We start from the raw sequence: 56,497 nt of genomic DNA on the forward strand, positions 1-56,497 counted from the left end.
CGACCTGCGTGCAGCAGCTGGCGGACGGCACTGCGCGCGACCTGCGCACGGGCGAGACCCATGAGGCCGGCGAGCGCATCCGCACCTGCGTGTGCGTGCCCGCCGGCGACGTCGCAATCGAACTGTAGACACACGGGAAAACGGAGAGACACACCATGGCAATCGCCGACATCAAGGCCTATTCGCACCTGTCCGAGGAGGACGTCGCCGAGATCGGGCGCCGCTTCGAGGCCATCGCCGCCGAGCACCGCGCGACGCTGGGCCCGAAGGACGCCCGCTACATCCGCACCCTCATCCGCGTGCAGCGCGGCCTGGAGGTCGCCGGCCGCGGCCTGCTGGTCCTGCCGACGCTTGGCATGGCCCTGGACAAGGCCGGCTACAAGACCCGCAAGGGCGGCCTGCTGCCGCGCTCGCTGCGCACCCCGGCCCACAAGGGCCTGTGGTGGGCCGGCGTGGCGTCGCTGGGCCTGGCCAAGGTCCTGGAGAACCTCGAGGTCGGCCACAACGTCATGCACGGCCAGTGGGACTGGATGAACGACCCGGAGATCCACTCGTCGACGTGGGAGTGGGACAACTCCTGCCCGTCGTCGGGCTGGAAGCACTCGCACAATTTCGTGCACCACAAGTACACCAACGTCCTGGGCATGGACAACGACGTGGGATACGGCATCCTGCGCGTCACCCGCGACAAGAAGTGGAAGCCGTCCACTCTGACGCAGCCGGTGCAGAACATCATCCTGGCCTCGCTGTTCCAGTGGGCCGTGGCGTTCTACGACGTCGAGCTCGGCGCGGTGATGGTGGGCAAGAAGAAGTGGGAGGACGCCCGCTCGCAGCTCATCGAGGTGTTCCAGAAGTCGGGCCGCCAGCTGCTCAAGGACTACGCCCTGTTCCCGCTGCTCGCCGGCCCGCGCTGGGCCGAGGTGGCCAAGGCCAACGCCGCGGCGAACCTCATCCGCAACGTCTGGGCCTACGCCGTGATCTTCTGCGGCCACTTCCCGGATGACGCCGAGACGTTCACCAAGGAGCAGTACAAGAACGAGAACAAGGCGGAGTGGTACCTGCGCCAGATGCTCGGCTCCGCCAACTTCCACGGCGGCTTCGTCCTGTCGGTGCTCTCGGGCAACCTGAACTACCAGATCGAGCACCACCTGTACCCGGACATGCCGTCCAACCGCTTGGCGACGATCTCCACCCAGGTCAAGGAAATCTGCCGCGACTACGACCTGCCGTACAACACGGGCTCGTTCCCCGGCCAGCTCATGCAGGTCCAGCGGACGATCCTCAAGCTGTCGCTGCCGGATCGCTTCCTCGTCGCCGACCCGGACAATGCGCCGGAGGTCCGTTCGGAGAAGGCGTTCACCAAGTACCCGAGCGTGGAGGCCCAGCTCGATGCCGGCGCCACCCCGCGCCGCGGCCTGCGCACCGGCCTGAAGCTGCTCAAGCAGCTGCGCCCGGGCGTCAGGGAGGTCGTCGCCGCCTACACCGGCCGCTCGACCCGCGAGGTCACGGCCTAGCTTTCCGCGTCGTCCTCTTTCCGCGTCCACGGCATCTGGATCTGCTTGGGCAGGCTCAGCGCGGAACGGAGGATCTCGCCGGTCAGCGCGGCCGTGGCGCAGGCGAGGAACAGCGCCAGGTACGCCTCGGAGGACTGGCCGGTGAACTCGACGGTGACGATGAGCGCGAACAGCGGCGCGGCCATCGACGTCGACAGGAAGGCGGCGGCGCCGAGCAGCGCGAAGTCCGCCGGGGGGATGGCCGGGAACACCGGCTGGAGGGCGAAGCCCACCAGGTATCCCAGCAGTGCGCCGATGGCGAAGCCGGGAGTCAGCACGCCGCCGACGGCGCCGGAACGCAGGGTGATGAGCACCGCGATCGTCTTGGCCACCACCAGCGCCAGCGCGAAGGTCCACACCGGCGTCGCCTCCAGCACGGAGGTGGCGGCGAAGCGGCCGTTGCCCAGGACCTCGGGCAGGTACAGCGACATCGCGCCGACGGTGGCGAACGCCAGGGGCAGCGCCCACAGGACGTGCGCGCCCGGCGGCATCGATCCCTCGGCGCGGGAGACCGCGTACCGGAACACCAGGCCGGCGATGCCGCACACGACGCCCAGCGCCAGGGCGGCGGTGAGATTGCCGAAGCCCTCCGACAGCGACACCGTCGAATACAGCGGCTGGTCGCCGACGACGATGCCAGCGGTGACCGTGGCCACCGCCGAACACGCCAGGACGACCATCACGGCGCGGACGGTGACCGTCGTCAGCAGGATCTCGAAGGCGAACACCGCCCCGGCCAGCGGAATGTGGTAGATCGCGCCGAGGCCGGCGCCCGCCGCGGCCGCCACGAGCAGGCGCGTGGTCGCGCGGTCGAGGCCGATGCGGTGGGCCAGCTGCGACGCCATCATCGCGCCGGCCTCCCGCGGCGCGTTCTCGCGGCCGACCGAGGCGCCCGCGGCGACGGTGGCCATCTGCAGCAGGACGTTGGCGGCGGTCTCGATCACGGGCATGCGGGCGCCGGACATGCCCTCCTCGACCGACTTGATGGGCCGGCCCAGCCTGCGCACCGCCCACCACGCCGGTGCGGCGATGAGGCCGGCGACGGTGATGCCCAGGAACCTCTGCAGCCCGGTGGTGCCGTCGGTGACCACGGGGACGTCGCCCTCGTGCTGGCCGTAGACCAGGTTCTCGATGCCGTGGAGCATGTAGACCAGCGCCGCGGCGAACAGGCCGGTGGCCACGCCGATGACGAAGGTCCAGATGCACAGGCGGACCAGGTCGGCGGCGGAGCGCCGATCGCGTGCGGTGGCGGCGTCAGTCCCTGTCAATGTCGAGTTCCCAGTCCTCGTTGTCCTGGAGCGTGGCCAGCAGGCTCCGCACGGCCATGGCACGGCGGTGGGAAGCGCCCTCCAGCTTGTCCAGGGTGCATTCCGGGTCCGCCGGCGGGCCCAGGTGCGTGCAGCCGCGCGGGCAGTCCGCGATCGCCGCCGACAGATCGTCGAAGACGTCGAGCACCGTGTCCGGCGTGACGTGGGCCAGGCCGAAGGAGCGGATGCCCGGCGTGTCGATGGCCCACCCGCCGCCGGCCAGCGGCAGCGCCACCGACTGCGTCGACGTGTGCCGGCCCTTGCCCACGCCGCTGACGACGCCGGTGGCACGCTCCGCACCCGGCACCAGGCGGTTGACCAGGGTGGACTTGCCCACGCCGGAATGGCCGATGAGGGCGGAGACTTTCCCGCCGACGACGTCGAGAAGCGGCTCCACGGGGTCCTCGACCCCGCAGACGATGACCGGCACGCCCAGCTCGGCGAACTCGCCCGCGAATTCCGCGGGATCCGCCAGATCCGACTTGGTCAGGCACAGCACCGGCGACACCCCGCCGGCGTAGGCGGCGACCAGCGCGCGCTCGACGAAACCCGTGCGCGGCGGGGGATCGGCCACCGCGCAGACGATGAGCAGCAGCTCCGCGTTGGCCACGACGATGCGTTCGAAGGGATCGTTGTCGTCGGCGGTGCGGCGCAGGACGCTGGTGCGGTCGGCGAGCTTGACGATCCTCGCCAGCGTCCCCTCCCGCCCCGACACGTCGCCGACGACGCCCACCCGATCGCCGACGACGATGTTCGTGCGGCCCAGCTCGCGGGCGCGCATGCAGTTCAGCGGCTCCGTCCCGCCGTCGACGACGACGCCCCACCGGCCGCGGTCCTTGGTGACCACCAGCCCCCATTTGGCGTCCGCGTGCTTGGGCCGGTCCTTCGTCCGTGGCCTCGACCCCCGCCCCGGCCGGACGCGGACGTCGGACTCGTCCCAATCGCGGCTGCGGCGGCTCAGGGCCGGCCCCCTTCCTCGCCGACCGGCAGACCGACCATTTCGGTCCACCGGATGTCGAAGTCCGGCATGGTCTTGCCGGTGGTGGCGATGTTCTCCACCCGCACCCCGGGCACCCGCAGGCCGATGATCGCGCCCGCGGTGGCCATGCGGTGGTCCGCGTAGGACATCCACTGGCCGCCGTGCAGCGGGGCCGGCTCGATGCGGATGCCGTCCTCCAGCTCGGAGGCCTTCCCGCCCAGGCGGTTGATCTCGGTGACCAGGGCCTCCAGCCGGTTGGTCTCGTGGCCGCGCAGGTGCGCGATGCCGGTGAGCTCCGACGGGGTGTCCGCCAGCGCGGCCAGCGCCGCGACGGTCGGGGCCAGCTCGCCGATCTCGCCCATGTCCAGGTTGATGCCGCGCAGCGCCGACGGGCCCTCGACGGTGAGGTCGTGGACGCCCGAGGTGCCGTCGCCGCGGGGCTTGAGCAGCACGCGGCAGCCCATCGCCTGCAGGATCTCGCGGATACGGTCGCCTGGCTGGACGGTGTCGGCGGGCCAGCCGGCGACGGTGACGCGGCCCTGCGTGACGGCGGCCGCGGCGAGGAACGGGGTGGCGTTGGACAGGTCCGGCTCGACGTGCCACGTGCGGCCGCGGATCTCGCCGGCGTGGACGTGGAACGCGCCGCCGTCGGCGGGGGAGTCCTCGGTGACGGTGACGCCGGCCTGGCGGAGCATGTCCACGGTCATGTCGATGTGCGGGCGCGACGGCACCTCGCCGATGGGCCGGATGGTAAGGCCCTTCGGGTAGCGCAGGCCGGCCAGCAGCAGGCCCGAGACGAACTGCGACGACGCCGACGAGTCGATCTCGACCTCGCCGCCGACGTCGCCGGCCGGGTTGACGGTGAAGGGCAGCGCGTCGCCGTCGATGTCGGCGCCCAGGTCGCGCAGGGCGCCGAGCACCGCGCCCATCGGCCGCACGCGGGCCTCGGGGTCGCCGTCGAAGAACACCGAGCCCGTGGCGATGGCCGCCACCGGCGGCACGAAGCGCATGACGGTGCCGGCCAGGCCGCAGTTGATGGTCCCGCCGCGCAGCACGTGGGGCGTGACCTCCAGCGTGCGGTTGGGCGTGCCCGACGACCCGGAGCCGGTGCGGATCTCCGTGCCCATCGCCTCGAGGGCGGAGATCATCAGGTCCGTGTCCCGCGAGCGCAGGGCGCCGTGGATCGTCGACGGCGTCGACGACAGCGCCGCGATGATCAGCGCGCGGTTGGTGATGGACTTGGACCCGCCGATGGAGACCGTCGCGGTCACCGGGTGCTCGGCGGCGGGGGCTGGCCAGAACTCATGGGGGGAAGTCACGGGTCCATCATCCCCCAAACACGGGCGCCGGTGGGGCAAGGGGTGCGACGATTGGGGCATGTGCGGACGATTCGTGACCTTCACCATCGGCGACGAGCTCGTCGACAAGCTCTCCGGCGTGCCCGGGCTCGCGCCGATCGAGGCGGACGGGCCGCTGCCGGGGAAGCGCTGGAACGTCGCCCCGACCATGCCGATCACGGCGCTGGCCAGGGTGGGGGAGACGACCCTGGCCGCGCAGGTGCGGTGGGGGCTGGTGCCGCCTTGGTCGAAGTCGATGCCCAAGACCCCGTACTTCAACGCGCGGGCGGAGACGTGGCGCGACAAGCCCGTCTTCCGCGACGGCGAGCCCTGCGTCGTGCCCATGGACGGCTGGTACGAGTGGCGCGACAAGGCGCCGTTCTTCGTGCCCGCGCCGGGCGATCGGCCGCTGCTGGTGGCGGGCCTGTGGGCCCGCTGCGGCGACATCGTCAGCGCGACGCTGCTGACCACCGATGCGGTGGGCCATCTCGCCGATCTGCACCACCGCATGCCCCGGGTGCTTGACGACGACGAGGTTGCGCAGTGGCTCGCCGGCGGCGACGTGGGCATGACGGATCCGTCCCTGGTGGAGAAGCTGGAGGTCCGGCCGGTGAACAAGGCCGTGGGCAACGTCGCCAATGACGGCGAGTGGCTGCTGGAGCCCTGAGGCCGGGGGTCAGTCGGCGATGTCCGCCGACGCCGCGCCCGTCAGCGCCGCGAGGTCGGCCGGGGCCAGTTCGATGTCCAGGCCGCGGCGGCCGCCGGAGACGAAGATGGTGGCGTGGGCGCCGGCGCCGGCGTCGAGGACCGTGGGCAGCGCCCGCTTCTGGCCCAGCGGCGAAATGCCGCCGACGACGTAGCCCGACGAGCGCTGGGCGGCGGCCGGGTCGGCCAGCTCCGCCTTCGATGCGCCGAGCGCCTTGGCCGCGGCCTTGAGGTTGAGCCGCCCGGTCACCGGCACGATCGCGACGGCAAGGCCGGTTCGCTTGCCGTGGAGCTCGATGACGAGCGTCTTGTGGATCCGCCCCGCCTCCACGCCCAGGTGCTCGCCGAGCCAGTGGGCCGCGTCCTCGCCGAAGTGGCCGTCGGAATGCGGGAAATGGTGGACCGTGTGCTCTATGCCCGCCGCCGCGCAGGCGGCGATGGCCGGTGTCGCCGACTTTGTGCCCATGGCCCGATCCTGTCACCGCCCGGCATAAGATGGAAACCATGACAGCCGAAGCCACGGGAACCGATGGCGGGGGCACGGTGCGCACGGAAGAGACCGACGCCGAGTTGGCGCAGCGCTTCGAGCGCGACGCACTGCCCCTGCTCGACCAGCTCTACGGCGGCGCCCTGCGCATGACCCGCAATCCCGCCGATGCGGAGGATCTGGTGCAGGAGGCCTACATGAAGGCCTACCAGGGGTTCCGGTCGTACAAGCCGGGCACGAACCTCAAGGCGTGGATGTACCGGATCCTGACCAACGCGTACATCAACAACTACCGCAAGGCCCAGCGCCGCCCGGCGGAGTACGCGACGGACGACATCACCGATTCGCAGATCGCCGAGACCGCGTCGCACACGTCGTCGGGCCTGCGGTCCGCGGAGGTCGAGGCGATGGCATTGCTTCCCGACGACGAGATCCGCGCCGCATTGATGGACCTCAACGAGGATTACCGGATGGTGGTCTACTACGCCGACGTCGAGGGGCTGCCGTACAAGGAGATCGCCGAGATCATGGAGACGCCCATCGGAACCGTGATGTCCCGGCTGCACCGTGGAAGGAAACAGCTCCGCGAGGCGTTGAAGGGTGTGGCGAAGGATCGCGGGTTCATCCGCGAGGCCGAAAAGGACGGACATCCCGGAAAGGTGAATCGATGAACGACAGCGCGAAGCCCTGCGGACACCCCGGGTCGTGCGCCGACGTGCGCCGGCGGCTCGATTCCCTGCTCTGCGGCGAATGCGACCCGGAGGAGACCCGGATCCTGGAGCGGCACATCCGCGAATGCCCGCGGTGCCTGGAGGACGTCGGCTGCGAGCGGGCGCTGCGCCAGCTGCTGCGCCGCTGCTGCTGCGAACCGGCGCCGACGGAGCTGCGCAGGCGCATCACCACCCGCATCCGCGTGACCTACCGCTCGTCGGGCGAATTCTAGGGCGCGAACTGTAGGACGCGAAAACCCCGCCGCCATCGCGATGATGGGGCGGGGTTCGCCGTTGATCGGTGTCGATCAGCTGTTGGGGCGCTTGCCGTGGTTCGCCTTCTTCTTGCGGCGGTCCTTGCGCTTGCGGCCACGCTTGCTCATTGTGTGCCTCCTCCGGTTCGGGGTGAATTCAACCTGGCCAGTCTACATTGGCCGGTCGGGGGAACTTAAACCGTGGTGCGGGCGGTGCGGCGGGTGCGGCCGCGGTTGCGGCGGCGCTTCAGCGCGCGGCGCTCGTCCTCGGACATGCCGCCCCACACGCCGGCATCCTGGCCGGTCTCCAGGGCCCACGCGAGGCACTGCGAGGTGACGGGGCAGCGGTTGCACACGACCTTGGCCTTCGCGATCTGGGCGAGGGCGGGGCCGGAGTTGCCGACCGGGAAGAACAGCTCGGGATCCTCTTCGCGGCAAACGGCCTTGTGGCGCCAATCCATGACAAAAACTCCTTCTTTCGAAACCCGGGTGGGGCACGGGGGAACGGGCGGCCCATGGCCGCCTCGCGACTGCGTTGTGCTCCCCATGCATCTGATGAACGTGCGGAGTTCCGGGCGGCGTGATGTCCCGGTTGGGGGAATCAGGGGGTTCACCGTCGGATCCGCGGACCGCGAGCGCGAGGCGCCCGCCGGTCGAATGCGGGTGGAGGTATTCGCTCCCCCCGCGGTCCTGATGAATGATGACACGTCATGGCCCGGTTGTGAAGACCTTCGCCAGAAAAAGTGCGGAACGTCACAAGAAGGTGAACCGCACGTTACATCCGCAGGTGAGGGGCCCGCGGATAGCCGAACCGAAGGTTAACGGCGTCCGCCGCGGCGGGGCAGCAGCAGGGCCCGGAACCTCCGGTCGAGCATCTTGCCCAGCCGGACCCACCATGCCTTGTCCCCGACATCCTCGCCGTACTCCCGGGTTTCGGCCGGCGCGATGAACCGCACCGCATCACGGGCGCACGTGATCTCGACCCGCGAGCGCTCGTCGACGTACTCGCCGTCGATCTGGAAGGGCAGGGGCTCCGGGGAGGTGAGGGTGACGTGGGCGACGTCGTCGTCGCGAAGCTCCCTTTCCCCGACCCCGAGCAGCTTCCACAGGGTCTGCCCGGCCCCGGCCAGCCGCAGCGCGGCGACCATGCCCTTCGGCCCCGCGACCGAGGTGATGCCGAAGAAGCCGAGGCCGCCGCTGAGCGTCGTGCCCGGGTTGGTGACCACGGCGAGGTCGCCCAGGAACGTCCACGGATTCGAGTTGGATACCACCGCGAACGGCAGGCCGTCGCCGATGGTCTCGCCGTCGGCGGTGGCGGTGATGCGCGGCGGATTGGCGCGCATGCGGTTCCACGAGGCCAGCAAAATGGGCACGTACCGCAGGGGATTGGCGCTGGCGCCGCTGGCGCGGGCGTCCTCCATGGTGGAGATGACCTCGGCGTCGATGCCCAGGCCCGCGTTGACGGCGAACCACCGGCCGTCGACGTGGCCGACGGTGATGGGGCGGTCCTCGCCATCGGCGAGCTTGTCGGCGATGACGCGGGCGGCCAGCTTCGGGTCGCGCGGCAGGCCCAGCGCGCCGGCCAGCACGTTGGCGCTGCCCGACGGGATCACCGCCACCGCCGGGAGCTCGCCGGCCGGGCGCACCGGGCGCCCATCGGACGCGGAGCCGAGCAGGCCGTTGATCACCTCGTTGACCGTGCCGTCGCCGCCCATGCACACCACGACGTCGCAGTCGTCGCGGGTCAGGCCGGTGACGATCGCCGTCGCATGGCCCGGGTGGGCCGTGAACACCGAGCGCAGGTGCAGGTCCGGCACATCGCGCAGCTCGGAGACCACCGTCCGGGTGAGGGACTCGGTGATCGACGTCGAATTGGGGTTGGAGATCAGCAGGGCGCGCACGTGCCCCATCGTAATGGGCGATATGGTGTTGGCGTGAACAGCCGATCTTCCGCAGCCAACCGTCCCGCGCCCCTGGCGGCGCCCCGCTCCGTGCTCATCGGCGCCTGGATCGCGGTCGTGGAATGCATCCTCGGCCTGGGCTACGGCGCCTTCCTCATGGTCCGCGACTTCCAGGGCTACGAGGATCCCGGCGCCGTGATCTCCGGGTGGGGCACGGCGCTGTGGTTCTACTTCATCTTCGGCGCCGTGCTCACCGGCGCGGTGTTCCTGCTGCGCGGCCACCGGTGGGGGCGCGGGCCGATCGTCATGCTCAACCTGTGCCTGGCGGGCGTGGCCTTCTACATGTTCACCTCGGGCGCCATTTCGCTGGGCCTGATCACGGTGCTGTTCGCGCTGGGTGCGCTGGCCTGCATGTTCAACCCCAAGGCCGTCGACTGGGCGGCCAACGCCTACGGGGCCTGAGTCCGCAGCCCCACCAGCTCGCCGCCCCGCTTTTCGACGATGACGTCGCCGGCGACCGCCGCCGTCACCGATTCGCCCGGGGCGAGTTCGGGGCGGGCGACGGGGATGGTGCCGATGGCCTCGCCGGTGTCCCAGTCGATGCGCGCCAGTCCACCGCGAACGGGGACCAGCAATTCCTCGCCGACCGCCGTGCCGGGGCCGAGCGCATGGGGGACGACGAACGCCGGCGACAGGTCGTCGGGGCGGAAGGCGGCCAGCGCGGTGCCCGTGAACCACGTCATGTGGTGGGGCAGATCGGCGGTGAGCATGGCCGGCTGCGCCGGGAGTTCGCCGGGTGCGGGGCGCCACGAGGGGCCCGGCCGGCCCTCCTTGGAAAAGGTGCGCACCTCACCGTCGACGAGCACCGCGGCCGACAACTGGCCGATGGCGACCAGGCGGGCGGGGCCGTCGAGCTCGACGTCGGCGTGGATCTCCGGCTCGCGGGATTCCTCGGGGGTGGCCTCCTGGATGAGCAGCCGGTGGCCGTCGGGGCAGTCGTTGACCACCGCGAGCATGTCGCTGCGCGTCAGGGCGTCGGCGACGGTGCAGCCCGGGTGCGGCTGCATGCCCGGCTCCGACGAGGCCTCGACGAAGCCGTATTCGACGGTGCGCACGAGGTCGTCGCGCCACAGCTCCACCATCCGGTCGTCGCGCACCCCTGCGCGGTCGTTGGAGCGCACCGGCTCGACCTCGTCCGACGACATGCCCCGGCGCGTGCCCGCGTAGGACCCGTCGGAGGCGTCGAGCGACGTCACCTCGCCGCAGCCCGCCTCGCCCCGGAAAACCGCGACGACGCGGCCGTCGGAGACCATCGCCTCGCACAGCGGGATGTCGCGGTGATACGACCAGACGGCCTCGCCGGTGCCGGGATCGACGGCGGTGACACCGCGCTCGTCGGCCGCGATGGCCAGGCCGTCGACGGTGAACGGCGCCGACGACAGCGGCGCCGGGACCGACCAGATCTCGGTCAGAGCCTCCGGCACCGCGGCCGGCGCATCGGCGGCGGCGAAGGGCGCGTCCGCGGCGACATGGTCGACGCCGCGCGCCGGCGCCCGCCACCACGTCCACGCCACGACGGCGACGACCGCGGCGACGATGACCGCCGCCGCGATCCGATTGCGGTTCATCGGCGGCGCCGGCGGTCCCCGCGATCCTTCACCGGACGCGAACCCAGCACCGGGCGGGGCGGCCCGACCTTCTCGGAGGCGTCATCGGGGATCGACAGGGCGTCGTAAAGCTCGGGGGAGGTGGAGAACCACTGCGGAGGCTCCGGGAAACCCAGGCCCAGCGCGTCGTCGATCATCTTCCAGCGCTGGATCTCGTCCCAGCCCACCAGCGTGACCGCCGTGCCCGTGTTGCCCGCGCGGCCCGTGCGGCCGATGCGGTGGACGTACGTCATCTCGTCCTCCGGGACCTGGTGGTTGATCACGTGCGTGACATCGTCGATGTCGATGCCGCGCGCCGCGACGTCCGTGGCCACCAGCACGTCGACGTCGCCCGAGCGGAAGGCGTTCAGGGACTTCTCGCGCGCCGGCTGGCCCATGTCGCCGTGGACGGCCGTGGCATGGAAACCGCGCTCGCCGAGCTGCTCGGCCACCGACGCCGTCGAGCGCTTCGTGCGCGCGAAGATGATGGTCCGGCCGCGGCCCTCCGACTGCAGGATCCGCGCGATGACGGGCAGCTTGTCCATCTGGTGCGACTGGAAGACCACCTGGCGGGTGGTGTCGTGGATGCTGGCCTCCGACTCGCCCGACTCGGCGCGGATGTGCACCGGGCGGTCCATGAACGTCCGGGCCAGATTGAGGATCGGCCCCGGCATCGTCGCCGAGAACAGCATGGTCTGGCGGCCCTCCGGCACGGCCCGCAGGATCTTCTCGATGTCCGGCAGGAAGCCCAGGTCGAGCATCTCGTCGGCCTCGTCGAGCACCAGCACCCGCACCGCGCCGAGATTGAGGTTGCCGCGCTGGTGCAGGTCGATGAGGCGGCCCGGCGTGCCGACGACGACGTCGACGCCCGCATCGAGCACGTCGATCTGCTCGTCGTAGGGGCGGCCGCCGTAGATCGTGGTCACCCGCAGGCCCACCGACTTCGCGATCGGCGCGAGATCCTCGCCGACCTGCACCGCCAGCTCGCGGGTGGGCACGACGACCAGCGCGCGCGGCGTGCCGTCCGGCTCGGGCACGCGGGCGTCGTCGAAGACGCGGTCGATGAGCGGCACGCCGAAACCGAGCGTCTTGCCCATGCCCGTGCGGGCCTGGCCGATGATGTCCGTCCCGTCGAGGGCCAGCGGCAGCGTGAGCTCCTGGATGGCGAAGGTTCGGGTGATGCCCCCGGACGCGAGGGCGTCGCAGATCTCCGCCGCGACCCCCAATTCGACGAAAGTCGGCGCGGGACGGTCTGCCACCTTGGATCTCCTTCACATCGGTGCTGCACGGTCGTCCCCGATACTAGCCGTGACGGCCCGGGTTATGATGTCCCGCATGGACATCACCATCGGATTCGTTGACAACCCCCGCGAGCTGAACATTTCGGGGGTCGAGGGCGGCCAGGAGCTGGCCACCTCGATCTCCGGCCGCCTCGCCTCGGGCGACGGCGTCCTCGAGCTCGTCGATGGCGCCGGCAAGACGTACTTCGCGCAGATCTCCAAGATCGCGTACGTGCAGGTCGGCCCGGCGGCCCCCCGCCAGGTCGGCTTCATCGCCTGATCCGCGCGCCACGGTCCGGCAGCGCACGCGCATGAGCAAAGAGTCGTTTTTCGTCAGGTTCGCCCGTGAATGGGGATGGCGCGCATACGCCATCCCCGTTTTGCTGGTGCTCACGGTCATCGTCGTCGTCGACGTCGTCCGCGACGTCCGCGGGGAGACCACGGAGCAGTCGGCCACGACCAGCGAGCTGCCCAAGGGCCCGGTGCCCGAGGGCGGCTACGCGGAGAACCTCGACGTCGGCCAGCTGCCCCCGGGCGGCCCGTTCACCGAAGAGTCGTCCGGCACCTTCGTGCCCGTCGACCTGGTCACCGAGCAGGTGGGCTCCGGCAACGACGACGTGCTGCGCTACGCCGTGGAAATCGAGGACACCGTCGACCCAGCCCGCTTCGGCGGCGCCGACGGTTTCGCCGGAATGATCGACGCGACGCTGGCCGACGAGCGCGGCTGGATCCGCGACGACGCCTTCGCGTTCCGCCACGTCGCCCGCGACGACGACCCCGGGCTGATCTTCCAGCTCGTGTCCACCAACACGGCGCACGAGCAGTGCGGCTACGAGATCCCGCTGGAGACCAGCTGCTCGATCTCGGACATCGCCGGCGGCCCGACGCGGGTGCTCATCAACGAGGCCCGCTGGGTGCGCGGCGCCCTGACCTTCGAGGGCGACCTCGGCGGCTACCGCCAGTACCTGATCAACCACGAGGTCGGCCACGCCATCGGCTACGCCGCCCACGAGGCGTGCGGCGGCGACGGCGCGGTGGCGCCGATCATGATGCAGCAGACGCTGTCGCTGGACAATTCCGAATTGAACGAGCTCAACCCGAACGAGGTGTACCCCGATGACGGAGCCCGCTGCGCGCCGAACCCCTGGCCCTACCCGCTCGGCTGAGCCCGGGTTCGATCCGGAGCGCTTTGCCCGGCACCTGCCCATCCCCGGCTTCGGCGAGGAGGGGCAGCGAAAGCTCGGCGCGGCGAAGGTCCTCATGGTGGGGGCGGGCGGCCTCGGCTCGCCGGTCGGCTTCTACTTGGCGGCGGTGGGCGTCGGAAAGCTCACGATCGTCGACGACGATCGCGTCGACCTGACCAACCTGCAGCGGCAGGTCATCCACAGGGTCGAGGACATCGGTCGGCCGAAAGTCGAGTCGGCGGCGGAGAAGATGGCGGCGCTCAACCCCGACATCGAGATCGCGACCGTCGACGCGCGGCTGACCGCGGAGACCATCGACGAGCTCGTCGCCGGGCATGACCTGGTCATCGACGGCACGGACAATTTCGAGACCCGCTACCTCATCGCCGACGCCTGCCGCCGGCTCGGCGTGGTGGAGGTGTGGGGCAGCATCCGCCAGCTCGGCGGCCAGGTCAGCGTCTTCGGGCTGGACCTCGGCGGCGGGCGGCGCGTGTGGCTGCGCGACCTGTACCCCGAACCGCCGGCGCCGGAGACCGTGCTCACCGCCGAGCAGACGGGGATCCTGGGCACGGTGCCGGGGACGATCGGCACGCTGATGGCCACCGAGGCGGTGAAGGTGATCACCGGATTCGGCAAGCCGCTGTCGGGGCGCGTGCTGTTCTACGACTCCGCGGCGATGTCCTTCCGCGAATTCCGCTTCGCGCCGGACGCCGGGGGCGCGCGATGACCGGGCTGCCCCCCGCCCACGTCCCCGAGGCCTTCGGGGTCTCCGGCACGCCCGAGCCCGCGGGCGCGGCGTGGGACGACGGCTGGATCTACGGAGACACGGTCATTTCGGCGGTGGCGGATTCCTCGCGCGCGGCGTGGTCGGCGAAGGTTCTCGAGGTCCTAGCCGTCGACGGCGCCGCGGTCGCGCGCCCGGTGCGCACCAGCGACGGCCGGCACGTGCTGGCGGGCTGGCGGGCGCGCCAGCATCGCCCGGGCCGCCCTGAGCCGCGCGCCGACGAGACGATCGTCGCCTGTGGGCGGCTGGAGGAGGCCCTGTCCGGCGTCGAGCGCCCGCGGTTTTTGGCCCGCGGCGGCGACGGCGACGTCTTCGACGTCTGCGACCGCGCCGCGTGGGCGGAGAACCCCATCGAGCAGCTGGAGAGCGTGCTCGATCCCGAGGCCGTGCCCCGCGGCGATGCGGCCGAAGCCCTGTCGGCGGCCGGCGGGCTGATCGGGCTGCGCGGCCAGCTCCGCGCCGAGGGCCAGCTGGTGCACGGGGATCCGGTGGGCACGGTGCTTTACGACGGTGCCGCACCCCCCTTGTTCGTCGATCTCGTGCCGCGCTGGCACCCGGCGGGGTGGTCGCAGGCCGTGGCCGCGGTGGACGCCCTGGCGTGGGGCGGCGCAGACGAGGACCTGCTGGGCCGGTTCGACCACCTCCCGGAGTGGGACGGGTTGCTGGCGCGGGCGATCTGCAACCGCCTGTTCCTCCACGCGGCGCATCCGGGCTCCAGGCCCGCGGCGTGGCGTGGCCTGGCCCGGGCGGCGGAGCTGGTGCGCGCCCGCCTGTGACGGGGAACGCCCGTTCGAACGCATCCGGGGCGTGTGCGATGATGTCGCCATGAACCAGATGCCCTCCGTGCGATTGACCGAGCCGGCCGCGCCGGCCCGCCGGACGTGGGAGGGGCCGGTCGCCGCACTGTTCCCGGGCGACGATCGACTGGCGGATCTCAAGGTCCCGGGGGCGGCGTGGCAGGTCGTCGGGGGCCCGGGGACGGGGAAGTCGTCGCTGCTGGCGGATCTCGCCGTGGCGCACGTGGCGGCGGGGTGGCCGGCGGATTCGGTGCAGATCCTCGCGCCGTCGAAGGAGGCGGCGTCGAGGCTGCGCGACGACGTCGCGCGCAGGCTGCCGCGCTCGGCGGGAGCCGGGTCCGGCGGCATGGTCCGCGCGGTGCATTCGATGGCGTTCGCCCTGGTCCGCGCCGCGGCGGTGCGGGCGGGGCGCCCGGAGCCGGCGCTGGCCACCGGTGCGCGGCAGGACGCGGTGATCCGCGAGCTGCTCGAGGGCCACGCGGATGCCGGCGGCGCGTATTGGCCGGAGCGGCTGGTCCCGGCGCTGCGGATGCGCGGCATGGCGCGGCAGTTGAGGGATCTGCTGCTGCGCGCCGCCGAGCGCGGCGTCGGCGCCGATGAGCTGGAGGCGCTGGGCCGCGAGCACGGCGTCGCGGAGTGGGTGGCCGCGGGGACGTTCCTGCGCGAGTACCGGCGGGTGATGCGCCTGGCGTGGCACGAGGAGCTCAATGCCGCGGAACTGGTCTCTGCGGCGGTGGCGGCGGTCGGGGCCGATCCGTCGCTGGTGGCGGAGGCCGGCATCCGGGTGCTGCTCGTCGACGACGCCGAGCACCTCGATCCGCAGTCGGCGGAGCTCATCCGCGCGCTGCTGCCGGGCGTGGACCTCGCGGTGATCACCGGCGACCACGACCAGTCGGTGCTGCGCTTCCGCGGCGCGGACCCGGCGTTCCTCGACGGCGTCGCGGATCCGCGGCGGCGCATCGTCCTGCATTCCTCGTGGCGGGCGACGCCGGAGATCGCCGTGGCCGCCAACCGTGTCTCGGCCCGGTTGCCGGGCACCCCTCCCGAGCGCGGCATCCGCGGCATGCGCGTGGGCGGGCAGCGCCCGGTCGCCCGCGTGGTCGTCCACGACACGGGGATGGGGGAGAAGGCCACCATCGCCGACTTCCTGCGCCGCGCCCACCTGGAGGACGGGGTGGCGTGGAAGGACATGGCGGTGCTCGTGCGATCCGGGGCGGGCGAGTCGGCGCTGCACCGGTCCCTGGCCCGCGCCGGGGTGCCCGTGCGCATGGACCCCACCGACGTGGTGCTCGGCGAGCAGCGGATGGTCGCCGCCCTGGTGCTGGCGCTGCGGGCGGTCGACGGGGGCCTGGAGCCGTCGGAGTGGGAGCGCCTGCTCACCGGGCCGCTGGGCAATGCGGACCCGGTGACCCTGACGCGCCTGGTCCGCGGCGTGCGCCGCGCCGATCTGGCCGGAGGCCGGGCGATGGACCGCATCGTCGGGCTGCTCGCCGCCGAAGAGCGCACGGCGGAGCAGGAGGAGCTCATCGCCGGGCTGCCGGAGCGCGAGCGCGACGTGCTGGCCGGTCCGCTGCGCATCCTCGACGCCGGCCGCGCCGCCCGCGCCGAGGGCGCCGAAGCGGTGGCCTGGGCGCTGTGGGAGTCCTCGGGCCTGGCCGATCACCTCATGGCCGCGTCGCTGCGCGGCGGTGCGGCGGGGTCGGCGGCGGACCGGGATCTCGATGGGGTCATGACGTTCTTCGACTTCCTCGGCGACCTCGTCGAGGGCGATCCCTCGGTGACCATCGCCGGCGTCGTCCGCGAGATCGCGGCCCACGAGCTGCCGACGGGCGCCCGCGACCGCCGCGGCGCCGACCGGGAGGCCGTGGTCATCCTTTCCGCCCACGCCGCGCTGGGCCGGGAGTGGGAGGCCGTCGCCGTCGCCGGGGTGCAGGAGGACGTGTGGCCCTCGCTTGGCCGGACGGGGTCGGTGGTCGGCCAGGGCGAGCTGGTCGACCTTCTCGACGAGGGCATCGTGCCGGGCACGCCCGTGTCCCACGCCGCGGAGCGGTTGGCGGAGGAGCGCCGCCTGTTCCACGTCGCCGTCTCCCGCGCCCGCCGCCGCCTGCTGGTCACCGCCGTCGACGCGCCGGACGACGAGGGCGCGCCGAGCCGTTTCCTCCGCGAGCTCGGGGAGGACGTGGAGCTGAAGTCCACCGCCGGGACCGTCCAGTCGGCCGATCTGCCCGTTGCCGAGACCTCGGAGGACGTCACCCGCGTGCTGTCCATGAATTCGCTGCTCGCGGAGCTGCGGGCGGCGGTGCTGTCGGAGTCGGCGGGCCCGGTGCGACGCGCCCAGGCGGCGCACCAGTTGGCGCGGTTGGCCGCCGACGGGGTGCCGGGGGCCGATCCCTCGCAGTGGTGGGGCCTGGCGGACCCCAGCACCGATGCGCCGGTGGAGTCGCCGCCGGTGCGGGTGAGCCCGTCGAAGGTGGGCAAGGTCCTGGAGTGCCCGTTGCGGGCGCTGCTGGAGCAGCCGTCGTCGTCGGACCAGATGGCGCTGGGCACGGCGTTCCACCGCGTCGTCGAGGCCATGGAGGAAGGCGTGTCCGTCGAGGACGCCGCGTCGTCGCTGGCCCGGGCGCTACCGGAGATCGTCGACGAGCCCGCGTGGCGCGTGGAGGCCATGCAGCGCGAGTGGACCGCCGCCGTCGGGGCCTGGGCGGCGTGGGCCGCGGGGTCGGCGGCGGTGGGCACGGAGGTCGGGGTCAAGGTCCCGCTTGGCGACGACGCCGTGATCGCCGGGCGCGTCGACCGCCTGGAGGAGCACCCGGATGGCGGGGTGACCATCGTCGACGCCAAGACCGGCGCGAGCCTGCCCAGCGTCGCCGATGCCGAGGCCAACCCGCAGCTGGCCACGTATCAGCTGGCGCTGGCCGAATCCGGCCACGAGGTCGCCGGGGCGAAGCTCGTCTATCCCCGCAAGCCCGCGGCTTCGGGAGCGTCGGTGCGGGTGCAGTCGGCGCGGACGCCGGAGCAGCTGGAGCAGTGGCGCGAGACGGTCCTCGGAGTCGCCTCCGCCCTGCGCGGACCGGGTTCGCTGGCCACGCCCGGCCGGCATTGCGATCACTGCGGGGTGCGCCTGGCGTGCCCGGCGAAGGAGGGGAACCGATGAGCGCGACCACGATCGACCCGGTGACGCTGTCCCGGATGATCGGCCAGCCGCATCAGCCGACCTCGGCGCAGGCCGAGGTCATCGGCGCGCCGCCGGAGCCGCTGCTCGTCGTCGCAGGTGCGGGCGCGGGCAAGACGGAGACCATGGCGGCGCGGGTCGTGTGGCTGGTGGCCAACGGTTTCGTGCGCCCCGAGGAGGTCCTGGGCCTGACGTTCACCCGCAAGGCCGCCCGCGAGCTGGGCCAGCGCATCCGCGAGCGGCTGGCGGCGCTGGCGGCCAGCCGCGCCTTCGACAGGGTCGCCGCGCCGGAGGTCCGCGAGGCGCTGCGCGTGATCACCCCCGAGGTCTCCACCTACGACGCCTACGCGGGTTCCCTGGTCCGCGAGTACGGCCTGCTGCTGCCGGCCGAACCCGGCGCGGAGGTCCTCGACGGCGCGACGCAGTGGCAGATGGCGTGGGAGCTGGTGCGCGACTCCGGGGCGATTGCGACGGAACTGGGGGTGGCGGACCTCGTCGCAAAGCTGATGACGCTGTCGGAGGAGATCGACTCCAACCTGGCGTCGGTGGCGGAGGTGCGGGAGCAGACCGAGGCGTTCATCGCGAACATCGTGCAGACCCCGAAGTCCCCGCGGCAGAAGAAGGACCTGCACTCGAAGCTGGAGTCCCCGCTGCGCGCCCAGCGCGACCGGCTGGCGCTGCTGCCGCTGGTCGGGGAGCTGCGGCGGCGCCACGAGGAGGAGGGGGCGGTGACCTTCGGCCGGCAGATGGCCATGGCCGCCCGGCTCGCCGACGGCATCGCGGAGGTCGGCGCGGCCGAGCGGCGGCGGTTCCGCGTGGTCATGCTCGACGAGTACCAGGACACCTCGCACGCCCAGCGCGTGCTGCTGCGCGCCCTGTTCGCGGGTACGGCGGTGACGGCCGTCGGCGACCCCATGCAGGCGATCTACGAATGGCGCGGGGCGACGGCGGCGAACCTCACCCGGTTCGTCACCGATTTCCCGCGCCCCGACGGCAGTGCGGCGGAGAAGAAGCAGCTGCTGACGTCGTGGCGCAACCCGTCGGCGGTGCTGGAACTGGCCAACGACGTCTCCGCCCGCGCGTTCGGCGCGGGCCCCCGTACCGTCGAGGAGCTCACGCCGCGCACGGGCGCGGGCCGGGGCACCGTGCGCCTGGCGCTGCACGCGACGGCCGACGACGAGCTGGCGTGGGTCGCCGACCACATGGCCGAGGAATTCCGGGCGGCGCGCGAGTCCGGCCGCCCGATCACCGCGGCGGTGCTGGTGCGCAAGAACAAGCACTCCAAGGCGGTGCTCGACGCGCTGTCCGCCGCCGGCGTGCCCGCGGAGATCGTGGGCCTGGCGGGGCTGCTGACGCTGCCGGAGATCCTCGACGTCATCGCCTGCCTGCGCGTGCTGGCCGACCCCGCCGACGACGCCGCGATGCTGCGCGTGCTCACGTGGCCGCGGTCCCCGCTCGGCGCGGCGGATATCGCCGCGCTCGGGCGCCGCGCCCGCCAGCTCGCCCGCTACGCCCGCGACGGGGAGGGGGAGGCGCCGGAGATCGACGGGCCCCTGTCCGCCCTCGACGCCGACCTGGAGCGGATCGCCCGGGAGCGCTCGACGCCGCCGACCGGCCTCGGCCACGCGGTGGCGGACCCCGCCTTGCGCGACGAGGGCGAGTCCGCGCCGGGCTACTCGGACGAGGGCCGCCGCCGCATCGGCGAGCTGTCGGCCGTGCTGCGCAACCTGCGGCGGTTCTCGCTGCGCAAGCCGCTGCCGGAGCTCATCGCCGACATCGAGGAGGCCTTCGGCATCCGCGTCGAGGCCGCCGCCGGCGGTGGCGCGGGCACCGTGCACCTGGACAGGTTCACCGAGGTCGCCGCGGATTTCTCCCGGCGCCTCGGCGGCGAGCTGCCGGCCTTCCTCGGCTACCTGGACCGCGCCGCCGCCCACGACAAGGGCCTGGAGCCCGGCAAGACCCGGATGAAGGGCGATCGCGTCGAGATCATGACCGTGCACAAGGCCAAGGGCCTCGAGTGGAACGTCGTGGCGGTGCCGCACGTGTGCGCCTCCGTCTACGACGAGGTCATGGTGGACACGTGGCTGACCAAGGCCCAGCTGCTGCCCTCCGATGCCGTCGGCGACGGCGAATCCGGCGATGGCGCGCCCGTGCTGGACACGTCGGACGCGGAGACCCAGGGCGAGTTGGCCGCCGCCCTCGACGAGCACAAGGCGCAGTACCGCGACGCGAAGGTCGCCGAGGCCGACCGCCTCTTCTACGTCGCCCTCACCCGTGCGGAGGACACGCTGCTGGTCTCCGGCAGCCAGCGGATGACGCCCGGCCGCAAGAAGCCCGACGGCCCCTCCGCGCATCTGACGTCCTTGCGCGCATTGCGCCCCGATGCCGTGGAGATCTGGGTCGACGAAGTCTCCGACGAGCCCCTGCCCATCCCCGACGCGGAAGGCGTCGTCTGGCCGGCCGCCCCCGACCGCGAGCGCCGCGCCGCCCTCGAGCGCGCGGCGGAACTGGTGAGGGAGAATCAAGCTCCAGCTCCACTGGACGGCGACATTTCCCGCCTCTGGGACGACGAGGTCTCCATCCTCCTCGAGGAGCGCCGCCGCGCCCGCGCCGAGTCGGTGTCGGTGCCCATGCCGGTGCAGCTGTCCACCAGCGAGTATCAGGCTTTGCGCGCCGATCCGGAGGCCTTCGCGCGCCGCCGCGCTCGCCCCTTGCCCTACAAGCCGAACCGCTTCGCGCGCCGCGGCACCGCGTTCCACGCCTGGCTGGAGAATCGCTTCGGCTCCGCGGCGTTGCTTGACGACGATGACCTGTTCGCCGGGGCGGACGACGACGGAGAGGTGGCGGACGTGGCCGTCGACACGCTCAAGGAGAAGTTCTCGGGGAGCCGATGGGCGGATCTGGCGCCGGAGTTCGTGGAGGAACCGTTCGACATCGGCGTCGGCGGGCGGCGCATCGTCGGCCGCATCGACGCGGTGTTCCGCATCGGCGGGGAGTGGATGGTCGTCGACTGGAAAACGGGGCGGCGGCCGGTGGGCGAGAAGGCCCGGCAGGCGGCGCTGCAGCTGGCGGTCTACCGCATCGCCTGGGCCGACCGGCGCGCGGCGGCGGGGGAGGACATCCGGCCCGAGGACGTGCGCGCGGCGTTCCACTACATCGCCGAGGACGTCACCGTGGAACCGGCCGGGCGCGATCTGCCCGACCGGCTAGAGTTGGACGAGGCGATGCGCGAGCTCGTCGCCGACACGACGACGAGGAAAGGTAGCTGACTGTGCGCGACAAGATCCGCGATCGGTTCGGCGCCGACATCGAGTTGGACGACCTCCCGGACCATGCCCTGCTGGGCGTCATCCGCATGCCCGAGGCCGCGCGGAGGGGGCCGTGGCGCCTGATCGTGCGGCGCCTGAGCTACGCGCTGGCGATGCTGCTCATCGCGGCGATCGTCGTCTACGCCGACCGCGGCGGGTACTCCGAGCACCTGACCTTCGTCGACGCCCTGTACTACTCGGCGGTGTCGCTGTCGACGACCGGCTACGGCGACATCGCGCCGGTGACCGAGCGGGCCCGCATCCTGAACATTTTGGTCATCACCCCGCTGCGCGTGGTGTTCCTGGCCCTTTTGGTCGGCACGACCCTGACGGTGCTGACGGAGGAATCCCGCCGGGCACTGCAGATCCAGCGTTGGAGGAAGCAAATGCGCAATCACACCGTCGTCATCGGCTACGGCACCAAGGGCCGCTCCGCCATCGCGGCGCTGCTCGCCGACGGCACGGACCCGTCGCAGATCGTCGTCGTGGACAAGGACCAGCACGCCCTCGACCAGGCGGCCGTGCGCGGCCTGGTCACCGTCCACGGGTCGGCGACGAAGGCCGACGTGCTCAAGCTCGCCGGCGTCCCGCGCGCCCGGTCCGTGGTCGTCGCCCCGAACAAGGACGACACGGCGGTGCTGGTGACGCTGTCGGTGCGCGAGATCGCCCCCGGCACGACCATCGTGGCGTCGGTGCGCGAGTCCGAGAACCGCCACCTGCTCACCCAGTCCGGCGCGGACCAGGTGGTCATTTCGTCCGAAACCGCCGGCCGCATGCTCGGCCTGGCCACCGTCACCCCGTCGGTGGTGGAGATGATGGAGGATCTGCTCAGCCCGGACGAGGGCTTCTCCGTCGCCGAGCGCCTGGTCACCGAGGAAGAGATCGGCGCCAACCCCCGCCACCTGGCCGACATCGTGCTGGGCGTCGTGCGCTCCGGCGAGCTGTACCGCATCGATTCGCCCGAGTGCGAGTCCGTCGAGCCGGGCGACCGGCTGCTCTACGTCCGCCGCGTGCTCAAGGAGGAAGCCGATCCGGATGCCGCAAAGTAACCCCGCATTCGGCGGGGCCGTCGCCCTCGACCCGGACCAGCTCGAAGCGGCGACGGCGCCGCTGGGCCCGGTGTGCATCCTGGCCGGCGCCGGCACCGGCAAGACCCGCACCATCACCCACCGCATCGACCACCTGATCCGCTCGGGTTTCGTCCAGCCGCAGAAGATCCTCGCCGTGACGTTCACGGCCAGGGCGGCCGGCGAGATGCGCGACCGCCTCACCGCGATGGGTTCGACGGGCGTCCAGGCCCGCACGTTCCACTCCGCCGCCCTGCGGCAGCTGCGGTACTTCTGGCCCCAGGTCGCCGGCGATCTGCCGTGGCGCCTGCTGGACAACAAATTCTCCGTCGTCGCCCGCGCCGTCCGCGCCACCGGGCTCGACTCCGGCAAGGAGACCATCCGCGACGTCATGGGCGAGATCGAATGGGCGAAAGCCTCGTTGGTGACCCCTGAAAGTTATGCGGGGGCCGTCGACAAGCGGGGCCGCGTGGCCCCCGTGCCCGCCGACAAGCTCGCGGCGGCCTACCGCACCTACGAGGACATGAAGACCTCGCCCGACGGCATGCTGCTCGACTTCGACGACCTGCTGCTGCACACCGCCGGCGCCATGGAGAACTCGCGGGCGGTGGCGGAGGAATTCCGCGCTCAGTACCGCAGCTTCGTCGTCGACGAGTACCAGGACGTCACCCCGCTGCAGCAGCGCGTGCTCGACGCGTGGCTCGGCGAGCGCGACGACCTCACCGTCGTCGGCGACGCCAACCAGACCATCTACTCGTTCACCGGCGCGACCCCGGAATACCTCATGGGCTTTTCGCGGCGCTTCCCCGACGCCACCGTCGTGCGCCTCCAGCGCGACTACCGCTCGACGCCGCAGGTGGTGCATTTGGCCAACGAGGTCATCGGCAAGGCGAAGGGCCGGCTCGCGGGTTCGCGCCTGCAGCTGATCGGCCAGCGCCCCGAGGGCCCCGAGCCGGGCTACACCGAATACGACGACGAACCGCAGGAGGCGCGGGTCGTCGCCAGGCAAATCCGCCGGCTCATGGATTCGGGCGTGCCCGCGTCGGAGATCGCGGTGCTCTACCGCGTCAATGCCCAGTCCGCCGTGTTCGAGCAGGCGCTGAGCGAAGCCGGCATCCCGTACCAGGTGCGCGGAGGCGAAGGCTTCTACCAGCGCCCCGAGATCAAGCAGGCCGTCGCCGAGCTGATCCGCGTGGCGCGGCGGCCCGACGTGGCCACCTCCGGCGACGGCACGGCCGGCACCACCGGCGAGACCCTGGTCGGCCGGAAACTGACCTCCATCGTGCGCCAGACGCTGGTGCCGCTCGGCCTGACCAAGGAGGAGCCCGAGGGCGCCCAGGCCCGCGAACGCTGGCAGTCGCTCGGCGCCCTGGCCGACTTGTGCGAGGAGCTCGTCCACGCCGACCCCGAACTGCGCATCGAGGGCCTTCTCGGCCAGCTGCGCACCCGCCAGCAGGCCAAACAGCCGCCGACGGTGCAGGGCGTGACGCTGGCCAGCCTCCACGCGGCGAAGGGCCTGGAGTGGGACGCGGTGTTCCTCGTCGGCCTGACCGACGGCAACATCCCCATCCAGCACGCGCTGAAGAAGGGCGACGACGCCCAGGAGGTCGAGGAGGAGCGCCGCCTCCTCTACGTCGGCGTCACCCGCGCCCGCGAGCATCTGGAACTGTCGTGGTCGCTGTCGCGGCAGGAGGGCGGGCGCCGCACCCGCCGCCGCAGCCGCTTCCTCGAGGGCCTCGATGTCCCCGGCCTGGCCACCGCCGCACCGCCGGCCCCGGCGAAGAAGAAGCCGACGCAGTGCCGCACGTGCGGCGGTCGCCTGGCCACGAACGCCGAGCGCATCATCGGCCGCTGCTCGGCGTGCCCCTCCGACGTCGACCCGCAGCTGGTGGAGACCATCCGCGCCTGGCGCGCCGAAACCGCCCGCGAGATGTCCGTGCCCGCCTACGTCGTCTTTTCCGACGCCACGCTCGCCGCCATCGCCGAAGCCCGCCCCTCCGAGCCGGCCGAGCTGCTCGCCGTGCCGGGCATCGGGCCCGTCAAATTCGAACGGTTCGGGGCGCAGTTGCTCGCGCTGATCGCGGCGTCGTAAAGCAACCATCGGTAGCGTGGGGCCATGCGAATCCACGTCATCGGAGCACATGGAAAAGTCGCGCTGCGTGCGCTGCCGCTGCTGGCGGCCGCGGGGCACGAGGTCGTCGGGGTGATCCGCAACCCGGATCATGCCGCGGAGATCGAGGCGACGGGCGCGGTGCCGCACGTCGTCGACGTCGAACGGCTCGACGAGGGCGGCTGGCGGGCACTGCTCGAGGGCACGGACCTGGTCGTCTGGTCGGCCGGCGCCGGCGGGGGCAGCCCGGAGCGGACGAAGCGCGTCGACGAGGTCGCGGCGATCGCGTCGATGGACGCCTGCCCGCGCGGGGCGGGGTACGTCATGGTGTCGTACTGGGGCGCCGGGCCCGATCATGGCGTGCCGGAGGACAATCCCTTCGTCCATTACGCCGACGCGAAGGCCGCGGCCGACGAGCATCTGCGCGGGTCGGGGCTGCGGTACGTGATTCTGAAGCCGGGCGCGCTCACCGAGGAACCCGCCGGCAACGTCCACGTCGGCGACGATTCCGAGGTCCCCGCCGACGTCGAGCGCACCACCGCCCGCGCGACCGTCGCCGCGATGATCGCGCATTGCGTGGGTCGCTTCGACGAGCTCGCGGGGGACGGCGGCCGCGAGATCGCCTTCCTCGACGGCGATGTCCCGCTCGGCGAGGCCGTTTCCGCCCAGTTGTAGCGTCGTTTCCGGGCCCGCATCCTGCCGCAGTTGCGGCGGGTGCGGGCCTTTCGCGTGCGTGCTTGACGACGGGATGGTGCGCAGGCTGTTCGGCCATGAGTAGAAGTCACGTTCGATCCAGTGGGGTGGAACATTGTACGGTGTGGGGTGGGATGATTGTGCGTGTACAGTGCGGAAAATCACCCAACGTTCACCTTTTGTTTGCTTCTTACGCGCTCGAACGCGTGTATGATCAATGGTGAAGCAGGGTAGATCAGGGCAGATCAGTTTCAGCGATCACGCGCAGAACCACTTTTGATCCGTACTCGCATTACCGGGGGAACCGACATGGCCTTCGACCATGACGCAGCCGATGAGCACGACGATCCGGACCACCACCACGACCAAGAGATACCCGCCCGACCCCGCAAAAGGTGGGTCACCGAACGCGACGAACCGGTGGCCGCCATCGGGCGGGTGCGCAACATCGCCGACGTCGACCTGTCCGTCGCCGTCACCCCGGATGGTGATGCCGACGTCGACTCCCACATCGCGTCCGTCGCCACGCGGTTGGGGCTGACCAGGCATTGGGCGGGAAGGCACTGCGACGTCGGCATGATGTTCGCCCGGATGCCGAAGGTCCTCGAGTTCGCCCGCTCCGGGGCGCTCCCGCATTTCCGGTTGGCCAAGATCGCCGATGCCATCATCGCGGTCTCGGACGACCACATTGCGCAGGTGGAGGAGCGGATCCTCGCGTATCTGCGTCCGACGAAGGATCTTCAGGCGCTGCCGGGGCCGAAGGTCTTCTCCCGACGGCTGCGCGAGATCGTCGAGGCCGTCGAACCCATTTCCACCCCGCCCGACGAGGAGGAGAAGAAGGCCCTGGAGTCGGAGTCGGTGTCCATCCTCAATGATGGCTGGGGCGACTTCGGGCAGATGGACGTGTGGATGCGCAAGGACCGCCTCGCCGAGTTCGAGGCCACCCTCCGCGCCATCCGCGACGCGAAGATCAAGGCCGGCGAGGACTGCACCCTCGCCGACGCTCTCATGGCCATGTCCCGCGGCGATTTCGCCGGAGCGAAGGTGACCATGAACGTCTACGCCGATGCCAATGCGACCCTCGACGGTGACGGCGGCGGGGATGGGAGTGGCGAGCTGCGCCTCTGGCTCGACGGCGCCGGCTGGTTGCCCAAGTACCTGACCCGGCAATGGCTCGAGCGCTGTGAGGACGTCCGTTTATCGGCCGATTCGCAGGTCGACGGGTATGTGCCCAGTGATGCTCAGAAGGCGCGGGTGCGTGCCCGCGATGGCGGCTGCCGATTCCCGGGGTGTGATGTGCCGGCGCACAGGTGCCAGATCGACCACGTCATCAATTACGACCCCGACGCGTCTGGTGCGGCATTCGTCGCCGGCGACGGCTCGAATCAGCTCGGCGTGACGGCGACGTGGAACTTGCAGTGCCTGTGCCAGCATCACCACAACCTCAAGACCAGCCGCCACTGGAACGCCGTGATGAACGACGACGGTTCGGTGGACTGGTTCGACCACACCGGCTCCGCGTTCGCGACGTCGGTGCCGCACGGTCCGATCGCGCACATCAAGCGGCAGACCTTCGATCAGCGGGCCACCCGGTTGGCGACGACCATCCACGGGGACAATCTCCGCCGGATGCGCGCCGAGGCGGACGCCGCGGCGGCCATGCAGCGCGCGGAAGTGGACGCGGCACTGCGGAAGTACACCCGTGACCTCGCCGAGTATGAGCGGGCGATGGCCGAATACACCGCCGGTCCGCTCAATGATCCGGATCCGGAGGTCGCCGAAGAAGCGCGGTGCATGGCCGATGCCGCCGATGACGGGTGGCCGGCCGCCGATGACTCGGTATGGGATCCGGGTTGGGAATCCCGATCGTGGGGAAGTCCCAATGAGTTCGGCCACTCCGGCACTCCCGGTCAAACGTCCCGGTCGTGGTTCGGGTGGACCGCCGATGAAGATCCCGACGCCGATGCGTTCTGGAGAGTCTCGCCACCAGAATCCGCGGAGCGCCGCCGGCCGATGCACCGGGCGTCGATCGATGCCGACCCGGGTTCCGCACCGGTACCGCCCGTGCCGCCGGACCCGCACACGAACTTGGGCTCGGACTCGGAGGTCCCGTTTTAGTGGGCAGCTACCCACCGTCGCCGATGCGGGAACTGGCGGACCAGGCGGCTTCGGCATGCCCGATGGCGAGGTCGAGGGCATCGGCGCAGGCGCGCAGCTCCTCGGCCACCGCATCGGCGGCCTCTGCGGGGGTGATCACCGACGAATCGTCGACGGTCAGCGAACCCCGATCCCACACCTCGGCCGACGCCACCAACTGGCGGACCTGGTCGACGATGCCGGACAACCCCTCGTGGGTCATCCCCACCTGGCCGTACAACTCCTGCGGACGCATGCCGCAGACGCTACCGCGCCCCGCCCAACCCCACCATCTCGGGATAATGCTCCGCGATCACCTGCCGATACGGCGCCGGCGCAGACAACTGCGACAACACGGCGACGGCACCGGCGAGGATGCGGTGGATCATGATGTACCGCTTCGGCATCCCGAACTTCCGGCCCAACTTCGACTGCGGCGACGACGGATCCATGAACGGCCCCATCACCCGCTTCAACCACGCCACCGTGAACACGAAATCATCCTGCGACAACGGCTCCGCGAAAGGCAGCAAAAAGGCCTCGACCTCCTCCGGCGTCAGATCCTTCTCCCGGCCACCGGTGACGTAGCCATGACGGACCGCCAAATCCAGCAGATCCTCCCTGCGCCCATCCACCACGGCGGCGACCAACTCGATCAACGGCCGCGGCAGACCCTCGGGCACGTGGATGCAGGCGCCGAAGTCGATGACGGTGAGGACGCCGTCGTCGGAAAGCAAGAAGTTTCCCGGATGCGGGTCCGTGTGCATCCTCTGCACCAGCCCGGGGGAGGCGAACTCGAAGACCGTCAGCGCCTCCGCGGCCCGCGAGCGCTGCTCCTCGGTGCCGTGGTCGATGATCTCGCCGAGCCGCACGCCCTCGACCCACTCGCTGACCAGGACCTTCGGAGACGACGCGTAGACCTTGGGCACGTGCAGCCGCGGCTCCTGGCCCTGCCCGAACGCGGTGTGGAAGGCGCGCTGGTGGTCCGCCTCGATGCGGTAGTCGAGCTCGTCGAGGACGTTGTCGGCGATCTCGTCGACCAGATCCGACATGTTCATTCCGTCCTCGAGCTGCTGGAGGATGGGGGTGATCATCTTCAATTGGCGCAGATCCGCCCGGATCGCCTTGTCCGCGCCCGGGTACTGCACCTTCACCGCCACCGGCGACCCGTCCGACCACACCGCCTTGTGCACCTGGCCGATCGACGCGGCGGCAACGGGGACATCGTCGAACTCCAGGAAACGATCCCGCCACGCGGTGCCCAACTGCCGGTCCAGCACCCGGTGCACCGACGACGCCGGCAGGGGAGGGGCCTCCGCCTGCAACGACCGCAACGTGCCCGACAGCGGCTCCGCCAACTCATCCGGCAGGATCGGCGCGAAGATGCTCAGCGCCTGCCCGACCTTCATCGCCCCGCCCTTGAGCTCCCCGAGCACCGCCGCCAACTGCTCCGCGGTCTTGCGGGGGTTCGTCGCCCGGCTGCGGGGATTGAGCGCCCGCGCACCCGCCGACAACGGCACCGACGCCAACCGCGCGGCGCGGCGGAACGGGGACCCGGACACCGACTGATCGCTCATGGGGGCCATTGTGCCGCTATCGCGCCCCCGTGCACACCGGGCACTGCGGATGCGGCAGCAGCGGGCGCACCCCGCCGGCCGCCCCGAGCGGGTCGACCACGGTCTCCGCGCCGCGCAGGACGGAGGGCCCGCGCATGCCGTCGTCATCCGGTCCGACGGCAATGAGCTGCGCCACGACCGTCGCGATGGTCGCGGTCACCGTCTCCGGCGGCGCCGTCCCGATCCTCCCCGCCAGCTGCAGCGCCAGCACGCGGCGGGCGGGATCGTCGTCGGCGCGGTGGGCTTCCGCGCAGGCGGGGCACGGCGCCTGCGGGTCGGGGACCCAGGGGCCGACGACGCCGGCACCGTCGCGAAGCACGACCGACAGGTGCGGGATGCCGCGCCCCCGCAGCGTCGCCAGCAGGGGCGCGTCCGGCACCTCGAAGCCGGTGAGCACCACCGCGCCGACGGAGTCGACGGGTTCGCGCGCGATCCACCGCCGCGTCCCCGCATCCGGCAGGCGCGACACCGGCTGCCATCCGCGCACGCGCAGCGCGTCGGCCAGCCGCGGGCGCAGGCCATCGCGGCCGATGAGGGTCACCGGGCCCGGGTCGCGGTGCTTTTCGACGAGCCCCGCCCGCCCCAACTCCGCCACCAGCATCGAGCGCACCGCGGCGGGCAATTCGGTGCAGGACAGGGCGTCGGACACGCAGGCGCCGCGGGTGCCGTCGAGGAGGGCGGAAAATACGGGGCCGGGGGAGATGCCGTCGGGAAGCGGAAAAATCACGCACGTGCGCGGATCGGCCCCGAACTGGATGCGCCCGCCCGGGCGCAGCAGCACCGGGACGTGGCGGTGCAGAAGCACCGGCGTCTTTACCCCCATGCCGACACTGAAGCACGCCCGCCCCACACGCGCACCCGGCGAAACGTCCCGTTTCACCCCCGAACCCGTCTACGCTGGGGTCATGGACCGCAAGCGCCCGAATCGCGACCGACCCGACTACGGGCCGGACGTCGAAGTGCGGCGCTCCAAGCGGCGCCGGCGCACCGTGTCCGCGCGGGCGGAGGGCAGCCGGATCGTGGTCATGGTCCCCGACGATCTGCCCGACGACGAGGAACGCAGCCAGGTCGCCGAGATCGTCGAGAGGGTCCGCCACAAGGTGGGCAACAACCTGGACAACGACGCGCTGGACAAGCGCGCCCGGCGGCTGGCACGCACCGTGTTGGAGGGCAGGCCGCGCATCCAGTCGATCACGTGGGTGCGCAACATGTCGCGCCGCTGGGCGTCGGTGACCGGCGACCCGGGCCGGATCCGGGTCTCGCACCGGCTTGCCGACGTCCCCGAGTACGTCCTCGACGACGTCATCATCCACGAACTGGTGCACACCTTCATCGAGGACGGCCACTCCGACGAATTCTGGGAATGGGCCGCGAAAGCCCCGCACCACGAACGGGCGCGGGGCTATCTCGAGGCGTATCAGCGATGGGGCGTGCGGTCCTAGGCCGTTCTAGCTGTCGCCCTCTCGCTTTTCGCGCTCGTCGCCCTCTTCGGCCTCCTTGCGCAGCTGGTCCTCCAGCGCCGCGATGGGGTCGAAGTCGTCGGAGGAATCGCCGCCGAGCACGCCGTCGATGAACTCGGCGGAGTTGTCCAGGTCCTCGGCCACCGGCAGGAAGTCCGGGTGGTCCCACACGCCGTCGCGGCGGTCGACGCCGACGGCGGTGGTCAGGCGGCGCCACAGGTCGGCGGCCTCGCGGACCTTGGGGGCACCCAGGTCGATGCCCGTCGCCTTTTCCAGGGCCTTCTCCGCGCCGCCGGACACCCGACGGCGGCGCCAGGCCTCGTCGAGCTGCACGGCACCGGGCAGGCGCTCGCCCAGGGCGTCCTCCACCACGACGTCGACCCAGCCCTCGACCAGCGCGAGGAGGGTCTCCAGGCGGGTGCGGGCGTGCTGGTTGGCCGAGGTGATCTTCGGCGACAGGTCCATGTTCTGCATGGCCGACATGGCCTCCTGCAGCTTCGACGGATCCTGCATCGACTCCAGGTCCAGGCCGCGGGCGGCTTCCTCCACGCCGGAGTAGTCCATGACCAGGCCGGAGGCGTACTCCTCGACCGACGAGATCATCCGCTCGACCAGCCACGGCACGCGGTCGTACAGGCGCTGGTGGGCGGCCTCGCGGGCGGCGGCGTAGACGTAGAGCTCCCGGGCGGGCAGCTCCAGCTCCTCTGCCAGCGCCGTCAGGTGCGTCGGCAGCAGCGCCGCGGCGCCGGTGGTGTGCAGCGGCAGGCCCAGGTCGGAGCCGGTCAGGGCGTCCTTGGCCAGATCCGCCAGTGCGCCGCCGAGCTGGACGCCGAAGTTCATGGAGTTCATCCGGCCCATCATCCCGAGCATCGGGCCCATCATCTCGCGGGCCTGCTCCGGCATGCCCGCGACGGAGGCCTCCGCCATCTGCTCGGCAACCGGATCGACGATGCGCTTCCACGTCGGCAACGTGTGCTCGAGCCACTGCAGGGAATTCCACCCCTCGGCGCGGTTGGCGCCGGCGGGCAGCGCCGTGGCCTCGTCAAGCCAGAGCTCGGCGAGGCGCAGCGCGTCGGCAAGCGCCTCCCGCTCCGACTCGCGGACCGGCGCAACCTGGCCGATGCGCTGGCGGGCGATGCGCTCGGTGACCGCATGATCCACCGGCGCCCCGGCCTCGGCGCCGCCGGGCTGTCCCATGCCGGACATCATCTGCCCCAATTGGTTGAGGAAGTCCCCCAGGCCCGCCTGGCCACCCTGGCCGCCCTGGCCGCCCATCGGGAATCCGAAGATGCCGAAGTCGCCGAAGGGGTTCTGGCCGCCGGAGCCGCCGGAGCCGCCGTTGTCGCGGCCCTTGTCGCGCTCGTCATCGTCGTCGGGCGAGAATCCGAATCCCTGTCCACTCATGCCCCCAACCGTACCGGCGCGCGGTGGCGGGGTCACGATGCTCGCGCAGGGCGAACACGATGCACCGGTATGGTTGGCGTTCGTGAATCGCCGCACCAGAACTCTCCTCGTCGGCGCCGCGCCGATCCTGGCGCTGGCGGCCGTGCTGTCGTCGCCGTCCGTCTCCGTCCCGTTCGCGGCCGAGGGCCCGGGCCCGCTTTTCGACGTCCTCGGCGACATCGACGGCAATGAGGCGGTCGTGGTCACCGGGGGCGACGCCGATCCGTCGGGCGGCGAGCTGAACATGACCACCGTCGCCGTGGCGCACCGGCTGTCGCTGGCGCAGGTGATGGGCATGTGGGCCGACCCGGATCAGCGCGTCGTGCCCATCGAGGCCGTGTTCCCCCCGGGGCTGAGCCAGGACGACGTGAAGGAGCGCAACGCGCTGCTGTTCTCGGACTCCGAGGCCAACGCCACCGCGTCGGCGCTGCGGCAGCTGGGGTTGCCCATCGAGGTGACCGTCGCGATGGTGTCCGAGGATGGCGCGGCCGAGGGCGTGCTGGAGGAGGGCGACGTGCTGCGCGCCATCGACGGCGACGCGGTCGACCGCCCCGAGACGCTGCAGCGCACCGTCGCCGCGCATGCCCCGGGCGACCGGGTGCGCCTCGACGTCGTCCGCGACGGCAAGGACGAGACGATCGAGGTCGAGCTGGGCCAGCACCCGGACGATGAGGGCGTCGCGTTCCTGGGCATCGGCATGGCCGCCCAGCCGGCCGGCGACGTGACGGTGGAATACAACGTTTCCGGCGTCGGCGGGCCGTCGGCGGGCCTGATGCTGTCGCTGGCCGTCGTGGACAAGCTCAGCCCCGGCGACCTCACCGAGGGCCGCACCATCGCGGGCACCGGGTCCATCGACGGCGTCGGCGTCGTCGGCGCGATCGGCGGCATCACCCACAAGATCGCCGCCGCCCGCGAGGCCGGGGCGGAGATGTTCCTGGTGCCCTCCGACAACTGCTCCGAGGCCCTGACCGCCGAGGCCGGGGACATGAAGCTGATCAGCGTGAAAACGCTCGACGCCGCGGTCGAGGCCCTGGAGGACCCCGCCGCGGCGCCGGCGTGCAGCTGACCCGGGTGAGCGGGATTAGCGACCGGAGATGACCCGGTTGCGCTCCCACTCGTGGACCTCCTTGGCCGACGCCCGCAGCTGCGGGTCGAAGTCCAGATAGGCCTTGGTTTCGCGGGCGATGAGGCCCGACAGGATGACCAGGCCGATGAGGTTCGGCAGGGCCATGAGGCCGTTGAGCGCGGAGGCGAACGCCCACACGGTCTCCAGCGAGGTCACCGCGCCGACGTAGACTACGCAGGTGAAGATGAAGCGGTAGGGGATGGTGCCGCGGCGGCCGACGAGGGACTCGAAGGCGCGCTCGCCGTAGTACGACCAGCCCAGCATGGTGGAGAAGGCGAAGAACACGATCGACAGCGCGACGATCGCGCCGCCGAACTCGCCCGGCAGGCCGGCGGAGAAGGCGTGGGCGGTCATGGCGCCGGCGTCGTCGGCGCCCTCTTCCCAGGCGCCGGTGGTGATGATGACCAGGCCGGTGAAGGACACGACGATGAGGGTGTCGATGAACGTCTGCGTCATGGACACCAGGCCCTGGCGCACGGGGTGGGTGGTCGTCGCGGCGGCCGCGGCAATGGCGCCGGAGCCCATGCCGGACTCGTTGGAGAACAGGCCGCGGGCGACGCCCATCTGGATGGCCAGGATGATGCCGGCGCCGGTGAAGCCGCCGACGGCGGAGGTGCCGGTGAAGGCGTCGGTGAAGATCAGCGCGATGGCCGAGGGGATGTCGGCGACGTTGACCACGAGGACCCAGATCGCGGCGGCGATGTAAAGGATGATCATCATGGGCACGAACGCGGCGGTGACGCGGCCGATGGACTTGATGCCGCCCATGAGCACGGCGCCGACGAGGACGAACATGATCGCGCCGGTGGCCTCGACCGGCAGGCCGAAGGCGCTTTCCAGGTTGCCGGCCACGGCGTTGCCCTGGGTGAGGTTGCCGATGCCGAACGCCGCGATGGCGGCGAAGACGGCGAACAAGTAGGCCAGCACCTTGCCGAAGGAGTTCGGGATGGCCTTCTTCAGGTAATACTGCGGGCCGCCGGACTGCTCGCCCGCGGCGTCGACGGTGCGGTACTTCACGCCGAGGAACGCCTCGCCGTACTTCGATGCCATGCCGACGAGGCCGGTGACCCACATCCAGAACAGGGCGCCCGGGCCGCCCAGGCCGATGGCGGTGGCCACGCCGACGATGTTGCCGACGCCGACGGTGGCGGCCAGGGCGGTGGACAGGGCCTGGTACTGGGTGATGTCGCCCTCGCCGCCATCGTCCTTGCGGTCGATGAGGCCGAGGCGCAGCGCCGGGCCGAGCATGCGCAGCTGGACCATGCCGAGGCGGATGGTCAGCCACAGGCCCGTGCCCAGCAGCAGCGGGATGAGCAGGAATGGGCTCCAGACGAAGGAGTCGAGAGCGCTGAAAAATTCGTTCATGGGGGAGAAGTTACAGTCAGCCCACCCCGAAACGGGCGCGGAATGGCCCCAAAACCTTGGATTTAACGCAGAAATAACGAAGCGGGGCCTGTGCCGCCCCCGAATGGCCCGCACGGCGCTGCGGCGATGCGCGAAAAGGGGAACACTGGAAGGGAACGGTTCCATGCCGCACACAGGAGGACACACCATGGCCCACGAGCGCGCCGGGCAGCTCGCCCAGCCCCAGGATCTGATCGACGTCGCCGAGCTGGTGACCGCGTACTACACCCGCCACCCGGAGCCGGGGAACCCGGACCAGGCCGTCACCTTCGGCACTTCCGGCCACCGCGGATCGTCGCTGGACACGGCCTTCAACGAGGATCACATCCACGCCACGACCCAGGCCATCGTCGATTACCGCGCCGGCCAGGGCATCGAGGGGCCGCTCTTCATCGGCCGCGACACCCACGGGCTGTCCGAGCCGGCGATGATCTCCGCGCTGGAGGTGCTCACCGCCAATGGCGTCACCGTCATGGTCGACGCGCAGGGCCGCTACACCCCGACCCCGGCCGTCAGCCACGCGATCCTGCAGCACAACCGGGACTTCGACGGCGGCCCGAACGGCTCCGACAAGCGCCGCGCCGACGGCATCGTGGTCACCCCCTCGCACAACCCGCCGCGCGACGGCGGCTTCAAGTACAACCCGCCCACGGGCGGGCCGGCCGACGCCGACGCCACCGACTGGATCGCCGCGCGCGCCAACGATTACCTGGCGAAGGGGCTCGACGGGGTCAAGCGGCAGTCGGTCGACAAGGCCGGGGACCTCGTCGTCAAGCACGACTACCTGAACAACTACGTCGCCGACCTGCCCAACGTGGTCAACCTGGAAGCGATCCGCGACGCGGGCGTGAAGATCGGCGCCGACCCGATGGGCGGCGCGTCCGTCGACTACTGGGGCGCCATCGCCGACGCGCACGGCCTGGACCTCACCGTGGTCAATCCGCAGGTCGATGCGACGTGGCGGTTCATGACGCTCGACACCGACGGCAAGATCCGCATGGACTGCTCCAGCCCCAACGCGATGGCGTCGCTGATCGGCAACCGCGACAAGTTCGACGTGTCCACGGGCAACGATGCCGATGCGGACCGGCATGGCATCGTCACCCCCGACGCGGGGCTGATGAACCCGAACCACTACCTGGCCGTGGCCATCGACTACCTCTTCGCCAACCGCCCGGGCTGGGCCGCCGACACCGCCGTGGGCAAGACGCTGGTGTCGTCGTCGATGGTCGACCGCGTGGTCGCCGACCTCGGACGGAAGCTCGTCGAGGTGCCGGTCGGCTTCAAGTGGTTCGTGCCGGGCCTGATGGACGGCACGGTCGGCTTCGGCGGCGAGGAGTCCGCGGGCGCATCGTTCCTGCGCCACGACGGCACCGTGTGGTCGACCGACAAGGACGGCCTGATCATGGACCTGCTGGCCGCCGAGATCATCGCCGTGACCGGCAAGACCCCGTCGCAGCGCTACGCGGAACTGGCCGAGAAGTTCGGAGCCCCCGCCTACGCGCGCACCGACGCCGACGCCAACCGCGAGCAGAAGGCGATCCTGAAGAAGCTCTCGCCCGAGCAGGTCACCGCCGACACCCTGGCCGGCGAGGCGATCACCGCCAAGCTCACCGAGGCGCCCGGCAACGGCGCGGCCATCGGCGGCCTGAAGGTGACCACGGAGAACGCCTGGTTCGCCGCGCGCCCGTCGGGCACGGAGGACAAGTACAAGATCTACGCCGAGTCCTTCAAGGGCGAGGACCACCTCAAGCAGGTGCAGGCCGAGGCGCAGGACGTCGTCTCGCAGGTGCTGGGCTCGTAGATCGGCCCAGGGGATGCTCAACCTGATCAGCTTCATCGCCCGCTTCGGGCTCGCCGCCGTGTGGCTGTGGTCGGGGTCGGTGAAGCTGGTCAATCCGCTGGACAGCGAGCAGGCGATCGCCGCCTACGAGCTGCTGCCGGAGGGGGCGACGGTCGCGCTGGCGGTGGTGCTGCCTGCGGTGGAGCTGGTGCTGGGGCTGATGCTGCTGCTCGGGGTCTTCCTGCGGGGAGCGGGCGCGGTCTCGGCGATCATCCTGTTGGCGTTCATCCTCGGCGTCGCCTCCGCGTGGGCGCGGGGGCTGAGCATCGACTGCGGGTGCTTCGGCGGGGGCGGCTACAACGCGGACGCGGGGGCGGCGTCGTACCTCACCTCGATCGGCCGGGACATGCTGTTCCTGGCCATGGCCGCGTGGACGGTGTGGCGCCCGTTCACCCGGGGGGCGGTACGGCCCTGATTCGTGCGCGTGACCTGCGGGCGGCGGCCCGCTACTGTGAAGTCCGTGAGCACCAAGATCAAAAACCCGAACCAGAAGGGCTCCGGCTTCGTCGTCGGCATCATCGCCCTCATCGCCATCGTCGCCGTGGTCATCGGCGTCGTCCTGTACATGGGGCGCAACCAGCCGATCGAGGGCCTGCCGGACGAGGACGTGTCCTTCTCGGTCCAGGCCGACGGCAACGTCGTCCGACTCGCCTCCGATGACGCCGCCGACGACGCCGTCGTCGCCGAGGTCTTCGAGGACTACTCCTGCCGCTTCTGCGCCGAGATGGCCCAGGGCGGCCACGGCGACCAGCTGAAGGCGCTCAACGACGGCGAGCTCGTCGTCGAGTACCACTCGCTGAACTTCCTGGACCGCAGCGGCCCGGCGCACTCGACCAAGTCCATCGCCGTCATGCACCGCATCGCGGAGTCCGGCGACGCGCGCCTGTTCTGGAACTTCCACACCCTGATGATGGAGGACATCCAGGCCGCCTCGCGCTGGGAGGACGAGGACTTCGCCGAGCGCCTCGAGGCCATGGACGCGCCGTCCGACGTCGTCGAGGACGTCCGCAATGGCCTGGACGTCGACGCCGCCGACAAGATCGGCAAAGCCAACGGCGAGAAGCTCAACGGCTACATCGGCGGCGTCTCCTCGCCGCACGTCATCGTCGACGGCAACGACGTCACCCCGAAGGAGAACGGCACCCTGGGCGACTGGGTCAAGGCCGCCCTCGACGCCGGCCGCTCCTAGGCCCGCGGTCATCCGGCCACCTGGGGATTTGGGTAATCCCCGGGTGGCCGTGTAATTTACAGGGAGTCCGAAACGGGTGCCGGGAGGTGCCCGCCGAGGAATGAATACGGGGCTATGGCGCAGCTGGTAGCGCACCACACTGGCAGTGTGGGGGTCAGGGGTTCGAGTCCCCTTAGCTCCACTGGAAAACGGTTCGCCGCTTTCCCGTGGCCGCGAGAGATCGCGGAAACATAATTTGATACGGGGCTATGGCGCAGCTGGTAGCGCACCACACTGGCAGTGTGGGGGTCAGGGGTTCGAGTCCCCTTAGCTCCACTCCGACGGCGGGGCCGCACCTGGGAAACCGGGTGCGGCCCCGCTTTTTTGCGGCCACCCCCTAACGCCGTTCGCCACGGGCGGGCCCGTCACCTGCGCAGTCGCGTCGTCAAGCACGATCGGCGCAGGTGGTGCGGGGGGCGGGCCTGCGTGAAATTCCGCGCGGTGGAACAATGGACGCCATGACCGAAAACAATGACGTGATCCGGAAGCTGTCCGACGAGGAATCCCTCGAACTGCTGTCGACCAAGACCTTCGGCCGGCTGGTCGTGCGCCGCAAGGACGACATGGATCTGTTCCCGCTCAACTACGTCGTCCACGAAGGCGCGATCTACTTCCGCACCGCGGAGGGGTCGAAGCTGTTCAGCCTCACCCTCAACGACGACGTGCTGTTCGAGGCCGACAACGTGGACTCGGCGGCGGAGGAGGCGTGGTCGGTCATCGTCAAGGGCACCGCCCGCGCGCTGAAGTCCAACGACGAGATCGCCAAGGCCGACGAGCTGCCGCTGAAGCCGTGGCTGCCGACGCTGAAGTACAACTACGTCGTGGTCACCCCGGGCGACATCTCCGGCCGCAAGTTCCACCTCGGCGACGAGCCGGAGCGCTACTAGCCTTTTCCGGCAAAGCCGCCCGCCCCCGCGCCAACGGCGCTACCCTCCGGATTGTGACCAGCATCATAAACATTCCGGAGGTTGATGCTCCCATGTCAGAGGCACGCGAGCATGAGCACACCATCGCCGCGCCCGGCCAGCATTCGCCGCGCGTCCAGCACATCCTGGACGAGGCGCGGGCGATGCTGCGCGAGTCCGGGTGGCGCAACGTCAGCATGAGGCGGCTGGCCGCCCGGCTCAACGTGAAGGCGCCGTCGCTGTACAAGCACATCACCGGCAAGGACGAGCTGTACCGGCTGCTTCTCGACGAAACCCTGCGCAACCTCGGCGGGGCACTGCATGCCGCCGTGGAAGACGACCCGTGCCCGCGGGCGCTGCTGCAGGTGTACCGGCGGGCGGCGGCCGCCGACCCACACGGCTACCGGCTGATCAGCCGCACCCGCGTGGTGAACATGGTCGAGCCCACCGATCTGGACCGGTGGATCCGCGAGCCGTTCACCCGCGTCACCGGCGGCGACGAAGCGCGCGGCCTGGCGCTGTGGGCCTTCGCCCATGGCCTGGTCACCGCGGAGCTGGTGCAGGACTCCGGCCACACCGCCGATCCCGTGTGGCTGGCCGGCGCGGACGCCTTCGCCCCGGAGAGCTAGCTGCGCCACCAGTCCTGCGAGGGCCCCGGGGGAGTGGCCCTCTTGTGGCGGCTGATCCGCCACAGGTGCTCGATGCGCTCCGCGTCGGCGTCCGAGACCTCGCGGCCCTCCAGGTAGGAGTCGATGGCCGAGTAGGTGACGCCCAGGGCGACCTCGTCGGGAAGCGAGGGGCGGTCCTCCTCCAGATCCGCGGTGGGGACCTTCGTCCACGTCGACGACGGGGCGCCCAGGTGCTCGAGCAGGCGCGCGCCCTGCCCCTTGGTCAGGCCCTCGAGGGGGATCAGGTCGACGCCGCCGTCGCCGTGCTTGGTGAAGAACCCCGTCACCGCCTCCGCCGCGTGGTCCGTGCCCACCACCAGCAGCCCCCGCTCGCCGGCGATGGCGTACTGGGCGATCATGCGCTGGCGGGCCTTGACGTTGCCCTTGTTGAAGTCGCCCAGGCCCCGGATCTTCAGGGCTTCGGACACCGCCTCGTCGACCGCATCGGTCGCGGGCTCGATGTTGACCACCACCGACTCGTCGGGGTCGATGAACCGCAGCGCGGTCTGGGCGTCGTCCTCGTCGGCCTGGACGCCGTGGGGCAGGCGCACCGCGATGAACACCGGGTCCGCGAGGTGATCGGGAGTGGTGCCGCCGGCGTCGGCGCGCACCCGCTCCACGGCCATCTGCGCCAGCTTGCCCGCCAGCGTCGAGTCCTGGCCGCCGGAAATGCCCAGCACGAAGCCGCGGGCGCCGGTGGCGGCGAGGTAGTCGGACAGGAAGGTCACGCGGGCCTCGATCTCCGCGGCGGGATCGATGTCCGGGGACACGTTCAGCTCGCCGATGATGCGTTCGCGGAGGCCGTCCTTCGGGGTGCTCATGGGCCCCAGGGTACGTCGGCGACGTTTCGGCGATGTGACGGTGGCATGATTGCCCCCGTGAACACCGCGCAAACCACCCACGGCTCCGGCCGCGCCATCGCAGTCGCCGTCATCGCCGCCCTCGGCGGCCTGCTGTTCGGATACGACACCGGCGTGATCTCCGGGGCCCTCCTCTACATCCAGCGCTCCTTCGAGCTCACCGCCGCGCAGGAATCGACCGTCACGGCGATGCTGCTGGTCGGCGCCGCGATCGGCGCCTTCACGGGCGGCCGCGTCGCCGACGCCATCGGCCGCCGGGCCACCGTGCTCATCGGCGCGGTCGGCTTCATCGCCGGCAGCCTGTGGTGCGCGGTCGCGGGCTCGGCCTTCGAGCTCGGCGCGGCGCGCACGCTGCTGGGCGTGTGCATCGGCGGCGTGTCCATCGTCGTGCCCATGTACATCTCCGAGATGTCGCCGCCGCACATCCGCGGCCGCCTGGTCAGCCTCAACTCGCTGATGATCGTCATCGGCCAGCTCATCGCGTTCCTGACCAACTCCGCGCTGGCCGAGTCCGGCTCGTGGCGCCTGATGCTGGGCCTGGGCGCGGTGCCGGCGGTCGTGCTGCTCGTCGGCATGCTGCTGTTGCCCGACACCCCCGCGTACCTGCTGCGCCGCAACCGCCGCGACCGGGCGCTGAAGGTGCTGCGGGACATGCACGGGCCGCAGGCGGAGCTTTCCGACGTCGAGATCGCCGAGGGGTCCATGAGCGAGGACCAGCGCGCGGCCGAACGCGCGGCGCTGAAGGTGCCGTGGATCCGGCGGACGGTGATCATCGCCATGCTCATCGGCGTCACCCAGCAGGTCACCGGCGCGAACGCCATCATGTACTTCGCCCCGACGATGATGAACAAGGTCGGCCTGTCGGCGGAGAACTCGGTGTACACCTCCATTCTCATCGGCACGGTGTCGGTCATCGCCTGCGCGGCGGGCATGGCCATCATCGACCGGGTCGGCCGCCGGAAGATGCTCATCATCGGCCTGTCCGGCTGCGCGGCGTCGCTGGCCGTGCTCGCCCCGGTCTACGGCCTGGCGTCGGATTCGCAGACCGGTGCCATGGCGTCTCTGGGCCTGATGGCCGTGTTCATCGCCTTCCAGCAGGCGGCGGTGTCGGTGGCCACGTGGCTGCTCATCTCCGAGATCGTGCCGGCGGAGGTCCGCGGCGCCGGCATGGGCCTGGCCGGCCTGGCGCTGTGGGCGGCCAACTGGTTCGTCGCGCAGTCCTTCCTGCCCATGGTCGACGCGTGGGGAGGGTCGTGGTCCTTCCTCTTCTTCGCCGTCACCGGCGCGATGGCCCTGGCGTTCACGTGGAAGATGGTCCCGGAAACCACCGGCCGCTCCCTGTCCGAGGTCAGCGCCGAACTGCGCGCCGGCGCCGCCCGGTAGAGGGCTTTTTGTGGTTGCGGCGGCCGTTGGGTAACATGGCCGTTCGTGTCGTGGCGCCGCAGGTCGGCGCCACCGGGTTGTCGCATTGTCCGCCGCGTTTTCGCAGGCGTGGCGCGGCCCGCCACCGCCCACAGGAGCCGAGAAGAAAGGAGCGCCCGAATGAAGGTCCGCAAGTCCCTTCGGTCGCTGAAGAACAAGCCGGGCGCCCAGGTCGTGCGCCGCCGTGGCAAGGTCTACGTGATCAACAAGAAGGAGCCGCGCTTCAAGGCCCGCCAGGGTTAAGAGCGACGAGCTTCCCGCCGCGCCGCATGGATCCACGGATCCATGCGGCGCGGTTTCTTTTTCCCCGGGTCCCGACGTTGTCCGATAGTGGTTTCGGGCGTTCGCCGATTGGTGCTTTTCTGCGAATTTTGACGATTTGCCGGGATTTTCGGGGATGCGGCCACTAAATCACAAGGTTGTGAGGCCGCAGCGCCCCACATGTAGTGCCGGGCAAAACCCCATCCTGGGAATACCCGACTTGTAACTACTACATGTAGTAGCGCTGGCCTTTTATTGACCCCAAGTGTAGTGTTTCTGGTGTTGCGCCGCACAGGGCGCCGGCCGGAGAAACCGATTGGGCTCGCCGGCCGTGAATCCTCGAACCGACTGATCTGAAGGAACGTGCGAGACATGGTCACCGTCTACAGCAAGCCCGCCTGCGTGCAGTGCCGCGCCACCACCCGAGCCCTGGACAAGGCCGGCATCTCCTACGACGTCGTGGACATCACCCTCGACGACGGCGCCCGCGACTACGTCATGGCGCTGGGCCACCTTCAGGCCCCGGTCGTGGACACCGGGTCCGAAACCTGGTCGGGGTTCCGCCCCGACCGCATCAAGGCCCTCCTGGCCGCGTAACACCGCGGGCCAACCTCCCGGCCGTGGATTTTCCGACGATCGATTTCGGAAAGCCCACGGCCTTTCGTTGAAGGGTGGCGAAAGCCATTGTTCGTCGTCTATTTCTCGTCCGCCACCGGCAACACCCACAAGTTCGTGCAGAAGCTGGGGATCCCGAACGCGAGGATCCCCATCCACCGCACCGAGCCGGAGCTGCTGGTCGACGAGCCCTACGTGCTGATCGTCCCCACCTACGGGGGAGGGTCGTCCATCACGGGGGACAAATCCCGGCCGGTGCCGCCGCAGGTGATCCGGTTCCTGAACAACGAGCACAACCGCTCGCTGATCAGGGGCGTGATCTCGGCCGGCAACACCAACTTCGGCATCGACTACGGCCTGGCCGGCGAGGTGGTGGCCAAGAAATGCAAGGTGCCCTACGTCTACCGGTTCGAGCTGATGGGCAACGACGAGGACGTGGCGACCGTACGATCCGGGCTGGCGGACTTTTTCCAGCATCGCGCGGCCTCCTGACCGACGCCGGACCATGCGCGTGCGGCGCTCCTCTTATATAGAGGAGAGGGACCGGCGCGGCCGACAAGAAAAACAAGGGGCGGCGACCACGTGGTCGTCGTAAAGCAGACAACCGAGCCGGCGCGAACCCGGGCAAAGAAGAGGGAGCAGACAAGTGGCTGACATGGGGAAGACCGTTGCGGAGCCGATCGGCAAGGACGAGCTGGACTACCACGCGCTCAACGCGCTGCTGAACCTGTACGACGACGACGGCAAGATCCAGTTCGACAAGGATCGCGAAGCCGCGCGGCAGTACTTCCTGCAGCACGTCAACCAGAACACCGTCTTCTTCCACAACCTCAAGGAGAAGCTGGACTACCTGGTCGAGAACAAGTACTACGACCCGATCGTGCTGGACAAGTACGAGTTCGAGGACGTCAAGGCGCTGTTCAAGCGCGCCTACGCACACAAGTTCCGCTTTCAGTCGTTCCTGGGCGCGTACAAGTACTACACCTCGTACACCCTGAAGACCTTCGACGGGAAGCGCTACCTCGAGCGCTACGAGGACCGCGTGTGCATGGTCGCCCTGACCCTGGCCGACGGCGACCTCGACCTGGCGGGCCACCTCGTCGACGAGATCATCTCCGGCCGCTTCCAGCCGGCGACGCCGACGTTCCTCAACTCCGGCAAGGCCCAGCGCGGCGAGCCGGTGAGCTGCTTCCTGCTGCGCATCGAGGACAACATGGAGTCCATCGGCCGCGCCATCAACTCCTCGCTGCAGCTGTCCAAGCGCGGCGGCGGCGTGGCGCTGCTGCTGAGCAACCTGCGCGAGCAGGGCGCCCCGATCAAGCACATCGAGAACCAGTCGTCCGGCGTCATCCCCGTGATGAAGCTGCTGGAGGACTCCTTCTCCTACGCCAACCAGCTCGGTGCCCGCCAGGGCGCGGGCGCGGTGTACCTGCACGCGCACCACCCGGACATCATGCGCTTCCTGGACACCAAGCGCGAGAACGCCGACGAGAAGATCCGCATCAAGTCCCTGTCGCTGGGCGTGGTCATCCCGGACATCACCTTCGAGCTGGCCAAGCGCAACGACGACATGTACCTGTTCAGCCCGTACGACGTCGAGCGCGTCTACGGCAAGGCGTTCGCCGACGTGAACATCTCGGACAATTACGACGACATGGTCGAGGACCCGCGGATCTCCAAGACCAAGCTCAACGCCCGCGCGTTCTTCCAGACGCTGGCGGAGATCCAGTTCGAGTCCGGCTACCCGTACATCATGTTCGAGGACACGGTCAACGACGCGAACCCCATCGAGGGCCGCATCACCCACTCGAACCTGTGCTCCGAGATCCTGCAGGTGTCCACCCCGTCGACGTACCACGAGGACCTGTCCTACGACGAGACCGGCGAGGACATCTCCTGCAACCTGGGCTCGATGAACATTGCCATGGCCATGGATTCGCCGGACTTCTCGGCGACCATCGAGACCGCCATCCGCGGCCTGACCGCCGTGTCGGAGCAGACGTCCATCGATTCGGTGCCGTCGATCCGCAAGGGCAACGACAAGTCGCACGCCATCGGCCTGGGCCAGATGAACCTGCACGGTTACCTCGGCCGCGAGCGGATCCACTACGGGTCCGAGGAGGGCATCGACTTCACCAACATCTACTTCTACTGCGTGCTGTTCGAGGCCCTGAAGGCGTCGAACAAGATCGCCATGGAGCGCGGCGTGAAGTTCGGCGGCTTCGAGCAGTCGAAGTACTCCACGGGCGAGTTCTTCGACAAGTACACCGACGCCGAGTGGGTGCCGGCGACCGAGCGGGTCAAGGAGCTTTTCGACGCCTCGAAGGTCTCCATCCCGACGCAGGACGACTGGCGCGAGCTCAAGGCCTCCATCCAGGAGCACGGCCTGTTCAACCGCAACCTGCAGGCGGTGCCGCCGACGGGCTCGATCTCGTACATCAACAATTCGACGTCGTCGATCCACCCGATCGCGTCGAAGATCGAGATCCGCAAGGAAGGCAAGATCGGCCGCGTCTACTACCCGGCGCCGCACATGGACAACGACAACCTGGAGTACTTCCAGGATGCGTACGAGGTCGGCTACGAGAAGATCATCGACACCTACGCCGCGGCCACCCAGCACGTGGACCAGGGCCTGTCGCTGACGCTGTTCTTCAAGGACACGGCCACCACGCGCGACATCAACCGCGCGCAGATCTACGCGTGGCGCAAGGGCATCAAGACCATCTACTACATCCGCCTGCGCCAGGTGGCCCTCGAGGGCACCGAGGTCCAGGGTTGCGTGAGCTGCATGCTGTAGTAGGCCATCGCGCTCCGAATGGGGCGGGCATCCGGGTTTCCGGGTGCCCGCCCCTTCGGATTTCGTGCTTTGCGACGGCCACCGTCGTCGCCCTTCACCTGGGAAAATGGCTCGGATGAACAGATGTAAACGCGGGTATTGACGATTGTTCTGGATGGGCGTAGCCTGGGGTCGATGCGGCGGACACGGAGACGGTGGCCGTCGACAAGCGAAGAAGCCCGAGTCGAAGGAGACCCCATGGCCCGCGAGAGCACCCCGCACATCAACCCGAACGGCGTCGACATCGCCGAGACCATCCTGCTGCCCGGCGACCCGCTGCGCGCGAAGTTCATCGCCGAGACGTACCTCGACGACGTCGTGCAGTTCAACTCCGTGCGCAACATGCTCGGCTTCACCGGCACCTACCAGGGCAACCCGGTGTCGGTGATGGGCTCGGGCATGGGCATCCCGTCGATCTCGCTGTACGCGCACGAGCTCATCCACGACTTCGGCGTGAAGAAGCTGGTGCGGGTGGGCTCCTGCGGCGCGTTCCAGGCCGACATCGACCTGTACGACGTGGTCATCGGCCAGTCGGCGTCGACCGACTCCAACTTCCTGTCCCAGTACGGCATCCCCGGCACCTACGCGCCGACGGCGTCGTACCGCCTGCTCGAGGACGTCCGCGACCGCGCCCGCGAGCAGGGCGTGAAGACGCACGTGGGCAACATCCTGTCCTCCGACATCTTCTACAACGACAACGCCGAGGCCAACGACCGCTGGGCGCGCATGGGAGTGCTCGCCGTCGAGATGGAGTCCGCCGGCCTCTACGCCACCGCCGCGCGCGCCGGGGTCGAGGCGCTGGGCATCTTCACCGTCAGCGACAACATCGTCACCGGCGGCCAGACCACCGCGGAGGAGCGCCAGACCGCGTTCACCACGATGATGGAGCTCGCGCTCCCGCTGGCGGCGATCTAGCCATGGGGGAGAAGCTCGTGAAGTCCGTCAAGATCTCCGACAAGCCGCTGTCGGCGCCCAACCCCAAGGCCGCCGTCCCGATCATCCTGTTCACCTTCGTCTTCTGCCTGGTCATCGACAACGGCTTCAAGTTCATGACCAAGCCCATCGCCGAGGACCTGGGGCTGTCGCTGACCACCGCCAGCCTGCAGGCGACGCTGGCCGGCATCGTCATCGGCATCGGCGCGGTGGTCTACGCCGCGCTGGCCGACTCGATCTCCATGCGCAAGCTGCTCGTCGCCGGCATCGCCATGATCGCCGTCGGCTCGGCCATCGGATTCCTCGGCCAGGGCGTGTGGGGCCTGGTGCTCGTCGGCCGCATCGTCCAGACCTGCGGCCTCGCCGCGGCGGAGACGCTGTACGTCATTTACGTGACCAAGTACCTGTCCAAGGACGACCAGAAGACGTACCTGGGCTTTTCCACCTCGGCGTTCCAGGGCGCGCTGCTCATCGGCACCCTGACGTCGGGCATCATGGCCACCTACGTGTCGTGGACCGCGATGTTCCTGGTGTCGCTGCTGCTGGTCGCCGCGATCCCGGTGATCCTGAAGAAGGTGCCGGACTCCGCCAGCGTGCGCAGCCACCTCGACGTCTTCGGCCTGTTCCTCATCGCCGTCGTCGCCACCGCCGTCATGATGTTCATGCAGGCCTTCGCCTGGCCGTGGGCCGTGGTCACCGTCGCCGGCATCGCCGTCTTCGCCTGGCACGTGCGCACCCACGACGACGCGCTGGTCACCTCCGCGTTCTTCGCCAACGGCCGCTACGTCACCGTCCTGGCCGTCGTGCTGGTCGTCTACTCGGTCCAGCTGGGCTACTCGGCGATCCTGCTGCCGCACCTGGCCGACAAGCTCCACGGCATCAACATCGACGGCGCCGCCTACATCCTGGCGCCCGGCTACGCGCTGGCCGTCGTCGTCGGCGCACTGTCCGGCAAGGTGGGCAAGGTGCTGTCGTCGCGCAACACCATCATCGCGGCGCTGGCGCTCATCATCGCCGCGCTGATCATCCCGGCGCTGTTCGTCGGGCAGTCCGTGGCCATCATCGTCATCTCCATGCTGCTGTTCCCCTCCGGCTTCGCGCTCATCTACGCGCCGCTGGTGGCCACGGCGGTGGGGGAGATCCCGCCGGAGAAGTCGGGCGTGGCCATCGGCTTCTACAACCTCGTCATCAACATCGCCGTGCCGGTGGGCATCGCCTACACCGCCAAGCTCGTCGACCTCGGGCCGACGTTCCTGTCGGGCCTGTCGCCGGCGGCCAACGACGCCGAGGCCGTGGTCGCCACCGTGCTGTGGATCCTCGCCGCGCTCGTCGTGGTCGGCCTGGTCATCTACCTCGTCGCCGACGGCATCCTGTCGCGGCGCGAGGCGGCCCGGGCAAAGGTTCCGGCCTAGGGCCCGCGCTTCGTCGCTGACCAGGAATTTTTCGCCGCAACCGGGGTTCACGCCCCGGTTGCTTCGTCTTTGGGCGAAGCGGATGGTTCGTGGTTAGACTGCCTTGGAGAAAGAGAGGATCCACATGACCGTGAATCGTTCCGATTGCCCGCCCTCGACCCCCGCGCACCGCGAGAAGCACCCCGAGGCCCGCGAGTGCCCGGTGGCGGCCATCGACTGGAACACCATCCCGGATGACAAGGACTCCGAGGTCTGGGATCGGCTGACCGGCAATTTCTGGCTGCCGGAGAAGGTGCCGCTGTCGAATGACATCAAGAGCTGGAACACGCTCAACGAGCTCGAGCAGCGCACCACCATGCGGGTGTTCACCGGCCTGACCATGCTGGACACGATCCAGGGCACCGTCGGTGCCGTGTCGCTGCTGCCGGATGCGCTCACCTCGCACGAGGAGGCGGTGTACACGAACATCGCGTTCATGGAGTCGGTGCACGCGAAGTCGTACTCGTCGATCTTCCAGACGCTGGCGTCGACGCCGGAGATCAACGACGCGTTCCGCTGGGCGGAGGAGAACGAGCACCTCCAGCGCAAGGCGAAGATCATCCTCGACTACTACGAGGGCGATGATCCGCAGAAGAAGAAGGTCGCCTCGGTGATCCTGGAGTCCTTCCTCTTCTACTCGGGCTTCTACCTGCCCATGTACTGGTCGTCGCACGCGAAGCTGACCAACACGGCGGACATCATCCGCCTGATCATCCGCGACGAGGCCGTCCACGGCTACTACATCGGGTACAAGTACCAGAAGAACCTGGAGCGCCTGTCGGAGGAGCAGCGCGAGGAGCTGAAGGACTACACCTTCGATCTGCTGCTCGATCTCTACGACAACGAGATCCAGTACACCGAGGACATGTACGACGAGCTCGGCTGGACCGAGGACGTCAAGCGCTTCCTGCGCTACAACGCCAACAAGGCGCTGAACAATCTCGGGTACGAGGGCATCTTCCCGGCCGACGAGTGCAAGGTGTCGCCGGCGATCCTGTCGGCGCTGAGCCCGAACGCGGACGAGAACCACGACTTCTTTTCCGGCGCCGGCTCCTCCTACGTGATGGGCAAGGCGGAGAGCACCGAGGACGAGGACTGGGACTTCTAAGCCAGTTTGCTTGACGACGATCCCGGCGCTCCCCTTGGGGCGCCGGGATCGTCGCGTCGGCGGCCCCTTTCGGCGGGAACTTCGGGCGGGGGTGGAGCGGGGGAGGAGCGGGGGAGACCAGGGATTTTGAGGCGGGAATCACATCTTCGGGGCGCATCTGCGCTGCTTAAGGGAATTCTCAGCAACTTCGTCACCCGCTCCGCCCGGAATCGGATACCCCCCTCCCCATCGGGTGCCTTAACATTTTCACAGGTCGGGGTTAGACTCGGCCAGGTACCGCGAGGTGGACTCGCATAAACGTGTCCACCTCCTCTAACATCTAGGCAGCAACAAATCTTTGATGACCCTGTGAGTTCCACGGGGAATCGCGTAGTCAGGAGGAAGAATGACTGCAGTAGCGCCTCGCCCCGACCACGAAGTGGTCGCGGCGGAACGGCCGGAGCCGTTCGGGCACGACCGCAAGGGCAGCTGGGCGTGGGAGATGCTGACCACGACCGACCACAAGCGGCTGGGCATCATGTACATCATCATGAGCTTCACCTTCTTCTTCGTGGGTGGTCTCATGGCTCTGCTGATCCGCGCCGAGCTGTTCCAGCCGGGCCTTCAGTTCCTGTCCAACGAGCAGTTCAACCAGCTGTTCACCATGCACGGCACGGTGATGCTGCTGCTGTTCGGCACCCCGATCGTCTGGGGCTTCGCCAACTACATCCTGCCGCTGCAGATCGGCGCGCCGGACGTGGCCTTCCCGCGCCTGAACGCCTTCGGCTTCTGGCTGACCACCATCGGCGGCATCCTGATGCTGTCGGGCTTCCTGACCCCGGGCGGTGCAGCCGACTTCGGCTGGACCATGTACTCCCCGCTGTCGGACTCCATCCACTCCCCGGGCGTCGGTTCTGACCTGTGGATCGTCGGCGTCGGTGTCGGCGGCGTGGGCACCATCGCCTCCGCCATCAACATGACCACCACGGTCCTGTGCCTGCGCGCACCGGGCATGACCATGTTCCGCATGCCGATCTTCACCTGGAACATCCTGGTGACCTCGATCCTGGCCCTGCTGATCTTCCCGATCCTCACCGCCGCCGCCCTCGGCGTGCTGTTCGACCGCAAGCTGGGCGGCCACATCTACGACCCGGCCAACGGTGGCGCCATCCTGTGGCAGCACCTGTTCTGGTTCTTCGGCCACCCCGAGGTCTACGTTCTGCTGCTGCCGTTCGTCGGCATCATCACCGAGGTCGTCCCGGTGTTCTCGCGCAAGCCGCTGTTCGGCTACGCGGGCATGGTCTTCGCCACGCTGTCCATCGCCGGCCTGTCCATGGCCGTCTGGGCGCACCACATGTTCGTCACCGGCGCGGTCCTGCTGCCGTTCTTCTCCTTCATGACGTTCCTGATCTCGGTCCCGACCGGCGTCAAGTTCTTCAACTGGCTGGGCACCATGTGGCGCGGCCACCTGACGTTCGAGACCCCGATGACCTTCGCGCTGGGCTTCATCGTCACCTTCCTCTTCGGTGGCCTGACCGGCATCATGCTGGCCGCCCCGCCGCTGGACTTCCACATCTCGGACACCTACTTCGTGGTGGCGCACTTCCACTACACGCTGTTCGGCACCCTGGTGTTCGCCTCCTACTCGGGCGTCTACTTCTGGTTCCCGAAGATGACCGGCCGCATGCTGGACGAGAAGCTGGGCCACATCCACTTCTGGCTGACCTTCGTCGGCTTCAACCTGACCTTCCTGGTCCAGCACTGGCTGGGCAACGAGGGCATGCCGCGCCGCTACGCGGACTACCTGGAGTCGGACGGCTTCACCACGCTGAACATGATCTCCACGGTCGGCGCCGCCATCCTGGGCGTCTCGGTCCTGCCGTTCATCTGGAACATCTTCAAGTCCTGGCGCTACGGCGAGGTCGTCACCGTCGACGACCCGTGGGGCTACGGCAACTCCCTCGAGTGGGCCACCTCCTGCCCGCCGCCGCGCCACAACTTCACCTCCATGCCGCGCATCCGCTCCGAGCGCCCCGCGTTCGAGCTGCACTACCCGCACATGGTCGAGCGCATGCGCTCCGAGGCCCACGTCGGCCGCCAGCTCTAAGGTGAAGAAGCTGCACTAGACTACGCGCAACGAAGAAAGGCCCCCGCTGGTTCCTCCCGGCGGGGGCCTTCGTCGTGCCCGAAAACCCCCTTTCACCGGCCCCGGAGTCGAGGTGCGGGTGGGGGCGTGGGATAATCGCGGCGTGCAGAACAAGGTTGATGTCCCCGCAGCCCCCGAAGCCGCCGTGCCCTCGCTGGAGACGGTGACCCTGCCGGAGGGGCTCGTCCCCGCGGTGGTCACCGCCACCGGCCCGGACCGTCCCGGCGTCTCCGCCTCCTTCTTCCGCGTGCTGGCCGCCCACGGCGCGCAGCTGCTCGACGTGGAGCAGTCGCTGTTCCGCTCGCGGTTGTCGCTCGGAGCCCTCGTCGGCGTCGACGAGGCCCGGCTGGAATTGCTCGCCGACGGCCTGGCGGGCACCCTCAAGGGCCACGGCATGACGGTCGAGGTGTCCGTGGACGGGGTGGAGTCCACCCGCCACGCGTCGTCGCACGCCGTCGTGGTGCTGGGCAACCCGCTCACCGCCGAGGACATCGCGCGCACCGGCCAGACGCTGGCGGACTACGGCGCGAACATCGACACCATCCGCGGCATCGCCGACTACCCGGTCACCGGTCTGGAACTGAAGGTGTCGCTGCCGGACCCGAAGCCGGGCGCGGGCGTTCCGGTGCGCAAGGCGCTGGCCGAGCTGGCGCAGGCGCAGCAGATCGACATCGCCATCGAGCGCGACGGCCTCCAGCGCCGGTCGAAGCGCCTCATCTGCTTCGACGTCGACTCCACGCTGATCACCGGCGAAGTCATCGAGATGCTCGCCGCCCACGCCGGCCGGGAGGCGGAGGTCGCGGCCGTCACCGAGCGCGCCATGCGCGGCGAGCTCGATTTCGCCGAGTCCCTGCACGAGCGCGTCAAGGCCCTGGAGGGTCTGCCGGAGTCGGTGCTGCGCGAGGTCTCGGAGTCGATCGTGCTGACCCCCGGCGCGCGCACCACCATCCGCACCCTCAAGCGCCTCGGCTACAAGGCCGGCGCGGTCTCCGGCGGCTTCGTCCAGATCCTCGAGCCGCTGGCGAAGGAACTGGAGCTGGACTTCTACCGCGCGAACACGCTGGAGATCGTCGACGGCACGTTGACGGGCCGCGTGATCGGCGACGTCATCGACCGCCAGGAGAAGGCGCGCAGCCTCAAGCGCTTCGCCGAGGACCACGGCCTGCAGATGCACCAGACCGTCGCGGTGGGCGACGGCGCCAACGACATCGACATGCTGTCGGTGGCCGGCCTGGGCATCGCGTTCAACGCCAAGCCGGCGCTGAAGGAGGTCGCCGACACCTCGGTGAACACGCCGTTCCTCGACGAGGTGCTGTTCATCCTGGGCGTGTCCCGCGACGAGATCGACCACGCCGACCGCGAGGACGGCACGTTCCGCCGCGTCCCCCTCGAACAGTGACCGGCATTCCCGCCTGGTTCGCCGAGGCGCATGCGGCGCTGCCGCAGCCGATGCGCGGCGACCCGGGGGAGGACGTGCCGCGGTCGATGCCGATCATCCTGCACATCCCCAAGGCCGATCCGCCGGTCCGCACCGAGCTGCTCGAGGCGGCGGCGACGGCCGTGGTCGTCTGCTGCCTCGACGAACGCGCCGGGTACGTGGGCTCGGACGCGGACCCGGACTATTCGCGCGATTTGCGGGCCTGGTACGGCGCACGGATCCGCAAGATCGCCCGCCGCGCCCGCAATGCCCAGTGGGATCGGGTCCAGGCCCTTCCGGGGGTCACGTCGACGATCGGCGGGGCCTCGGCCCGGGCGCTCGTGCCGGGGCCGGTGGGGGAGGAGGACGTGGCCGTCGCAAAGCTCCAGATCGGCGGCACGGACCTGCCGGGCCCCGACGAACAGCCGGAACCCATCGACGATGGCGTGCCCACGATCTGGGTCGACGCGGACCTGGGCATGACCGTGGGCAAGGCCGCGGCGCAGGTCGGGCACGGCTCGATGCTGCTCGCCGCGGTGCTCGGTAAGGAGGCGGCGTGGCTGTGGGCCTGCGACGGGTTCCCGCTGCGCGTGCGGGAGGTGCCGCGCGATGCGTTGCCGGCGGCGCCGGACGTCGTCGTCCACGACGCCGGCTTCACCGAAATAGCCCCCGGCGCCGCGACGGTGGCCGTCACGGGCGGGAGCTATTCGGGGTGCTTTTCGGGGCACTGATCAGCCTCGGGCGGCCTCCATGGCCTTGAGGTCCTTGCGCAGGATCTTGCCGGTGGCGGACTTGGGGATGGCCTCGAGGAACTCGACGGCGCGGACCTTCTTGTAGGGCGCGACGCGCTCGGCGACGTACTCCATGACGTCGTCCTCGGTGAGGCCGGAATCGGGCTGGGGGACGACGTAGGCCTTGGGGATCTCCTCGCCCTCGCGGTCGACGATGCCGGAGCACGCGGCGTCGGCGATGTCCGGGTGGCCGAGCAGGACGGCCTCGAGCTCGGCGGGCGCGACCTGGTAGCCCTTGTACTTGATCAGCTCCTTGAGGCGGTCGACGATGTAGGTGTTGCCGTGCTCGTCGAGCTCCGCCATGTCGCCGGTGCGCAGCCAGCCGCCGTCGACGATGGTCTGGTTCGTCGCCTCCTCGTTGTTGAGGTAGCCGAGCATGACCTGGGGGCCGCGGACCCACAGCTCGCCGGTGGCCGAATGGCCGGACTCGGGGACGGGGATCTCGGGGAAGTCGGGCGAATCGACGTCGACGAGCTTGAACTCGGTGTTGCACACGGCGGTGCCGATGGAATTGAGCGGGGATCCGTCGCCGACGCGCAGGTGCGAGACGGGCGACATCTCCGTCATGCCGTAGCCCTGCACCATGTCCAGGTCGAGGCGCTGCTCGACCTGCTGCGCCAGCTCCTCCTTCAGCGACGCCGCGCCGGAGAGCATGGTCCGCATCGACGACAGGTCGTACTGGTCGACGATCGGGTGCTTGGCCAGCGCGACGGCGATCGGCGGGGCGATGAAGGCGAAGTTGGCCTTGTGGTCCTGGATGATCTCCAGGAAGTCGCCGAGGTCGAACTTGGACATGGTGTACTGCGTGGCGCGCAGGCGCAGCAGCAGGTTGAGCAGCGCGTTCATGCCGTAGATGTGGAAGAACGGCAGCGGGGTCACGGCGACGGTGTCGGCGCCGAGGATGTCCGGGGTGCCGTCGGCGACCTGCACGAGGTCGGCGATGAGATTCGTGTGCGACAGCATGACGCCCTTGGGCACGCCGGTGGTGCCGGAGGAGAACGGGATCACCGCGACGTCGGTGGCCGGGTCGATGTCCTGCTCGGGGGCGGCGTGGCCCTCGGCGAGCAGCTCGGCGATGCCGTGGACGCCGGTGAGGCCGACGACCTGCTCGGGGGAGAATCCGGCGTTTTCCGCGCCGTGGGTGCCGGCCCAGCCGATCGCGGAGGTGGTCAGGATCATTGTCGCGCCGGAGGCTTCGAGCTGCTTTGCGACGTCTTCCGCGGTCGCCAGCGTGGCAACGGTCGTCACCGTGGCGTTGGCGCGCAAGATGCCGTGGTAGGCGACGGCGAAGGTCGTGGAGTTCGGGCAGTGCAGCGCGACGACGTCGCCCTTGCCGATGCCCCGGTGCGCCAGCGCGCCCGCGAACGCCTCGACCATGGACTTCAGCTCCGAGTACGTCGTGGCCGCGCCGGAGTCGACGAACGCGACCTTGTCGGCGACGTCGGGGGTGATGTCGCCGAAGACGTAGTCGAAGATCGACTCGTCGGGGATGGTGGCGTCGGGCCGCGGGCTGTTCAGGGGCATGGTGTCCTCCGTGGGGGATTCGTCGATTCCTGTGCGCTGGATCACACTCGCACTTGACGTGAGATGGTAACTGAATCAGGATTCAGGCACCAGGGCCGAACGGGAAGAAGGTGGCGCGACCATGCCGAACGCCGATGAGAGGCGGGCGACGATCCTCGCCGCCGCGCGGACCGTGTTCCTCCGCGACGGGTATCCCGGCGCGAAACTGACGGACGTCGCCGACGAGGCGGGCTGCTCGGTGGGCACGCTGTACACGTACTTCAAGGATCGGGATGACCTGCTCGCCGCCGTGCTGCGCGGGGCGGAGGAGGAGATGCGCCATGCGCGGCGCAGTGTTGGCGGAGGCGGTGTTGGTGGGGATGGGGATAAAGGTGTGGGCGCCGCCGCCCAGATTTCCGCGGCGAATCGCGCGTACCTGGAGTCGTATCGTCGCAACGCCCGGGTCATGGCCCTGCTCGAGCAGGTGTCGCAGGTCCACCCGGGGTTCCGCGAGCTGCGCGTGCGGCGCGCCCGGGAATTCGTGGCCCGCAATGCGCGTGCGCTCGAGGCGCTGCGCGAGGCGGGCGAGATCGACGCCGGCGTCGACGTGCCGGTGATGGCGGCGGCGCTGTCGGCGATGGTCTCGCGACTGGCGTACGCGGCGTGGGTCGACGGCGAGTACGCGGACGACGACGCCTCCCTCGAGCGCATCGCCGCCACCGTCGACCGGATCTGGTGGGCCTCGCTGGGCATGGGGGCGGGGACTGAAAGCGCGTGACTTGAATCACGATTCAATCTAGGCTGTGGCCCAACGGCGCCCACCCGGGGCGCGCGGAGGAAAGGACACGGCAATGCTCACCCACGATTTCGCGGGGAAGGTCGCGCTGGTCACCGGCGGGACGAGGGGAATCGGCAACGCCACCGCGCGGATGCTGGCCGAAGGCGGAGCGAAGGTGGCCATCACCTCGCGCAAGGCCGATGCGGCCGAGGCCGCCGCAGCCGAGCTGGCCGACGTCACCGGCGGCACCGTCATCGGGCTCGGCGCCCACGCGGGAGAACCGGAGGCCGCCGACGAGGCCTGCGCACGCGTTCGCTCGGAGTTCGGCGGGCTGGACATCCTGGTCAACAACGCCGGCACCAACCCGGCCTACGGTCCGGTCGTGGACCAGGAGCGCTCGGCGCTGGAGAAGACCTTCGCCATCAACGCCCTGGCGCCCATGAACTGGGTGCGCGCCGCCGTCGCCCACGGGCTGGGGGAGCGGCCCGGCGCGGCCGTGGTCAACGTGACGTCCATCGGCGCGTGGACCGTGGAGGACGGGCTCGGCGCGTACAACGCGTCGAAGGCGGCGCTGCTGCACGTGACCAGGCAGCTCTCGCGCGAACTCGCGCCGGCGGTGCGGGTCAATTCCGTGTCGCCGGGCGTGGTGCGCACCAAGCTCGCCGAGGCCCTGTGGCGCGAGCACGAGAAGGCAGTCAACGCGATGACCCCGCTGGGCCGCATCGGCGAGCCCGACGACGTCGCCGACGTCATCTGCTTCCTCGCCGGCGACGGCGCCAGGTGGATGACGGGGACGGACGTGGTGGTCGACGGCGGCCAGCTCGTCGGCACCCCGGTGATGTAGGGCGGGGCGCACATGGATTTCCGCGACACCGACCGCGCCCGTCACTACCGGGAGCGCCTCGAGGCCTTCATGGACGAGTGCGTCTACCCGGCCGAGGCGACCATCGCCGAGCAGGTCCGCGCCGCCGGCGACCCGCACCACCACCCGGCGGCGATGGAGGAGCTCAAGGCCGAGGCGAAGGCCCGCGGCCTGTGGAACCTCTTCCACCCGCACCCCGGCCGCGGCCCCGGGCTGACCAACGCCGAATACGCGCCGCTGGCCGAGATCATGGGCCGCAGCCCCCACATCGCGCCCGAGGCCTGCAATTGCAATGCCCCGGACACCGGCAACATGGAGGTCCTGGAGCTCTACGGCACCGAGGAGCACCGTCAGCGCTGGCTCGAGCCGCTGCTGGCCGGCGAGATCCGGTCGGCGTTCTGCATGACCGAGCCGGGCGTGGCCTCCTCC

At 70.1% G+C, this 56,497-nt stretch carries 53 protein-coding genes and 2 tRNA genes (2 of these 55 only partly in view); 39 read left to right on the forward strand and 16 right to left on the reverse strand.

Annotated elements, in window-relative coordinates; genetic code table 11:
- Both ACFWGD_RS05460 and ACFWGD_RS05465 read left to right on the forward strand, forming a co-directional pair.
- A protein-coding gene (locus ACFWGD_RS05460; RefSeq protein WP_377777753.1) for a ferredoxin reductase crosses the window boundary here: on the forward strand, positions 1-128 show its end. The gene continues 859 nt to the left of window position 1, outside the view; only the last 128 of its 987 coding nucleotides appear in the window; its start codon lies off the left edge, out of view; the stop codon is at positions 126-128.
- Positions 129-155: 27 nt separating this feature from the next.
- Positions 156-1,514: a fatty acid desaturase family protein gene (locus tag ACFWGD_RS05465; RefSeq protein ID WP_377777585.1), complete on the forward strand. Its 1,359-nt coding sequence runs from the start codon at positions 156-158 to the stop codon at positions 1,512-1,514.
- Here the strand turns inward: ACFWGD_RS05465 and ACFWGD_RS05470 are convergent.
- From ACFWGD_RS05470 to aroA, 3 genes are read right to left on the reverse strand one after another with little or no spacing between them, the layout of a single operon-like run.
- A complete protein-coding gene (locus ACFWGD_RS05470; protein WP_377777586.1) occupies positions 1,511-2,821 on the reverse strand; it encodes a chloride channel protein in 1,311 nt (436 codons plus the stop codon). The genes ACFWGD_RS05465 and ACFWGD_RS05470 overlap by 4 nt on opposite strands.
- A complete protein-coding gene (rsgA, locus tag ACFWGD_RS05475; protein WP_377777754.1) occupies positions 2,808-3,821 on the reverse strand; it encodes a ribosome small subunit-dependent GTPase A in 1,014 nt (337 codons plus the stop codon). Before rsgA ends, ACFWGD_RS05470 begins: the two co-directional genes overlap by 14 nt.
- A complete protein-coding gene (aroA, locus tag ACFWGD_RS05480; RefSeq protein WP_377777587.1) occupies positions 3,818-5,158 on the reverse strand; it encodes a 3-phosphoshikimate 1-carboxyvinyltransferase in 1,341 nt (446 codons plus the stop codon). The genes rsgA and aroA overlap by 4 nt, the downstream gene beginning before the upstream one ends.
- Before the next feature lie 58 nt (positions 5,159-5,216).
- Here aroA and ACFWGD_RS05485 point away from each other — a divergent pair, with 58 nt between their 5' ends.
- Positions 5,217-5,843 carry an SOS response-associated peptidase gene (locus tag ACFWGD_RS05485; protein ID WP_377777588.1) on the forward strand — a complete coding sequence of 209 codons (627 nt, stop codon included), beginning with the start codon at positions 5,217-5,219 and terminating at the stop codon, positions 5,841-5,843.
- A gap of 9 nt (positions 5,844-5,852) precedes the next feature.
- Here the strand turns inward: ACFWGD_RS05485 and ACFWGD_RS05490 are convergent, their stop codons facing one another.
- Complete coding sequence (locus ACFWGD_RS05490; protein ID WP_377777589.1) at positions 5,853-6,347, reverse strand: aminoacyl-tRNA deacylase; 495 nt, start codon at positions 6,345-6,347, stop codon at positions 5,853-5,855.
- A gap of 38 nt (positions 6,348-6,385) precedes the next feature.
- Between ACFWGD_RS05490 and ACFWGD_RS05495 the strand changes: the two genes are divergently transcribed.
- Together ACFWGD_RS05495 and rsrA are read left to right on the forward strand one after the other, a co-directional pair.
- Positions 6,386-7,039 carry a sigma-70 family RNA polymerase sigma factor gene (locus ACFWGD_RS05495; RefSeq protein WP_377777590.1) on the forward strand — a complete coding sequence of 218 codons (654 nt, stop codon included), beginning with the start codon at positions 6,386-6,388 and terminating at the stop codon, positions 7,037-7,039.
- A complete protein-coding gene (gene rsrA, locus ACFWGD_RS05500; protein WP_377777591.1) occupies positions 7,036-7,311 on the forward strand; it encodes a mycothiol system anti-sigma-R factor in 276 nt (91 codons plus the stop codon). Before ACFWGD_RS05495 ends, rsrA begins: the two co-directional genes overlap by 4 nt.
- Positions 7,312-7,386: 75 nt before the next feature.
- Here the strand turns inward: rsrA and ACFWGD_RS05505 are convergent, their stop codons facing one another.
- From ACFWGD_RS05505 to ACFWGD_RS05515, 3 genes are all read right to left on the reverse strand, one after another.
- A complete protein-coding gene (locus ACFWGD_RS05505; protein ID WP_011274008.1) occupies positions 7,387-7,461 on the reverse strand; it encodes a 50S ribosomal protein bL37 in 75 nt (24 codons plus the stop codon).
- Between the two features lie 65 nt (positions 7,462-7,526).
- Positions 7,527-7,793 carry a WhiB family transcriptional regulator gene (locus ACFWGD_RS05510; RefSeq protein WP_046650008.1) on the reverse strand — a complete coding sequence of 89 codons (267 nt, stop codon included), beginning with the start codon at positions 7,791-7,793 and terminating at the stop codon, positions 7,527-7,529.
- Between the two features lie 357 nt (positions 7,794-8,150).
- A complete protein-coding gene (locus ACFWGD_RS05515; protein WP_377777592.1) occupies positions 8,151-9,233 on the reverse strand; it encodes a diacylglycerol/lipid kinase family protein in 1,083 nt (360 codons plus the stop codon).
- Positions 9,234-9,266: 33 nt separating this feature from the next.
- Between ACFWGD_RS05515 and ACFWGD_RS05520 the strand changes: the two genes are divergently transcribed.
- Complete coding sequence (locus ACFWGD_RS05520) at positions 9,267-9,695, forward strand: hypothetical protein (RefSeq protein ID WP_377777593.1); 429 nt, start codon at positions 9,267-9,269, stop codon at positions 9,693-9,695.
- Here ACFWGD_RS05520 and ACFWGD_RS05525 read toward each other — a convergent pair.
- Positions 9,683-10,861 carry a PQQ-binding-like beta-propeller repeat protein gene (locus tag ACFWGD_RS05525; RefSeq protein ID WP_377777594.1) on the reverse strand — a complete coding sequence of 393 codons (1,179 nt, stop codon included), beginning with the start codon at positions 10,859-10,861 and terminating at the stop codon, positions 9,683-9,685. The genes ACFWGD_RS05520 and ACFWGD_RS05525 overlap by 13 nt on opposite strands.
- A complete protein-coding gene (locus tag ACFWGD_RS05530; RefSeq protein ID WP_377777595.1) occupies positions 10,858-12,138 on the reverse strand; it encodes a DEAD/DEAH box helicase in 1,281 nt (426 codons plus the stop codon). Before ACFWGD_RS05530 ends, ACFWGD_RS05525 begins: the two co-directional genes overlap by 4 nt.
- A 76-nt stretch (positions 12,139-12,214) precedes the next feature.
- Here ACFWGD_RS05530 and ACFWGD_RS05535 point away from each other — a divergent pair, with 76 nt between their 5' ends.
- The 10 genes from ACFWGD_RS05535 (at position 12,215) to ACFWGD_RS05580 (ending at position 27,392) form a co-directional block, all read left to right on the forward strand.
- Complete coding sequence (locus ACFWGD_RS05535; protein ID WP_377777597.1) at positions 12,215-12,439, forward strand: DUF3107 domain-containing protein; 225 nt, start codon at positions 12,215-12,217, stop codon at positions 12,437-12,439.
- A 31-nt stretch (positions 12,440-12,470) separates the two neighbouring features.
- Positions 12,471-13,325, forward strand: a complete 855-nt coding sequence (locus ACFWGD_RS05540) for a DUF3152 domain-containing protein (protein ID WP_377777598.1) — start codon at positions 12,471-12,473, stop codon at positions 13,323-13,325.
- Entirely contained in the window at positions 13,276-14,070 is a 795-nt protein-coding gene (locus tag ACFWGD_RS05545; protein WP_377777599.1) for a HesA/MoeB/ThiF family protein, read from the forward strand. The genes ACFWGD_RS05540 and ACFWGD_RS05545 overlap by 50 nt, the downstream gene beginning before the upstream one ends.
- Positions 14,067-14,903, forward strand: a complete 837-nt coding sequence (locus ACFWGD_RS05550; protein ID WP_377777600.1) for a TIGR02569 family protein — start codon at positions 14,067-14,069, stop codon at positions 14,901-14,903. Before ACFWGD_RS05545 ends, ACFWGD_RS05550 begins: the two co-directional genes overlap by 4 nt.
- 49 nt (positions 14,904-14,952) lie before the next feature.
- Entirely contained in the window at positions 14,953-18,078 is a 3,126-nt protein-coding gene (locus ACFWGD_RS05555; protein WP_377777601.1) for an ATP-dependent helicase, read from the forward strand.
- Positions 18,075-21,365, forward strand: a complete 3,291-nt coding sequence (locus tag ACFWGD_RS05560) for a UvrD-helicase domain-containing protein (RefSeq protein ID WP_377777602.1) — start codon at positions 18,075-18,077, stop codon at positions 21,363-21,365. The genes ACFWGD_RS05555 and ACFWGD_RS05560 overlap by 4 nt, the downstream gene beginning before the upstream one ends.
- Positions 21,366-21,367: 2 nt before the next feature.
- Positions 21,368-22,453, forward strand: a complete 1,086-nt coding sequence (locus ACFWGD_RS05565; protein ID WP_377777603.1) for a potassium channel family protein — start codon at positions 21,368-21,370, stop codon at positions 22,451-22,453.
- The gene (locus tag ACFWGD_RS05570) at positions 22,440-24,563 is read left to right on the forward strand and encodes an ATP-dependent DNA helicase UvrD2 (RefSeq protein ID WP_377777604.1); all 2,124 of its coding nucleotides are present in this window, start codon (positions 22,440-22,442) and stop codon (positions 24,561-24,563) included. The genes ACFWGD_RS05565 and ACFWGD_RS05570 overlap by 14 nt, the downstream gene beginning before the upstream one ends.
- 24 nt (positions 24,564-24,587) lie before the next feature.
- Positions 24,588-25,256, forward strand: a complete 669-nt coding sequence (locus ACFWGD_RS05575) for an NAD(P)H-binding protein (protein WP_377777605.1) — start codon at positions 24,588-24,590, stop codon at positions 25,254-25,256.
- A gap of 327 nt (positions 25,257-25,583) precedes the next feature.
- A complete protein-coding gene (locus ACFWGD_RS05580) occupies positions 25,584-27,392 on the forward strand; it encodes an HNH endonuclease signature motif containing protein (RefSeq protein ID WP_377777606.1) in 1,809 nt (602 codons plus the stop codon).
- A gap of 7 nt (positions 27,393-27,399) precedes the next feature.
- On the opposite strand, the gene ACFWGD_RS05585 is transcribed toward ACFWGD_RS05580, so the two are convergent.
- From ACFWGD_RS05585 to ACFWGD_RS05595, 3 genes are read right to left on the reverse strand one after another with little or no spacing between them, the layout of a single operon-like run.
- Positions 27,400-27,666 carry a hypothetical protein gene (locus ACFWGD_RS05585; protein WP_377777607.1) on the reverse strand — a complete coding sequence of 89 codons (267 nt, stop codon included), beginning with the start codon at positions 27,664-27,666 and terminating at the stop codon, positions 27,400-27,402.
- A gap of 10 nt (positions 27,667-27,676) precedes the next feature.
- Complete coding sequence (locus tag ACFWGD_RS05590; protein ID WP_377777608.1) at positions 27,677-28,987, reverse strand: ABC1 kinase family protein; 1,311 nt, start codon at positions 28,985-28,987, stop codon at positions 27,677-27,679.
- A gap of 16 nt (positions 28,988-29,003) precedes the next feature.
- A complete protein-coding gene (locus ACFWGD_RS05595; protein WP_377777609.1) occupies positions 29,004-29,849 on the reverse strand; it encodes a TOMM precursor leader peptide-binding protein in 846 nt (281 codons plus the stop codon).
- 82 nt (positions 29,850-29,931) lie between these two features.
- On the opposite strand from ACFWGD_RS05595, the gene ACFWGD_RS05600 reads away from it, so the two are divergent.
- Positions 29,932-30,468 (forward strand): YgjP-like metallopeptidase domain-containing protein, encoded by a 537-nt coding sequence (locus tag ACFWGD_RS05600; protein ID WP_377777610.1) that lies wholly within the window; start codon positions 29,932-29,934, stop codon positions 30,466-30,468.
- Positions 30,469-30,474: 6 nt separating this feature from the next.
- Here ACFWGD_RS05600 and ACFWGD_RS05605 read toward each other — a convergent pair whose 3' ends face one another.
- Complete coding sequence (locus ACFWGD_RS05605; RefSeq protein ID WP_377777611.1) at positions 30,475-31,890, reverse strand: zinc-dependent metalloprotease; 1,416 nt, start codon at positions 31,888-31,890, stop codon at positions 30,475-30,477.
- Positions 31,891-31,972: 82 nt separating this feature from the next.
- Between ACFWGD_RS05605 and ACFWGD_RS05610 the strand changes: the two genes are divergently transcribed.
- Complete coding sequence (locus ACFWGD_RS05610; RefSeq protein ID WP_377777613.1) at positions 31,973-32,995, forward strand: PDZ domain-containing protein; 1,023 nt, start codon at positions 31,973-31,975, stop codon at positions 32,993-32,995.
- Between the two features lie 15 nt (positions 32,996-33,010).
- Here the strand turns inward: ACFWGD_RS05610 and ACFWGD_RS05615 are convergent, their stop codons facing one another.
- Positions 33,011-34,420 carry an alanine/glycine:cation symporter family protein gene (locus ACFWGD_RS05615; protein WP_377777614.1) on the reverse strand — a complete coding sequence of 470 codons (1,410 nt, stop codon included), beginning with the start codon at positions 34,418-34,420 and terminating at the stop codon, positions 33,011-33,013.
- Positions 34,421-34,607: 187 nt separating this feature from the next.
- Between ACFWGD_RS05615 and pgm the strand changes: the two genes are divergently transcribed.
- From pgm to ACFWGD_RS05650, 7 genes are all read left to right on the forward strand, one after another.
- Positions 34,608-36,263 carry a phosphoglucomutase (alpha-D-glucose-1,6-bisphosphate-dependent) gene (gene pgm / locus ACFWGD_RS05620; protein ID WP_377777616.1) on the forward strand — a complete coding sequence of 552 codons (1,656 nt, stop codon included), beginning with the start codon at positions 34,608-34,610 and terminating at the stop codon, positions 36,261-36,263.
- Between the two features lie 13 nt (positions 36,264-36,276).
- The gene (locus ACFWGD_RS05625) at positions 36,277-36,717 is read left to right on the forward strand and encodes a MauE/DoxX family redox-associated membrane protein (RefSeq protein ID WP_377777617.1); all 441 of its coding nucleotides are present in this window, start codon (positions 36,277-36,279) and stop codon (positions 36,715-36,717) included.
- Positions 36,718-36,762: 45 nt separating this feature from the next.
- Complete coding sequence (locus ACFWGD_RS05630) at positions 36,763-37,491, forward strand: DsbA family protein (RefSeq protein WP_377777618.1); 729 nt, start codon at positions 36,763-36,765, stop codon at positions 37,489-37,491.
- Between the two features lie 108 nt (positions 37,492-37,599).
- Positions 37,600-37,672: transfer RNA gene (locus tag ACFWGD_RS05635), tRNA-Ala, on the forward strand.
- A 61-nt stretch (positions 37,673-37,733) separates the two neighbouring features.
- Positions 37,734-37,806: transfer RNA gene (locus tag ACFWGD_RS05640), tRNA-Ala, on the forward strand.
- Positions 37,807-37,988: 182 nt separating this feature from the next.
- On the forward strand, positions 37,989-38,417 hold the full coding sequence (locus tag ACFWGD_RS05645; RefSeq protein WP_377777619.1) for a pyridoxamine 5'-phosphate oxidase family protein: 429 nt from the start codon (positions 37,989-37,991) through the stop codon (positions 38,415-38,417).
- 92 nt (positions 38,418-38,509) lie between these two features.
- Positions 38,510-39,064 carry a TetR/AcrR family transcriptional regulator gene (locus ACFWGD_RS05650; RefSeq protein WP_377777621.1) on the forward strand — a complete coding sequence of 185 codons (555 nt, stop codon included), beginning with the start codon at positions 38,510-38,512 and terminating at the stop codon, positions 39,062-39,064.
- Here ACFWGD_RS05650 and nadE read toward each other — a convergent pair.
- The gene (gene nadE, locus ACFWGD_RS05655) at positions 39,061-39,924 is read right to left on the reverse strand and encodes an ammonia-dependent NAD(+) synthetase (RefSeq protein WP_377777622.1); all 864 of its coding nucleotides are present in this window, start codon (positions 39,922-39,924) and stop codon (positions 39,061-39,063) included. The two genes, ACFWGD_RS05650 and nadE, sit on opposite strands and share 4 nt — an antisense overlap.
- Positions 39,925-39,969: 45 nt before the next feature.
- Between nadE and ACFWGD_RS05660 the strand changes: the two genes are divergently transcribed.
- The 11 genes from ACFWGD_RS05660 to ACFWGD_RS05710 all read left to right on the forward strand — a co-directional run bounded on the left by ACFWGD_RS05660 (position 39,970) and on the right by ACFWGD_RS05710 (position 52,865).
- Positions 39,970-41,346 carry a sugar porter family MFS transporter gene (locus ACFWGD_RS05660; protein WP_377777623.1) on the forward strand — a complete coding sequence of 459 codons (1,377 nt, stop codon included), beginning with the start codon at positions 39,970-39,972 and terminating at the stop codon, positions 41,344-41,346.
- Positions 41,347-41,505: 159 nt separating this feature from the next.
- Positions 41,506-41,628 (forward strand): type B 50S ribosomal protein L36, encoded by a 123-nt coding sequence (ykgO, locus tag ACFWGD_RS05665; RefSeq protein WP_005511141.1) that lies wholly within the window; start codon positions 41,506-41,508, stop codon positions 41,626-41,628.
- Between the two features lie 390 nt (positions 41,629-42,018).
- Positions 42,019-42,243: a glutaredoxin-like protein NrdH gene (gene nrdH, locus ACFWGD_RS05670; protein WP_377777624.1), complete on the forward strand. Its 225-nt coding sequence runs from the start codon at positions 42,019-42,021 to the stop codon at positions 42,241-42,243.
- 87 nt (positions 42,244-42,330) lie between these two features.
- Complete coding sequence (nrdI, locus tag ACFWGD_RS05675) at positions 42,331-42,753, forward strand: class Ib ribonucleoside-diphosphate reductase assembly flavoprotein NrdI (RefSeq protein WP_377777625.1); 423 nt, start codon at positions 42,331-42,333, stop codon at positions 42,751-42,753.
- A gap of 163 nt (positions 42,754-42,916) precedes the next feature.
- The gene (nrdE, locus tag ACFWGD_RS05680) at positions 42,917-45,061 is read left to right on the forward strand and encodes a class 1b ribonucleoside-diphosphate reductase subunit alpha (protein WP_377777626.1); all 2,145 of its coding nucleotides are present in this window, start codon (positions 42,917-42,919) and stop codon (positions 45,059-45,061) included.
- 237 nt (positions 45,062-45,298) lie between these two features.
- Positions 45,299-46,015 carry a purine-nucleoside phosphorylase gene (deoD, locus tag ACFWGD_RS05685; RefSeq protein ID WP_377777627.1) on the forward strand — a complete coding sequence of 239 codons (717 nt, stop codon included), beginning with the start codon at positions 45,299-45,301 and terminating at the stop codon, positions 46,013-46,015.
- Between the two features lie 47 nt (positions 46,016-46,062).
- Entirely contained in the window at positions 46,063-47,445 is a 1,383-nt protein-coding gene (locus tag ACFWGD_RS05690; protein WP_377777755.1) for an MFS transporter, read from the forward strand.
- A 124-nt stretch (positions 47,446-47,569) separates the two neighbouring features.
- Positions 47,570-48,592 (forward strand): class 1b ribonucleoside-diphosphate reductase subunit beta, encoded by a 1,023-nt coding sequence (gene nrdF / locus ACFWGD_RS05695; RefSeq protein ID WP_377777628.1) that lies wholly within the window; start codon positions 47,570-47,572, stop codon positions 48,590-48,592.
- Positions 48,593-48,977: 385 nt separating this feature from the next.
- Complete coding sequence (gene ctaD / locus ACFWGD_RS05700) at positions 48,978-50,678, forward strand: cytochrome c oxidase subunit I (RefSeq protein ID WP_377777629.1); 1,701 nt, start codon at positions 48,978-48,980, stop codon at positions 50,676-50,678.
- A 142-nt stretch (positions 50,679-50,820) separates the two neighbouring features.
- Positions 50,821-52,116 (forward strand): phosphoserine phosphatase SerB, encoded by a 1,296-nt coding sequence (gene serB / locus ACFWGD_RS05705; RefSeq protein ID WP_377777630.1) that lies wholly within the window; start codon positions 50,821-50,823, stop codon positions 52,114-52,116.
- A gap of 50 nt (positions 52,117-52,166) precedes the next feature.
- Positions 52,167-52,865, forward strand: coding sequence for a peptidyl-tRNA hydrolase (locus ACFWGD_RS05710; protein ID WP_377777756.1), 699 nt, complete (start codon positions 52,167-52,169; stop codon positions 52,863-52,865).
- Here ACFWGD_RS05710 and ACFWGD_RS05715 read toward each other — a convergent pair whose 3' ends face one another.
- Positions 52,866-54,449, reverse strand: a complete 1,584-nt coding sequence (locus ACFWGD_RS05715) for an AMP-binding protein (RefSeq protein ID WP_377777631.1) — start codon at positions 54,447-54,449, stop codon at positions 52,866-52,868.
- Positions 54,450-54,570: 121 nt separating this feature from the next.
- Between ACFWGD_RS05715 and ACFWGD_RS05720 the strand changes: the two genes are divergently transcribed.
- From ACFWGD_RS05720 to ACFWGD_RS05730, 3 genes are all read left to right on the forward strand, one after another.
- A complete protein-coding gene (locus ACFWGD_RS05720; protein WP_377777632.1) occupies positions 54,571-55,206 on the forward strand; it encodes a TetR/AcrR family transcriptional regulator in 636 nt (211 codons plus the stop codon).
- A gap of 73 nt (positions 55,207-55,279) precedes the next feature.
- Complete coding sequence (locus ACFWGD_RS05725) at positions 55,280-56,050, forward strand: SDR family oxidoreductase (protein ID WP_377777634.1); 771 nt, start codon at positions 55,280-55,282, stop codon at positions 56,048-56,050.
- Positions 56,051-56,062: 12 nt separating this feature from the next.
- A protein-coding gene (locus ACFWGD_RS05730; RefSeq protein WP_377777635.1) for an acyl-CoA dehydrogenase family protein crosses the window boundary here: on the forward strand, positions 56,063-56,497 show its start. 801 nt of this gene lie beyond the right edge of the window; 435 of the gene's 1,236 nt are visible here — the first part of the coding sequence; it begins with the start codon at positions 56,063-56,065; its stop codon lies off the right edge, out of view.

Origin of the sequence: Corynebacterium sp. NPDC060344 (genome assembly GCF_042725215.1) — a bacterium.
GTDB lineage: Bacteria > Actinomycetota > Actinomycetes > Mycobacteriales > Mycobacteriaceae > Corynebacterium.

Coding starts and splice junctions, on each gene's coding strand:
- ACFWGD_RS05720 (WP_377777632.1), top strand. CDS start 54,571: ATGCCGAACGCCGATGAGAGGCGGGCGACGATCCTCGCCGCCGCGCGG.
- ACFWGD_RS05590 (WP_377777608.1), bottom strand. CDS start 28,987: ATGAGCGATCAGTCGGTGTCCGGGTCCCCGTTCCGCCGCGCCGCGCGG.
- ACFWGD_RS05550 (WP_377777600.1), top strand. CDS start 14,067: ATGACCGGGCTGCCCCCCGCCCACGTCCCCGAGGCCTTCGGGGTCTCC.
- nrdE (WP_377777626.1), top strand. CDS start 42,917: ATGGGGAAGACCGTTGCGGAGCCGATCGGCAAGGACGAGCTGGACTAC.
- ACFWGD_RS05600 (WP_377777610.1), top strand. CDS start 29,932: ATGGACCGCAAGCGCCCGAATCGCGACCGACCCGACTACGGGCCGGAC.
- ACFWGD_RS05710 (WP_377777756.1), top strand. CDS start 52,167: ATGCGCGGCGACCCGGGGGAGGACGTGCCGCGGTCGATGCCGATCATC.
- ctaD (WP_377777629.1), top strand. CDS start 48,978: ATGACTGCAGTAGCGCCTCGCCCCGACCACGAAGTGGTCGCGGCGGAA.
- ACFWGD_RS05510 (WP_046650008.1), bottom strand. CDS start 7,793: ATGGATTGGCGCCACAAGGCCGTTTGCCGCGAAGAGGATCCCGAGCTG.
- ACFWGD_RS05660 (WP_377777623.1), top strand. CDS start 39,970: ATGATTGCCCCCGTGAACACCGCGCAAACCACCCACGGCTCCGGCCGC.
- ACFWGD_RS05715 (WP_377777631.1), bottom strand. CDS start 54,449: ATGCCCCTGAACAGCCCGCGGCCCGACGCCACCATCCCCGACGAGTCG.
- ACFWGD_RS05490 (WP_377777589.1), bottom strand. CDS start 6,347: ATGGGCACAAAGTCGGCGACACCGGCCATCGCCGCCTGCGCGGCGGCG.
- rsrA (WP_377777591.1), top strand. CDS start 7,036: ATGAACGACAGCGCGAAGCCCTGCGGACACCCCGGGTCGTGCGCCGAC.
- ACFWGD_RS05570 (WP_377777604.1), top strand. CDS start 22,440: ATGCCGCAAAGTAACCCCGCATTCGGCGGGGCCGTCGCCCTCGACCCG.
- nrdH (WP_377777624.1), top strand. CDS start 42,019: ATGGTCACCGTCTACAGCAAGCCCGCCTGCGTGCAGTGCCGCGCCACC.
- ACFWGD_RS05585 (WP_377777607.1), bottom strand. CDS start 27,666: ATGCGTCCGCAGGAGTTGTACGGCCAGGTGGGGATGACCCACGAGGGG.
- ACFWGD_RS05645 (WP_377777619.1), top strand. CDS start 37,989: ATGACCGAAAACAATGACGTGATCCGGAAGCTGTCCGACGAGGAATCC.
- ACFWGD_RS05495 (WP_377777590.1), top strand. CDS start 6,386: ATGACAGCCGAAGCCACGGGAACCGATGGCGGGGGCACGGTGCGCACG.
- ACFWGD_RS05535 (WP_377777597.1), top strand. CDS start 12,215: ATGGACATCACCATCGGATTCGTTGACAACCCCCGCGAGCTGAACATT.
- ACFWGD_RS05615 (WP_377777614.1), bottom strand. CDS start 34,420: ATGAACGAATTTTTCAGCGCTCTCGACTCCTTCGTCTGGAGCCCATTC.
- nadE (WP_377777622.1), bottom strand. CDS start 39,924: ATGAGCACCCCGAAGGACGGCCTCCGCGAACGCATCATCGGCGAGCTG.
- ACFWGD_RS05560 (WP_377777602.1), top strand. CDS start 18,075: ATGAGCGCGACCACGATCGACCCGGTGACGCTGTCCCGGATGATCGGC.
- pgm (WP_377777616.1), top strand. CDS start 34,608: ATGGCCCACGAGCGCGCCGGGCAGCTCGCCCAGCCCCAGGATCTGATC.
- ACFWGD_RS05485 (WP_377777588.1), top strand. CDS start 5,217: ATGTGCGGACGATTCGTGACCTTCACCATCGGCGACGAGCTCGTCGAC.
- ACFWGD_RS05580 (WP_377777606.1), top strand. CDS start 25,584: ATGGCCTTCGACCATGACGCAGCCGATGAGCACGACGATCCGGACCAC.
- ACFWGD_RS05540 (WP_377777598.1), top strand. CDS start 12,471: ATGAGCAAAGAGTCGTTTTTCGTCAGGTTCGCCCGTGAATGGGGATGG.
- ACFWGD_RS05625 (WP_377777617.1), top strand. CDS start 36,277: ATGCTCAACCTGATCAGCTTCATCGCCCGCTTCGGGCTCGCCGCCGTG.
- ACFWGD_RS05650 (WP_377777621.1), top strand. CDS start 38,510: ATGTCAGAGGCACGCGAGCATGAGCACACCATCGCCGCGCCCGGCCAG.
- nrdF (WP_377777628.1), top strand. CDS start 47,570: ATGACCGTGAATCGTTCCGATTGCCCGCCCTCGACCCCCGCGCACCGC.
- ACFWGD_RS05595 (WP_377777609.1), bottom strand. CDS start 29,849: ATGGGGGTAAAGACGCCGGTGCTTCTGCACCGCCACGTCCCGGTGCTG.
- ACFWGD_RS05725 (WP_377777634.1), top strand. CDS start 55,280: ATGCTCACCCACGATTTCGCGGGGAAGGTCGCGCTGGTCACCGGCGGG.
- ACFWGD_RS05575 (WP_377777605.1), top strand. CDS start 24,588: ATGCGAATCCACGTCATCGGAGCACATGGAAAAGTCGCGCTGCGTGCG.
- ACFWGD_RS05555 (WP_377777601.1), top strand. CDS start 14,953: ATGAACCAGATGCCCTCCGTGCGATTGACCGAGCCGGCCGCGCCGGCC.
- ACFWGD_RS05465 (WP_377777585.1), top strand. CDS start 156: ATGGCAATCGCCGACATCAAGGCCTATTCGCACCTGTCCGAGGAGGAC.
- deoD (WP_377777627.1), top strand. CDS start 45,299: ATGGCCCGCGAGAGCACCCCGCACATCAACCCGAACGGCGTCGACATC.
- ACFWGD_RS05605 (WP_377777611.1), bottom strand. CDS start 31,890: ATGAGTGGACAGGGATTCGGATTCTCGCCCGACGACGATGACGAGCGC.
- ykgO (WP_005511141.1), top strand. CDS start 41,506: ATGAAGGTCCGCAAGTCCCTTCGGTCGCTGAAGAACAAGCCGGGCGCC.
- ACFWGD_RS05525 (WP_377777594.1), bottom strand. CDS start 10,861: ATGAACCGCAATCGGATCGCGGCGGCGGTCATCGTCGCCGCGGTCGTC.
- ACFWGD_RS05545 (WP_377777599.1), top strand. CDS start 13,276: ATGACGGAGCCCGCTGCGCGCCGAACCCCTGGCCCTACCCGCTCGGCT.